We start from the raw sequence: 57,671 nt of genomic DNA on the forward strand, positions 1-57,671 counted from the left end.
CCGCGACGCCCATGCCGGACTTCCGTCCCGGATCGTGGATCGATGGTAACTTCCGTATCTGGATAGGCGAGGATGAAGATAACAGGGCGTGGCAGTACCTCCGGGAGACCCGGGAGGACTGGGCGCGGTTTGACCCGACTGAACAGGAACGGTCACGCATGTCCCTGCTTGCAGCCGAGGGATCAGACTGGAACTGGTGGTATGGGCGCGATCGCACCTCCCAGACGGCTGTGCAGTTCGACGACCTGTATCGGCGCCACCTCGCCAACGTTTACACGCAGGCAGGGAAGCAGATCCCGGATCGCCTCCTCGTTCCAATACTTGATGGCGGTCCAACGATGGTCCCCATCCTGCCCGTCGGCCTCGTGAGCCCTCGCATCGATGGCGGCCCCCCTGGAGACCTCGACTGGGCATCTGCACACCATGTCAAGCCCGACAGCGGGGGAGGAGCAATGAACTCGGGAGTGCCGGTCGTCACGTCGGTGCGGATCGGCTACAGTCTCTCGGACATGTACCTTCTGATGCAGTTTGGGCCTCACGCGGTCGCGGCAAAGGACCTGCAAGTGGAGGTGCGCTGCACGTCGCCCGGTGGCACCACCCGTCTGATCATCCGCCGCGACAACGGCGAGGCCGAAGCATCGATAGAACCTTGCGGACCAATGACGTGGGCCCTGGGGGAGACTCTCCAGATCCGCCTGCCCTTTGAGTCTCTACGGGCCCGACGCGGGGACACCATCACATTTGCCATCGTGGTCCTGGGAGAAGGGCGCCTAATGTCAGCTGTCCCCGCCCACGGTGTTATGTCCATCGAACTTCCTGCTGCCGATTACGAGTTGCAACACCAGGAGGTGTGACACGAAAAGACTGTGCCTATGTATCCACAACCATCAGCCGGTGGGAAACTTCGATTACGTCTTCCGCGACGCCATCGACCGATCGTACGTGCCGTTCCTCGAAACACTCTCTCGGTACCCTCGCATCAAGGCCTCCCTCCATACGTCGGGACCTCTTCTGGAGTTCATCGAACGAGACTCCACGTCAACGTACCTGGACCTCGTGCGCAGTCTGGTGGCTTCCGACCAGCTCGAGCTGGTCGGGGGCGGCTACTTCGAACCAATTCTGCAGCTGCTTCCCGAGCGTGATCGCATCCAGCAGATCCAGTTGATGAGTGACGAGCTGCTCAGGCTGTTTGGACGTCGCCCCAGTGGTCTTTGGCTGGCGGAGCGGGTCTGGGAGCCCAGCCTCGCAAGCAGCTTGGCACGAGCAGGCGTCCAGTGGACACTCGTGGACGACAATGGATTCGAGAAGATTGGTCTCCGGGGACCGGACCTGACCCACGCTTATGTCACCGAAGACCAGGGTCAGACACTTACTGTCTTCCCCATCCTTAAGGGCCTGCGCTACAAGATCCCTTGGTCAGAACCGGAAGAGACACTACGTTTCATCCGCGAGTTCGGGGAAGACGCTGAGGTATTCGTCTACGGCGATGATGGCGAGAAATTCGGCCTGTGGCCTGGAACGTACGATCACGTCTACACCCAGGGGTGGCTGCAACGCTTCTTCCAGGCACTGACAGATGCAGAAGACGTGACCACCGTGACGGTCGCCGAAGCTGCGTCTTCCCTGCAACCACGAGCGTGCGTCTACCTGCCGGCCTGCTCATATGTTGAGATGGAGGAGTGGTCCCTGGCAGCGTCACGGCAGAAGACGTTCGCCGATTTGTATCAGAAGACCAGTCTGGAGGACCGTTCTTTCCTCAGCGGCGGCACATTTCGCAATTTTCTGGCCCGATACCCCGAGGCCAACCGCATGCACAAGCGCATGCTGTTCGTAGGGTCTGAGTTGGGAAATGCGGACGGTGAGGCCCGCACGCACTACCTGCGGAGTCAGTGCAACTGCGCCTACTGGCACGGCATCTTTGGCGGGCTGTACCTTCCGCACCTCCGCGAAGCTATCTACCGCGAACTGCTGACAGCAGAGCGCCTATGCCCCAACCGCCGCCTCGGCACGTGGCTTCAGGATACCGATGCCGACGGGTTGTCAGAAGCCGTTATTGCTACTGCTCACCAAACGTTGTTTGTCCATCGCTGCGGAGGCCGGCTGGTCCTCTGGGACGACCTCGACCATGCCTGGTCGTGGAGCAACGTCATGACGCGGTATCACGAAGCATACCATGACCGCCTGCTTGCATGCACTGCAGGAGACCAGGGTCCGGAAGCAGCCAACATCCATGAGACCCTTCGGGTCAAGGATCCCAAGGCGCTCGGCGCACTCCAGTTCGACGATCACACACGTGTCAGCTTCATCGACCGCTTCGGGCCGTCTCAGAAAACAGCCACAGACGCAGTACCGCTCACGCAGGAGTACAAGGTCACAACTGAGGAATCCTCTGTGCGGTGTGAAGCACCGGGTGTGATTACGAAGACCTTCACTCCGACAGACCAAGGGCTCCGAGTGGAGATCGACCTGCACACGCAGGAACCGTGGTATGTCTGTGAACTGAATCTGGCGGCATGGTGGGAGGACAGGGAACGGGAATTCGATGCTACCACATTCACCGTCGGTACCGCTGAACACCGCCTCATGCTACGCGCCAGTCCCCCCGTCCACGTTGAACTCAGTCCGATACGGACAGTGTCGAACTCTGAAGGTGGTATCGAAACAATCTACCAGGGCATGACGCTGCTGCTTACTCTTGACCTTGAGACGTCACGACACCTTACTCTTGAAATCGGAGGCTGACATGGGTAGCCGATTCGTACTGGTTCTGCACTCGCACCTTCCCTACGTGCTCGGGAAGGGGCGCTGGCCATTCGGTGAGGAGTGGCTGCACGAGGTCGTACTGGAGACGTACCTTCCCCTGCTGGAGGGACTGGAATGCCTTGCACACGACGACATACCCGCCCCAATCGCAATCGGCCTCACCCCCATCCTCATGGAACAGCTCAAGTCTCCCGACTTTGTCACCAAGTTCCGGACATGGACCGACGCCAAGCGCGCCGCGTTGGAGGAAGACGTCTCTCGTCTTCCCGATACCCCGGAAGTTCGCGAGCTAAACATTTTCTACCGCGACGAACTCGAGCGGCGCCGGTCCCAATTCGACGCACTGGGAGGCGATGTGGTTGGGGCGTTCGCAAGCCTGCAGGAGCGCGGTCGCCTTGAAGTCATGACATCATGTGCCACACATGGATACATGCCGCTGTTTGGCAACGACGAATCCCGGCGACTGCAGATCCGCACGGGAGCAGCGGCCTATCAGCATTGGATGGGACGCAGGCCAAACGGATTCTGGCTGCCGGAGTGCGGCTATATCCCGGGCGTCGAACGTCTTTTGGCCGAGGAGGGACTGCGCTACTTCATCGCGGATGCAGCCGCGTTCGATACGGGCCCTGGACAGGAGTACAACAACGGGCACATTCCTGTTGCAACGAGCGCCGAGGCTCCATGGAAACCGTGGGATATCGGCGCAGGCGTCGCAGTCTTTCTGCGCAACCCCGCGACGAGCCAGCGGGTCTGGTCACGTGATCTCGGCTATCCTGGTGACGGCGTCTACCGCGAGTTCCACAAGCGGTGCGAAGGCTCAGGGTGGCAGTACTGGCGCATTACCAGCAAACAGACGGACCTCGGCAGCAAGGAGCTCTACAGACCAGCGGAGGCCCGAGCCCGCACCAGGGAAGACGCCGCAGACTTCGCCTCGTTGCTCCGGGACATGGCAACTGCTCATGAACAGGCCGTGGGCGACCCCGGCGTCATCGTGACAGCCTACGACACTGAACTGTTCGGCCATTGGTGGTACGAGGGCCCAACGTGGATTGTGGACATGCTACGCTCACTGGCCGACCAGGCCTCCGTGACGGCCACTGCCCCGATGGACATCCTTAACTCCCGCATCCTTCCTCCAGGCAAGCTGCGCGAGTCCAGCTGGGGCGCCGGGGGTGGACACAACAACTGGATGAACCCTGAAACCGCGTGGATCTGGGACAACATCCACGACGACCAGCGCCATTTCATCGACCTTCTGCCTCAGCTCCACGGCCAGACGGGAGACATGTTGCTGCGCGAGATCCTTCTGGAGGAGAGCTCGGACTGGTCCTTCCTCATCACCACTGGGCAAGCCCGCACGTACGGAACATCGAGATTCCTCGAGCACCACCGCAAGGTACGTGCGCTGTTTGCGGCCGTCGACGGCACGGGACAGCTTCCTGCGAGTCAGACGGAATTGGATGATCCCGTGTTCAAGTACGTACACTTGAACGACGTCAGGAGGGCGTAGTGCTGGAACTGCGTGAAGACCATGTCATCGAACCGCCCACTGTTCCGGTACACGTACGGGAGGAACTGGACGGAGTTCGTCAGTACTATGACTGCAGAGACCCTTGTGTTTTCTGCGACCTCGTCCAGCAGGAGTTGGCTGAACGCAAAGGTATGGTCGAGGAAAGCGCTCAATTCCTGGGTGAGGTGAGACTGTGAAGGTCTTCTTCGTCGCCTCGGAGGCGCTTCCGTATGTCAAGACGGGTGGTCTCGGGGACGTCACGGGCAGTCTTCCCTCTGCTCTGCATCGTCTAGGGGCTGACGTCAGCCTTGTCCTGCCGTTCTATGCTACCGTCAAGGCCGGGAACCTCTCGATGGAACACGTCATGACCAGTACACTGACCATGGGAGGCAGAACACTGCCGTTCACGGTCCTGCGCCATCACCAGACACTCTTCATCCAGCAGGACGAGTTGTTCCTGCGCGACGGGCTATATGGCACACGCGAGGGTGACCACCCAGACAACTGGCTTCGGTTCGCCTTCTTCTCCCGTGCTGCGCTCGAGACGATCATCGCCCTGGGCGGCGCAGACGTGATCCACGTCCATGACTGGCAGACGTCGCTGCTTCCGCTCTACCTGCACGTGTTTCATCCGGATCGCCACGAGAAAACTCTTCTGACCATCCACAACATCGCGTATCAGGGACTCTTCTCGCCGGAGATCCTGCCCGACATTGGTCTGCCAGAATCTGTCTTCACACAGGATGGCCTTGAGTTCTACGGCAACGTGAACTATCTCAAGGGAGGTATCGTCTGGGCTGATCAAGTCAATACGGTCTCTCCGACGTATGCTCACGAAATCCAGACCGACGAGTACAGTTTCGGGCTTCACGGCATTCTCGCCACGCGCCGGGGGCACCTGAGTGGCATTCTCAATGGTATCGACTACTCCTATTGGGATCCTTCCGCAGATGGAGCATTGCCGCATATGTACAGCCCGTCATCGCTTGCTGGAAAGGTACAGGACAAGGAGAGTCTGCTGCAGGAAACCGGACTCGCGGCAGAGCCCGACTGTCCTTTGTTCGTCATGGTGTCACGCCTGGTTGCCCAGAAAGGAATCGACCTCATGCTTGGCACATTCGACCAGATGATGTCGCTTTCCATAAGTCTGATGGTCCTTGGCACGGGCGACACCGAAATCGAGACCGCTCTGGTGGCAAAGGCTGCTGCCTATCCCGGACGTTTCGTGCTGACCCGGAAGTTCGACGAGGGTCTGGCACACCGCATGTATGCCGGATCAGACTTTTTTCTTATGCCCTCGCGGTTCGAGCCGTGCGGCCTGTCGCAGATGATTGCGCTCCGCTATGGAAGCGTCCCAGTGGTACGAAGAACGGGTGGACTGAAGGACACGGTCCAGGATGTCCATCCCAAGACAGGGACGGGAAACGGCATCAGCTTCGATGACGCGACACCGTCGGAGTTCCTTGACGCCGTGAGACGTGCCGTTAGGCTATACACCGACGGCGACGCGTTCCGACGTATCCAGGCCATTGGCATGGCCTGCGACTTCTCATGGCAAGCTAGCGCGCGCGAATATCTCGCATTGTACCATTCCATGGAGGCGTCCTCATGAAAGCAGTCATTCTGGCAGGAGGTTTTGGTACGCGGTTACGCCCATTGACAGTCAATCTTCCAAAACCGATGGTTCCATTCGCCAACCGCCCCATGATGCAACACATCATGCGACTGCTCAAGAAGCACGGGTTCGATGACCTTATTGTCATCCTGTATCACCAGCCCGATGCCATACGCAGCTATTTCGGTGATGGCAGCGATTTCGGTGTAAAGATTGAGTATGTCACCAGTCAGGAGGACCTTGGAACCGCCGGAGCCGTTGGGCTTGCGCGAGCCAGCCTGCAGGAGACGTTCCTAGTCATTGCGGCCGACATCGTCACTGACATCGACCTCACCAAGGCAGTTCAGTACCATCGCGAACACAAGGCAGCTGCGACAATCACTCTGTCGCGAGTGGAGAACCCTCTGGAGTATGGCATTGTCATCACCGACTCCGAAGGGCACATCGTACGCTTCCTTGAGAAACCATCATGGGGAGAGGTTTTCTCTGACACTGTGAACACGGGAATCTATGTCCTGGAGCCGTCCGTCTGGGATGACATTCCTGAGGACAAGGAGCTCGACTTCTCCAAGAACCTGTTCCCCGCGCTGCTTGCCCACAATCAGCCGCTGTTCGGGTATATCGCTCCGGGTTACTGGCGCGATGTCGGCAACATCCGCGAGTACAAACACGCGCATGGAGACGTGCTGAAAGGAAAGGTCGACCTTGAGGCCCAAGGCGAACGCATCGGTGGCATCGGCAATGATGTCTGGGTCGGCGAAGGGAGCCAGATCTCGAGCTTCAAGGGGTTTGACGGCTCAGTCCTTATCGGCAAGGACACGACTATCGGCGAAGCACGCGTGCGCAGTTCCTTCATCGGCGACCATGCAGTTGTCCAGAGTGGAGCAAACATCGACAACTCAGTCCTGTGGGACGGCGTGGTCGTGGAGTCGGGAGCCCGTATCTTCAACTCTATCGTCTGCAAGAACGTCCACATCGGCAAGGACGTCCTTCTCGAGGGCGACAATACCGTGGCTGACGATTGCATCATCGGTCAAGGATCTGTCCTCAAGTCCCAGGTCGAAATCTGGCCGGGCAAGACTGTCGAACCAGGTTCCACCGTTACGAGCAACGTCGTTTGGGGCAAGGCCTGGTCAAGAGCCCTGTTTAGCTCTTATGGCATCGTCGGTGTCAACAACGTCGAAGTCACTCCGGAGATGTGTGCCAAGCTGGGCTGCGCCTATGGTACGTTCCTTGGTAAGGGTTCGATCGTTTTCACTGCGCGCGACGACCACCAGTCTTCACGCATGCTCAAACGTTCGCTCATCGGAGGCCTTATGAGCGCCGGCGTACGCGTCATGGACCTTCAGGCAGCTCCAGTGCCACTGGCACGGTTCGCCGTCAAGTCGTTCGCGGGCAGCGGTGGCGTTCACGTCATACGCTCGCCATTCGATCGTCGGCTTACGACCATACGATTCTATGATCGATCAGGGTTCGATCTTTCTACCACGCAGGAAGGAGCCATCGAGCGTCTGTTCTTCCGGGAAGAATTTGCCCGCGCCGACGTCGAAGAAGTGGGAACCATCGACATTCCGCCTCGTGTGGTAGAGTCATACCGTGACTACTTTCTAAGCTCTCTGGATGTTGCCGCCATCCAGTCGTCCGGCATCCGGTTCGTCATCGACTACTCGTATGGCACTCCCGTCCAGCTCTTTCCTGCCATTGCAGGGGAATTTGGCCTCGAGATCATCTCACTACACGCTTACGCTGACGGGCGAAGGGCAGTGAGGACGGCGTCTGATTTCCGGGACGCCAAGCGAAAACTGTCTTCCATGGTGAAGTCACTGGGAACAGCATTTGGCGTGATTCTGGACGCCTCCGGCGAAAAGGTCTTTATCGTGGACCGAAGCGGTGAGATCCTTTCGGACACTCGTACCACGGCACTCATGATTGGCTCCAGGCATCGGTCCGGGGTCCTGAACTCAGTAACGCTTCCCATTACGGCATCCATCGAACTGGAACGGTACATCAGGGATCAGGGTGTCGATGTACACTGGTGCTCAACCCTGCCACGCAACATTATCGGCGAAGCGACAAACACCGACGCTGGCGCGGACATTCTGGGAGGTTTCATCTTCTCCCGCGCTCTCCCCTTCTACGACGGTATGCTCTCCATCGGTTTTCTCCTTGAGACGCTTGCCAAGACAGGACAAGACCTTGTCACGCTGAAGCAGGAGACACCAGCCCGTGACCCCAGTCACATCGAACTGCCATGCCCGTGGGAGTCCAAGGGGACTATCATGCGTCGCATGAGCGAGCTCCATCGTGACACTGCCGAGTTCGTCGAAGGGGTCAAGGAACGCGAGGAAGACGGGTACACCCTTGTGCTACCTGATAGAGACCGCCCGGTACTGCACATCTATTCGAGCTATACGACCGACGAACGTGAACGCGACCGACTGGCCGACGCAGAGAAGAAAATCCGTTCCTGGATGGAATAGCCGAAGCCTCATTGCCGGAAGAAGCCACGAGACTACACTATTCGGCATAGTCTTTTCAGACGAGACAGGAGGAGATCGTGGGCGAGTACACCCAGCCAGTCTTGATGGTCAAGGGCGATGGCCTGGTCAATTTCGGGTGGGCCAGGCAACCGTTGTTCGACGTGAACATGGCAGCAGCTACGTCGGTGCGTCGACATATCTTCCATGCGTGGCGCCTGAAGCGGTGGGAATATTTCTACGTCGCGACGCCAATAGTCTTCTTCGCAGCACAGATTGCTCACCTGGGATACTTGGCCAACCTCACCGCATACCTGTATGATATCGAACGCAACGTCTTGCTGGAGCGCACATCGAATATCCCCTTCGGAACCGGCGTCGTCCTGGCCAACCATCCCCGCCAGGGGACCACCAGCGCCCGCGCAGGGACCTCCAAGTACCTCCAGTTTGAGATGACGCCAGAAGGCAAACACGTGACCGTCGACTGGCCCCGATTCAACGGGCCACAGGACCTCCACGCCGACCTGCTTCTCGGCTGGCCCGAGGAACTCGAGTCCCTGAGTGTTGTCGACCCTCTGAGGAACGGACGCTTCGCCTATACGACCAAGGTAACCTGTATGCCTGCCATGGGGGCTATCCGCGTTGGACAGGAGACATGGGAGTGCGGTCGCTCAGAAGCACTGGGCGAACTGGACTGGAGTCGGGGCTTCCTCGAGAGTGTCACGCCATGGAAGTGGGCGACAGCTTCAGGCCGGACACGGCAGGGCCAGACGGTTGGCTTCAACCTGTGCAGTGGTTTTCATGACCGAGGCGACAACGAGAACGCCGTGGTGGTCGATGGGCATCTCACCAAGCTGGGCCTCGTCTCCTTCACGTACGACCAGGCTCACATCATGCAACCCTGGCACGTCAACCGTCCCGATGAGCGCGTCGATCTGTCGTTCGTCCCGATGGTGGACCGTCAGTCGTACACAGACGCCGGTCCCCTCCAAAGTCATATCCATCAACTCGTGGGCCGGTACAGTGGTACCATAATGCCAGAAAGTTCAGATCCAATAGCAATCACAGACTTCGTGGGAGCTGCTGAGGACCACTACGCTCGCTGGTAGTCGATTCATGGCTGGGCACGACGATTCAGAGCAAACGCCCCGGGCACCATATGTCGGGGCGTTTGCTGTCGACCAGGCGTCAGGCGTCTACAATCCCGCTTTCGATGCCCTGACCAGCGTAGAGAGACCGATGCGAATGCTCCGCTCCTCGGCTGTCTTGAACAGACCCTCGGCACTCTTCGGTTTGATTGCGTCCTTCGTGACGCTACCATCAACAGCAAAAAGGGCGGACGTGCGGACGCCGCGGAATTGACCGACGATGAAGAGGCACCCGCTTTCCATTTCGATGGCCTTGACACCCGACTGCATCATCAGGCTCATCTTGTCCTTGTCGTAGTTGCGGTAGAATGCGTCGCTGCTGATAACGACTCCGTGCTTCGCCGTCGGAACAACCTCCCGGGCTGTTTCCATGGTAACGCGAAGGAGGTCGGCATCCGGCACCGCTGGGAACGACAATGGAAGGTATTGGAGCGACGTTCCATCGTCACGGACACTCCCCGTGGCAACGACAAGGTCGCCGGCGTCGACGTCTGACGCAACGCCCCCAGCCGAGCCAACCCTGAGCAGCACGCGCGCCCCAAGGTTGCACAGCTCCTCCACGACGATTGCTGTCGACGGAGCCCCCATTCCCGTCGTGGCAACCGACAGCCGTTCGCCCTCATACATCCCCGTGAAGACAAGCAGGTACCGGTACTCATTGACCAGGCGAGCACCCTGGAGCAGCTTCGACACCTGCTCGGCTCGCTGGGGATTGCCGACCAGCATGACGTGCGGCGCAAGGTCTTCTGTCTCAAACTTCAAGTGAAACTGTGCCATGAAATCTACCTCCCTGGGATACTAAAGCATGCCACGAGCCAGCCGCGCCGTTCGCTCCGCCAGGGCGTGGATCGAGAGTCGTTCTTTGCCCGGAATATACGTTTCGAGCCGATCGCCGATGGGATCCGCCCACACGGCAGGAACTCCACCCATCACGCCCAGGACCGTTCCAACGAGACCGGCATTGCAGTCAATGTCGAGCCCGCCACGCGCCAGCAGAGCGAATGATTCCGTGATGTCCCGACCACCATACCACAGTGAGATGATGTCCACCGCCATGTTCGGGTAGACATGGATCCAGTTGTACTGCTCAAACCGTTGCTCGGCCCATGCAAGCGCCGAAGAGACGTCCGATTCCCGCGTGACCATGTCCAGGCACTCGTGCAGAACGGCGGCGTATTCGCTCCCCTGAGGAACATATCCCGCCGCTTCGACCGCAACCACACGCGGATCATCGCGCACATAAGCGAGGGCCGTGAGCGCTGCCGCATACATGCCCCCATACACGCCGTTTGCCGCGTGGGACACGACCCCGTCGAGATGAGCAAGCCTTACCGCCTCAAGTGGTCGCCCCGGTGCCAGCATGCCGCAAACCATCCCGCGCATCTGAACACCAATCCAGTCCGAATATGGATTCCGGTAGCTCCCCGATTCGGGCGGAGTGAGACCAGCACGCAAGTTCTGGATAGCAATCCACTCTGCCGACCAGCCAAAAGGTATTTGCCGCAACCATTCATCGGCAATGTCCTGCGACGTGAGACCGCGTCCATGTGACTCGAAAGCGTCAAGGAGCGCCAGCTCGTAGACAACGTCGTCGTTCATCGTCTCAGGATCTGTGACATAGCAACGGACATCACCATACACCTCTGAGATGCGTTGGCCCGTGTATCCCTCGATGGCAGTTCCAAATGCACCGCCCGCAAGCTGGCCGACCCATCCTGCCAACGTTTTCTCCTCGACGCCAACCGGCTGCTCTTCCTGTGGCGTGCGAGCCGCGGGCAAACGAGAGAGGACTTCGTCCCACGAAGCAGGGTGCTCGAACCCGAGGTAGGAGCACGAGGGATCCTGCGGTGCAGAAAACAGTGCATCGAGGTAATGGGCGGTGAGTATGCGCAGCGCAGGAGCATCTCCACTACGAGCCAGGCGCAAGCCTTCTGGGATAAGCGATACCGCCACACTCTCGTCAAAGCCCTGATTCTCCATCGACTGAGCTGCCTCGCGATAGAGGCATTCCGGAGCGCCTGATCCCGGCACAGAACTCTCCCAGAGCATGAACATCACCTCGTCCTGCCCCTTCTCGGCAGCGGTTTGCTCACACCAGCTGCTTGGATGCAGGCGCCGATCGAGCGGAACGGCAGAACGCCGTATGTCACGTTCCGCTTGCCATGCCTTGATTCTCATGCCTGCCTCCTCTTCTTGCGAACGGAATACAGGTACAGGGAAACGAGTGTCGCGACGTAGGGGATCATGGCCGTGAACTGGGTAGGAATCCGACCGCCCTGCAGGAATACCGTCAGGCCGTCGAAGAACCCAAACAGCAGAGAGATGACGCCGATGCCCCAGGGATTCCCGCTGACCAGAATGACGGCTGCCAGCGAGATCCAGCCACGCCCTGCCGACATGTTTTCGGCAAACAGTCGCACATACCCAAGAGAGAGATACGCGCCTGCCAGACCGCAGCATACTGCACAGATGATGAGCGACCAGATACGTATCGTCGATGCCGGGACGCCGCTTGAACTCAGGCACGCAGCGTTATAGCCTGCACCGCGCAGCCGGAGCCCGAAACGAGTCCGGAAGATGACGAACGCGGACAGCACAGTCACCAGAACCGCAACGTAGATGATGAGGTTGTACCCACTGAGCAAGCTGCCCAGATAGGGGATGCCGCTGATCAGCGGCAGCTTCACGGCTGGAATTGCCCGAATACCGGCATCGGTGAAGGCTCCTTTGACGTGAAAGATATCGCGCAACAAAAACGTCGTCAGACCCACCGCGAACAGGTTCAGTGCTATGCCTGTCAGGAACTCGTCCGTATGAAGTTTCACGGCAAACAGAATGAAAATACCGGCCATGACCAGCGCCCCGGCTACCGCGCATAAAATGCCAAGGAACCAGCTGTGCAGGAAGAACGACCCGAGAACTGCGCAGAACGCACCAACCAGCATCATCCCTTCCATGGCGATGTTGAAGATGCCGGCATAGAAGGTGAATGTTCCACCAATGGCCGCCAGCAGAATCGGCGTGGCGCCGACAACCATGGCTGAGACAAGCCCGAACAGAACGTTCACCTCGTATTCTCCTTCAGTTTTCGCCTGGTCGCCAGACGGTCGAACACCATGTTCAGAGAAACCCTGCCAGCTACAACGACCAGCACAATGACTGCCTGCAGCACATCGATGAACTCCGAAGGTACAGCAGTAACGAGTTCCATGCCTATGGCGCCCTGCTGCAGCGCACTGAAGAGCAACCCGTAGAGGAAGGTTCCCGAGATGCCATTGCTGGCTACGACTGCAATCATGATACCGTCCCAGGCATAGTTGGCGCCCAGCCCCTTCACAAAGCGATGGGGGCCGCCCATGATCATCAGCCCTCCGGCAAGCCCCGCAAGAGCTCCGGTGACCAGCATGACGCGAACATAGTTGGCATCTACCTTGCATCCGCCGATTCTTGCAAACAGCGAATTCTGTCCGGTCATGCGCCATTCGTAGCCACTGCGGCCTCTGCTCATGATCAGCCAGCAGACGACTGCTGCAAGCACCATGAACAGGACACTTGTGTTCACGCCTCCCAGATCCGGCAGCCATGCAGCCGTACTGATGGGCCTGGTCATGGGAGTCGAAGCAGAGGGGTCGAACAAGGGGTACGTAATGACCCACAATGCGAAGTAGTCAGCAATGAAGTTGAGCATGAGCGTAACAATGAACTCATCCATGGCGAAAGCACGTTTGAGCAGTGCTGCAAGCCCCGACCATAGCGCCCCACCGAGAAGAGATGCCAGGATACACAGCGGGACAAGAAATACCGAGGGCAGATGGACGAACAACCCCACCAGTGTCGCACCCAGAGCTCCCATGACGAGCTGACCCGGCTGTCCAAGGTTTACGGGTCCGGAGGCAAACGCGATTGATGCCGAGAGCCCTGTCAGAATAAGAGGAACGGCCCGCGTCAGCGTAGCAGTGAATCCCGACCCACTGAACAACGAGTACTGGAGCAGTGCACCATAGGTCGCAACCGGATTGAACCCCTGAAGCGCCAGCACGAGCGCTCCAATAGCGAACGCCGCCAGTACGCCAAGAATCCCGCTAAGAGCCTGTTTCCGCATGTGCAACTTCCTTTCCCCCGAGCATGTAGTACCCGATCTCCTCACGACTCGTCGCGTCCGTGGCAAGGTCCGCGACCACTTCGCCCTGGCACATGACGACGATGCGGTCGGCCACCATGAAGAGTTCGTCGAGATCGGCCGATACCAGCAGGACAGCCCGTTTCTTGCTTCGCAGGTCCAGGAGCAGCTGATGGACATACTCGATGGAACCTACGTCCAGGCCTCGCGTCGGCTGGTCCATAAGGACGAACGGCGTTTCCAGCAATAGTTCGCGACCAAGAATCACCTTCTGCTGGTTGCCGCCCGACAGTGAGTTGAACGGATCCGACGAGTGCCCCATGCTGACAGTAAACTGGTCTCGAATCTGATCAACAAACTCGGCTGCATGCCGGTAGTTGAGTCCAAGCCCCCTCCACGTGCGAAACCGTGGGTCAAGGATGTGGTGTGTCATAATCGCATCCTCCAAAATGGACGCCGCCACACTCGCGCCCATCTTCTCCCTGTCCTGGGGAACGAACGCAATCAGTGTCCGTCTGGTCAGGATGTCGGCATGTGTAATGTCCTTCCCCTTCACCTCAAGTGTCCCAGATGTCATTGGGGCCAGACCCATGATTGCGTTCACCAGCTCGAACTGGCCGTTCCCCTCGACGCCGGCCACTCCCACGATCTCGCCGGCACGCACTTCGACGGTCGCGTCATGCAGTCTTGCACGATGCTCGGTGTCGCTGCAATTCAGCCCTTGCGCATGGAAGACGATTTCTCCGGGTTCCTGAGGCTGGCGCCGCGATGTGAACAGGACCTCTCTGCCCACCATCTGTCGAGCCAGATCCTCTTTCGTGAGCTCAGACGCAGCGGACGTACCGACGATCTTGCCGCGCCGCATGACGGTCACCCGATCGCTCAAGGTAAGGACCTCGTCCAGCCGGTGAGATATGAAGATGATCGTGTGTCCTTTGTCCCTGAGACGCGCCAATTCGGCAAACAGCTGGGGGATTTCCTGAGGTGTCAGAACCGCCGTCGGCTCGTCCAGAACAAGCACGGAGACATTCCGGTAGAGCAGTTTGAGGATCTCGACCTTTTGGCGTGCAGCTACCGAGATGTCTCCTACCAGTGCGTCAGGGTCCAAGTTGAATTGAAATTCCTCGATCTTCTGGCGCACCACTTCACGCGCCCTATCAACATCGATTATCCCGAAAGCACGGACAGGCTCGGCGCCCAGGACGATGTTCTGCCACACCGTGTACTCGGGAATGAGCAGGATCTCCTGGTGTACCATGCCTATCCCGGCAGCAATCGCTTCACGTGGCGTCCTGAATTCGACCTTGGCACCCCTGAAGAAAATGTCCCCTGCGTCTCGGCGCTCGAGGCCATAGAACACCTTCATAAGCGTGCTCTTCCCGGCTCCGTTCTCTCCGACCAGCGCGTGAATCTCGCCGGCTTCAAACGACACCGACACGTCAGAGAGTGCGACGGTGTCCGGGGGAAACACCTTGGTGATGTGCTGCAGGTCGATCAGGACGTCACGTGCCACAAACAGCTCGTCCTACTGGTACTTGGTGACGGCGAGCGTACCGTCGACAATCTGCTGACGGACTGCGCCGATGCGATCGATAATGCTCTGCGGGAGGACTTGCACCGTCGCCTCGGTTACCAGATCGACAGTACCAGTCTTCAGACCGTACTTTATGACTTGACCCGGTTTGTAGGTGCCGTCCTTGATCGTCTTGTAGACATCTTCGATAGTTTTACCCACGTCCTTGATGTCCGATGCGATGACGTAACCGGGTTCGATATCGTTCTGGTTCGTGTCGACGCCGATTGCGTACAGACCACGCTCCTTGGCTGCCTGGAGCACGCCCAGACCCGTAGCGGCGGCAACCTGGAACACAACATCGCACTTCTTGTCATAGAGACTGAGAGCGGCCTGCTTGCCTTTGGCCGGGTCGTCCCAGATGCCGGCAAGCACGACGCGCTCAATCTTGATAGTCTTGTCGATGTAGTGGACACCGTCCTCATAGGCCTTAACAAAAGCCATCACTACCGGGTCATCCGCCGCGGCGACGACGCCGACGACCTTGTCGGCATTGACATTCTTGATGCTCATATCTGTAGTTGTAAGACCGGCACAGACGCCCGCGAGGAATGCACTCTCTTCTTCGATGTACTTGATGGAGGTTATCGTGCTCTTGCTGTTTTCCACAATCGTGTCGATGTTGACGAAGATCTTGTCCGGGTACTTGTCGGCCATCGCCTTCAGGTTGTCCTCGAACGCATAGGAAATGACGAACACGACGTCACTATACTGTGTGGCTGCTTCGAGGCCAGGCTCGTACTTGCCTGCATCGAAGTTGCACTCAATCGTGCTTGTTTCCACACCATACTGTGCCTTGATGTTGTCAATACCTTTCTGACCAGAATCGTAGAACGCATTGTCGCCAAGAGCTCCATTGATGAGGTAGACGACCTTGTCAGTCTTGGGACCAGTCACTGTCGGCTTACAGCCGGCAAACGACATGCTGATGATCATAAGCGCGAGCAGCATACACAGCATTCTCTTCATGTCGACTCTTCTCCTTTGTCCTTCAGATCTGCCGCTTTGGGGGATGGTCTCCCCTGCACAGCCTTGCCTCAAGAAACGCAGTAACTTCCGCTTCGTCCGGCATCGATTGCTGAGCGCCGGGCCGCGTTACCGTAAGTGCCCCCGCCGCCATCGCACGGTAGAGCGCCGTGTCGGGGTCAAGCCCTTGGTCTAACGACGCCGCAAATGCCCCTTGGAAAGAATCCCCTGCAGCCGTCGTATCGACCGATACCACCGAAAATGCGGGCACCTCAGGGCTCTCGAACGCGCCAACCGCAAATGCACCCTTTTCTCCCCGCTTCACGACGACGGTCCTCGCACCCAAACCCAGAAGGACTGCTGCGGCCTCTTTGAGATCGGCGGTTCCGGCAAGAGCACGTGCCTCACCCTCGTTCGGCATAAGGTAGTCCACATCGGCGAATACTCCTGCCGTCAGTGTGACGGACCCCCAGGGCGAAGGGTCGAGGATGACGGTAGCTCCTCTCAGGTGCGCCACGTGAGCAGCCTCCCGAACGACCGCAAACGGGATTTCGCACTGCAGCAGGAGAACGACCCCGGGCTGCAGCAAACCGTCCAGCGTCTTGAGTTCGGCGGCACCGACGGCACCGTTGGCGCCCGGGACGACCACAATGCGATTCTCGCCGCCTCTTTCCACCAGGATGCACGCAACCCCTGTCGACAAGATGGGATCCACCGTTACGCCGGCGACGTTCACTCCAGAGGCCGACAACCCATTCATCACGTCCCGCCCAAAAGTGTCTGATCCCACGCGCCCCACCAGAACACTCTCCGCTCTCAGCCGGGCAGCCTGCACCGCCTGGTTCGCACCTTTCCCGCCCGGGTTGGTGAGCCATCCAGTCGAGACAATGGTCTCACCGTGATCCGGCACACGCTCGCACCGGACAACCAGGTCCATGTTGATGCTGCCGAATGATACGACCACGACTACAGGGTAGTTGCCGAAGAATGCTCTGCCGAAATATTCCGGAGCGCCGTCGAATCCCGGACCACAAGCTCCGTCGGGAGAACCACCGGCTGACGTGGCGCATGACCGCGTCTCATGTCGAGAATTGCTTTCACTGCCCGTCGTCCCATCTCATAGGTGGGCTGTCGTACCGTCGTCAACGATGGACTAAAGATCCTCGCAAACGCGATGTCGTCAAAACCAGTGACTGATATTCTTCCTGGCACCGGGATACCCACTTCTGCAAGTCTCGCCAGAACACCAAATGCACATAAATCATTGGCACAGACGACACCCGTCGTGCCATCCATCTTGGACTCGACCTGCTTCATGGCTTCGTACCCGTCATCGATCCCAAAACCCGCGCGTACGACATTGAAGTCGATATTGTGCAGACGGCACTGGTCACGAAACCCTCTGAGTCTGTCTTCGGTTGTAGAGATCCTTGGAGGGCCCGAAAGATATAACAGTTTACGGTGCCCCAGTCCCGCCAAGTGGTCAACTACAGCCTTACTCCCGCTGTAGTTGTCGGCATTCACCTGTGACACCAGGGAACCGGAGAGTCTACGGTCCATGACAACTACGGGAATACCGGCCGCCAGCTCCGCCACATACGCATCTCTTCGGGAAGCGCTGGCCACGATGACTCCCGCCACAGTCAGATCATGCAGAGAATGCAGGTACTGCTTCTCCTTGGCCACATGACCGTCGCTATTACAGACGATAAGGTTCAGGCCATGCTTGCGTGCTTCATCCTCCACGCCACGCACGATAGCTGGAAAAAAGGGGTTGGTGATGTCTGGAACCACAAGTCCAATGAGATCGGATTGGCCGAGGACCATGGCGCGTGCGATAGGGTTGGGCTTGTAGTCCAACTCCCTGGCCATCTCCAGGATGCGCTCACACAGTTCTGGCCGCACCATCTCCGGTTTCGAGAACGCCCGCGATACCGTGCTTGTGGAAATGCCGAGCTTCCGCGCTATTTCCCTCATGTTACTCTACCCTCGGCAGCCAGATACCTGTCTGGTTCTGATACTTGCCCTTCTTATCTTCATAGGAGACGGCGCATAGTTCATCGGCTCCCATGAAAAGAACCTGAGCAATCCCCTCATTGGCATAGACCTTGACGGGGAGCGGCGTCGTGTTGCTGATCTCGATAGTGACAAATCCCTCCCATTGCGGCTCTAGAGGGGTTACGTTTACGATGATTCCCGCTCGAGCATATGTACTCTTGCCAATGACAAGGCACAAGACATCCCGGGGAATCCGGAAGTACTCGAGACTGCGTGCTAGAGCGAAGGAGTTCGGCGGGATGATGCAAGAGTCACCGTTCATATCCACAAAACTTCGCCCGGTGAATGCCTTTGGATCGACAATGGCATTGAAGACATTGGTGAAGACCTTGAACTCGTCCGCCACACGCATGTCGTATCCATAAGACGACACGCCATATGAGACGACGCCCTTGGGACAGTCTGATGCGAACGGTTCGATCATGCCAGCCAATGCATGGGCCGCGATCCAGGTGTCAGATTTGATTCCCATCCACGCCTCCAAACCCCGATTTTCGCCTGCAAGCGCTACCATTGTGTTCTGAAGCATCCAAACTTCAAGGTTGACAACCAGCAGGCCTCGATTGGGCGGCACCAGTGCCGGCATTTCACAAGCCGACCTGCCTGAGTTTGGTTCAGGCCTCCGGTACGCGCCGCGATCGACCACCCGCATTCCTGGCCACCGCTCTCGCGGACATTACATCACTCATTGTAGGTGTCAGGGAGGTCATTCTCAAACATCACTGTGTCACCGGGTGTCAGCAGGCTTCCCATAAGCCCCGTGACCTCCTCAAGGGAACGAACTGTGAGGATGTTCGCCTCCGGGAAACCAGCTGACAGCAGCCCCTCGCGGACCGATTGAGTCTTCTTCGGGCCGACAAGGATCACTGTGTCAGCCGATCCAGCTGCCCGCCTGCCCGCCTCCATGTTTTCCGTGTCCTCCGCTTTGCCCAGCGAGACCAGCCCGGGGGTGACGAGGACCCGTCGCGAAGGAAAAGCGGCCAGCACCTCCATCGCCATGGCAAACCCGGCAGGATTCGAGTTGAAAGCATCATCGATGATGCGAACGCCGCCAGCGCCGGCCATCACCTGTAGCCGATGAGGAGGTGCCTGCAGTGTGGCGACACCATCCTGGATAGCGTTCCAGGACACACCCAGTTCACGCGCCACTGCGACCGCGAGCAGGATGTTCTCAACGTTGTGCCGGCCGAGCAGCTTCGTACAGCACGCGAATCGCTCATCTTGACTCATCAGAATATCAAAGGACAGACCGTCAGCACTCATCACGATGTTCTCGGCATGCAAGTCAGATGACAACGATCCGCCTGCACTCGCGCTCACGATTCTCTTCCCCCGTACACTCCCGATTTCTGCAAGGACAAGATCATCGGCGTTCAGGACGACCGTGGATCCGCTCCCAGGCATGCTGACGAATCCCTTCATGACACGCCGGATGGCAGCCTCGGAACCGAACTCCTCGAGGTGCTGCAGACCGACCGACGTCACGATCGAGATACTGCAGGGGACCAGACGCAGAAGATGCTCAAATCCACCCTTCTCGTTCTCGGCCAGTTCCACCACGAACACTTCGTGTTCTGGGCCGAGCTGTCCGCGAATGACCCGACAGATGCCCATGGCCGTGTTGTAGCTCTCGGGCGTCATCAGAACACGATAGCGTGATTCCAGCAGGTGCGCCGTGAAGAATTTGGTGCTCGTCTTGCCATAGCTCCCGGCAATGCCGACAACGGTCGGAGCAAATCCGGCAAGGATTCTGCGGGCGTCTCGCACGTACCAGTCTCGTATCGACGCCTCGATGGGCTCCATGATCGTGCGGCCGACAACCAGAACGAGTGGAGCCATCAACGGCATCAGCCAGGCCGTGGCGCCGGCGAACCACCCCTTTCCAATGAGCGGTAGCAGACAGATCGCTGCACTGAGGATCGCCGTGCAGACGAGCAGGCGTCGCGCACGCGGAGTCATGACCAGAGCTTTCTTCACTGGACTCCGTACCCCGAGACGCCGTTCCCACAACAGTCCTGTCAGACCGGCAACGATCGACACCGTGCAGACAATTACAATCGAAAGTGCCGATTCCAGGCGCACGAACAATGCAGCGATACCAAGGAACCCGAGCAGGTCAAGCATGGGATTGGCAGCCAGCCGGTCGACGTGGAGCACAACCCAGTGGACGAACCGCCGCGTATCGTATTCCTCGAGTTGCAGCATATGAAGAAGATAGAGGACTCTTACCAGGGTGAGAGCGAGGGCAGTACCAGCGGCTAGTACTGCAAGCAGCGCGGCCAAACCTCTCATCCCTTTGCTCCTTCTCGCGTTCCGTGAAGGAATGCGCTCACCACGGCATTCACGAATGACGGACTGTCCAGGTAGCTGAAATGTCCTGCGCCGGCAACGGCGATGAGCCGCGACCCCCGTATCAGCCGTTCCATAGTGCGCCCGTCGGTAATCGGTGTCGCCTGGTCTTTCTCGCCCCAGATGAGCAGTGTCGGTGCGGCGATAGCTCGCATGCACTCGCTGAGATCAAGATTGACGGTCTTGACGAAAGATGACCGCATGACGCCGGAGACCGCCCTGTAGTCGGCACTTCCAAACCGCATGGCAAGGCGCTCTCGCAGCGCGGGTCCCTTCGCCCCGAGAATTGGAAGACGCAGGACTGTCTGGGCGGTCTTGTAGAAAAGTCGCCGCATGCGCCGTCTGAACGTCGCCGGAGGCTTGATGCCGGCTGCATCGACAAGGACAAGAGCCTGGACAGTTTCAGGCGCGTGCGCCGCCAGCCATATGGCGATACGGCCACCAAACGAGTGTCCGATGTATGTCGCGCGTGGAATCCCCAGAGACGCCACCGCTTCCTGGACGAAGGCAGCATATTCAGGCGTGCCCCAGGGAACCGGAGGAGGGCTGCTGCCACCGAAACCTGGGAGGTCGAAAGCAAGAACCCGATACCGGTCCCGCAATCCCACGATGAGAGGCGTCATGCTAACCGCCTGGCCTCCCCAGCCGTGCAGGAGCACGACAGGGTCTCCAGACCCTTCGTCTACATATGCAAGCGTGATGCCGTGGACGAGCGTGGTAGCCATCATACTCCGTCAGACGTTCTTGGTTCCAGACTTGCCCTTTGAACCTAGCCTCAGCAGGTCTGACACATCGTAGCTGACGACGTTCGACCTGCGGTCTTCGAATGCTTTGCAGGCGAGATCAATCAACTTCGTGAGCAGATCCCGGTATTGCATGCCGACAGCTTCCCATAGGTAGAAAGACAGGGCGCCCGGAATAGTGTTGATCTCGTTGACGTAGACGGCTCCAGATCCATCGATCAGGAAGTCGACCCGGGCGACACCCCGGCAATCAAGAGTGGTGAATGCACGACACGCCAGTTCCTGCACCCGACGGGTAAGGTCATCACCGAGATTCGCCGGCACCTTGCGTGCCTGCGCCTTCTGGATGCCACTATTTGACTCAGCCGTCGTCTTGTATCCCACCTTGTACTTGGTGTCGTAGTCGAGGAAGGCGCGCGAACTGAAGACTTCCTCGCACGCCGATGGTATTGGATCGTCGTTGCCCAGAACGGCACAGTTTACCTCGCGATGATCGACAACGGCCTGCTCCACCAGCAACTTGCGGTCGAACTGACTCGCAACCTCGAGTGCATATCGCAGCGTGTCGTGATCCGTCGCGCGCGTGATGCCAACGCTAGAACCCAGGTTGGCTGGTTTCACGAACATGGGAAACTGAAGGCGCTGCTCGGCATGACGAAGGCAGTCATCCGGCGAAGAACGCCATGTGCGCCTGCTGAAACTGACGTACGGAACGACGGAAATTCCGGCTGCCGCAAACAGCTGCTTCTGGAATACCTTGTCCATGCCCAGTGCAGAGCCGGTCACGCCTGCACTCGTGTAGGGGATCCCCAGGAGTTCGAACATGCCCTGCATCGTCCCGTCTTCACCGTTGGTGCCGTGATTACACAACAATGCGACGTCGACAGCCAGCGGTGTCACATCCATACCATGGCTCATGAAGCCTCTGCGCGGAGCCTGCACCGCAAAGGTCCATTTTCCAGCAAAGGGTCGCAGTTGCACGCGCTGTGCCTTGCCCGGAAGACTGACGAGATCACGGAACACATCCATCGTTTTCAGGGCTTCTCCCGTGAACCAGACGCTCTCCTTGGACACGTAGAGCGGGACGACCTCAAACTGCTCCTCGTCCAGAGTATTCATCGCCTGAACGGCGGTAATGATAGAGACCTCGTGCTCCACTGAGCGCGAACCGAAGACAACGGCGACTCTCTTCTTCATCCATAGCTCCTTGCACCGGCCCCGCAGGGAAGATGTTCGCTGAAAAGCCCGTGAATTGCTGATTTCATGCACATCCAGTCTATTCCCTTTGAACCGCATTGCAACGCACCGAACGAATTTGACAGAGACGCCCGACGTTATATATTGGAATACGAACAATTGCTTTTGAAAGGACAGGCCAGATGAATTACAGGTCATTCGGAAAGCTGGACTGGAAACCGTCTGCACTCGGATTTGGCACAATGAGACTGCCTACTGTTGGAGAAGACCCTTCGGCCATCGACGAGCAGCAGGCCATTACTATGCTTCGTACCGGCATCGACGGAGGGATCAACTACGTCGATACGGCATACCCGTATCACGGGGGCAAGAGTGAAACGCTCGTCGGCAAAGCCCTTCAGGAGGGCTACCGTGGCAAGGTGCACCTTGCCACCAAGATGCCCTCCTGGCTCATCGAGTCACAGGCAGACATGACTCTCCGCTTCGAAGAGCAGCTGCAGCGCATGCAGACCGACCACGTCGAGTTCTACCTGCTGCATGCCCTCAACGCGGAGCGCTGGCACAAACTGCACGATGCCGGGGTTCTCGAGTGGGCGCACGAACGTATCAGAGAGGGGCGCATCGGTTATCTTGGCTTCTCCTTCCATGACACCAACACAGCTTTCCGGGAGATCGTCGACGCCTCTCAGGAGTGGACATTCTGCCAGATCCAGTACAACTTCCTCGACGAAGAGACGCAGGCGGGCACCGACGGGCTACATTATGCAGCATCCAGGGGACTGGGGATCGTCGTCATGGAGCCTCTGCGCGGTGGAAAACTGGCAGTGCCAAACGCAGAGATCTCAGCAATGTGGAGCGAAGCCTCGACCAGACGGTCGGCGGCTGAATGGGCCCTGGACTGGGTATGGAACCACCCCGAGGTCTCGCTGCTGCTCAGTGGCATGAGCACACTGGTACAGGTTCAGCAGAATCTGGACGCTGCCGGCACGTCGGCAACCGGCATGCTGGCTCCCGGCGACCTGGACCTGATCGCACGTGTCAGAGATGCCTACAACGCCCTTGTCCGTGTCCCCTGTACAGCTTGCAACTACTGCATGCCCTGTCCACAGGGTGTCAACATCCCGGGCATGTTCCAGCTTGTCAATGAGGGATCGATGTTCGGAAGCTGGGATGTGCAACGCAAGAGATACGGCCAGATGAAAAGCGAAGGTTCGTCGGCTGACAGCTGCATCCGTTGCGGAGCATGTGAGGATAAGTGCCCACAGCACATCTCCATTCGCGATCAGTTGGCCAACGTCGCTGAGCAACTCGGCTGATTCTCTACTCCGATCCTGGAGATTGTCGTTCTGAACGGCAATGACGGCAGTAGCCGTACAATACGAGGCTGTGATCAGTGACCTCAAAATCCAGCGCTTTGGCCGCACTGTTTGCAAAATCCTCTACAGGACAGCTGCTGATCGGAAACATGTGGTGGCACCCCAGGCAAACCATATAGTGCCGATGAGCATTGCCCATCAATTCAAAGAATGAACGGCCGTCATTGCTCAACAATGTCCGCTGCACGCTACCGCGACTGACGAGTTCATCGAGGGTACGATAGACCGTTGACAGCGCCATGCCCGGCAGAGTTGTGTTCACCCTATTGAGAACGTCGTCGGCTGTAAGTGGAATACTGACTTTACCCAGGACCTGCAGAATGGTGCGACGATCCCTGGTCATCCGGAACCCTCTCAGCTGTCCAGAGAGCCGACGCCTGCCCGTACCGTTCCTGTCTGCTGAGTCCATGGCGTTACTTCCCTGACAGAGACTGTATGAGGATGCCGGCAGCAATGCTGATACCGAGCAACCAGGCAACGACCTTCAGCGTATTCTTCGTATCGTGGTTCTCACGAAAGAGAACAACAAGTCCTAGCCCACCCGCAGCCCCCAGACCAGCAACTGTCGATCCAAAGCTGATGGTACCGGCGATGTACAGTTCGGTGATCGCCACGCTGGCGGCACAATTCGGTATGAGCCCTATGAGCGCGGCCAGAACAGGCTGGAAGATCGTGTGACTCAAGAACAGACGCGACAGGTTTTCCTGCCCGACGCGATTGATAAGCAGGCCAATGACAAGTGATGTCACCAGAACAAACAGGATAATCTGAGCTGTCCGCTTCGTCGCAGACCACAGGATCTCCTTCCAGTCAATGCTACCGGTCTCCTTGCTCGTGCATGATGCACGAGTGCCGTCGCACGAACAGCTCTGCTCACCGATCCTCATCGCATCCTGCTCGGCCTTCCGGCGGTCCTGGCATTCCTGCATACGTCTGCGATTTTCGGTGCGCATCAGTGCGTCAACAAGATATCCTCCGGCGAGAGCCATGAGGACCTTGACACCGACAAGTGGAAGCACAATATATGCCTCATCAGGCTTCGACAGAAGGATGGGCAGGGCTTCGTCAGATGTGGCAAGGTACACCGCGATGATCGTGCCCATCGTGAGGAGTCGCTGCGTGTATAGTGCGCTTGCCATGACCGAGAAACCACATTGGGGAATAGCGCCCCCCACCGCTGCGATAAGAGGCCCGACGTGTCCCGCTTTCTCGACAGCATCGACGATTCGCTGCTGCCACCTCGCCTCAACGTATTCCAGGACCAGGTAGACCCCAAACAGGATTGGCACCATGTTGAGCGTATCCCTGAGAGCATCCAGAATAACTTTCACCTCAGACCAATCTCCTCTCTACATGCAAATGATTTGCAGCAAGATAACCTTTAGTATACTCGCGCGAGGACGACATCAACCCGTAAACAGTGATTAAGGCCATTCATCCGTTGGTATGTACGACCGAACGGTTTCGGATACAATGGACATAGCCGCTTCCAAGGCGGCGAAACGAGGAGCTCATGACGGAAGGCGAACAACTTGTACAGACAACGATACGGTCGGGAGACGCAACTCTCTGTGCCGCCGGGGACGGGAAACTCGTATACAGGCTGACGGGCAGAGGGATCGGCGCGCTTGTCACGGCGGTCGAGAAGGAACGTGCGGACAGTCACGGCCCGCTGGACTGGGGGGACAAACTGGTGGGACGAGCTGCTGCACTCCTGTTCACGCTGGTGCGTCCCCGGTCGGTCTTCGCCCTGACGATGAGCACCGGCGCACAAGACGTCCTGCGCGCAGCCGGTATTCTGTTCGGTTGCGACGCAGTCATCGTCGATGTGCTCAACAGAACCGGAACGGGGCCGTGTCCGATGGAGGCAGCGGTATCCGGCATCGATGACCCGCTGGCCGCACTGGAGAAGCTCAAGCAAGTGAGTCAGTCACTATCAGATGCTGGGCGCAAACGTGCGCCCGAGAAGGGGGAGTCAATGAACAACCTGGTGGATCGATTCCTGCATTACACGTCATTCGACACACAGTCGGACGAGCATTCAGTCACGTTTCCCAGCACCGAGAAACAACTCGTCCTTGCCCACGAGCTGGACACAGAGCTGCAAGGGCTTGGCCTGAAAGATTCTTCTGTTGATGCGAATGGCTACGTCAGCGCTACTCTTCCCGCCAACTGCGAGAGTCCGGACGCTGTTCCAGTCATTGCATTCCTCGCGCATATGGACACGTCTCCCGACGCGTCGGGCATGGGCGTGAAGCCGCGTATCGTCACTGCCTACGACGGCAAAGACATCGTTCTCGATGCGGAGAAGAACATGGTCCTGAGCCCCGCCGACTTTCCTGACATGCTGCTGCACAAGGGCGAGGACTTCATTGTGGCGGACGGCACGACTCTGCTGGGAGCCGACGACAAGGCAGGTATTGCCGAGATCATGACTGCTGTCGAATACCTGCTGGCGCATCCCGAGGTGAAACACGGAACCATCAAGATTGCATTTACACCGGATGAGGAAGTCGGCCAGGGCGTCGATCGGTTCGACGTACCGAAGTTCGGCGCGAAGTACGCGTACACCCTCGACGGCGATGAACTCGGCAGTCTCGAATACGAGAACTTCAATGCCGCATCGGCAGAATTCGAGATCACCGGGAAGAGCATCCACCCGGGTACCGCAAAAGGCATTATGAAGAATGCGGCTCTCATAGCTGCAGAACTGACCGCACTCTTCCCGTCCGACGAAACGCCTCGATCAACTGAGAAATACGAGGGTTTCTTCCACTTGACCAGCATCAATGGCGTGTGCGAGAAAGCCGAAGTCAAGTACATCATCCGAGATCACGACAAACACCGTTTCGAACAGCGCAAGAGCATGGCGCATGCCACCTGCGACTTCCTGAACGCCAAGTATGGCGAGGACACGGTTACAGTTCACGTGCGCGATTCCTACTACAACATGCGCGAGGTTATCGAGCAGAACATGATCCTCGTCGATGTCGCCCGCGATGTCATGGAGAAGCTGGGCATAGCGCCCTTGGTGAAGCCTGTTCGTGGTGGAACTGACGGTGCACGGCTCAGCTACATGGGGCTTCCCTGCCCCAACCTGTTCACCGGCGGCCGCAACTACCACGGCCCGTTCGAGTACATCGTCATCCAATCCATGGAGAAAGCTGTACAGGTCATCGTTGGCATTGCGGAAGCGTTTGCGAGTCGATCAGCGACTGTGGCGTGACCTGACAGACATCGTACCAGCAAAAAAAGGGGTGCCAGTCAGGCACCCCTTTTGCGTTCCACTTCCCGAAGCTTGATCAGATGCTCTTGCCGCGCAACGCCGCCAGAACTTTGTCCGGCGTGTAGGGCGTGCGGTGGAGGCGTATCCCAGTCGCATCAAAGATTGCATTGCCGATTGCAGGGATGGCACCGTTGATGCCGATCTCGGCCACCGATTTGGCGCCCCATGGTCCAGTCGGCTCATAGTTGTCGACGACGATGACCTCGGTCGGCGGCATGTCGCGGCGAGACAGAATCTTGTAGTCGAACAGCGAGGAATTGGTCATGTTGCCGTGGGATCCAAAATGGTACTCCTCGGTCAGCGCAAATCCTATACCATTTGCCACCGCTCCCATGATCTGCCCGCGCACCAGGTCGGGGTTGATAGAAACACCGCAGTCGACGGCTGCCACATACTTGAGAACCTCGACCTTTCCTGTGAGCTCGTCCACTTCGATCTCCACGAAGTGTGCCGCAAAGGGCGGCGGAGAGTATGGGGACACGAACGACTGTGTCGTTGCAATCTGATGCTGATTGATTTCGTAGTACGCGCGATAGGCAATATCAGATACAGAAACCTTCTTCCCGCTCCGCGCCGACACGACGTTTCCATCGTCCATACGATAGAAGGACAGGATAGGGTCCGGCTGGGTGTTGTCCCATTCAACCTTGGGCTCTGCAATGACAAGTTGCTGATCCAGCTCCTCCCCCAGCATCTCGGCTGCAACTGAGAAAATCTGATTGCGCACTGCCTTGGCCGCTTTGACGACGGCGCCACCCGAGACAAACGTGGTCGAGGAGGCATAGGCTCCGACATCGAACGGTGTCAGATCAGTGTCGCTGGAGAGAGCGCTGATCTTGTCCATAGTGACCCCCAGGACTTCAGCCGCCATCTGGGACAAAATAGTGTCGGAACCCGTGCCGATATCCGTGGCACCCATGGTCAGGAAGTAGCTCCCGTCCTCGTTGAGCTTGATGGAAGCAGAAGCCATGTCGATCAGCGGGATCCCAGAGCCCTGCATGTGCATCGACATGCCGACGCCACGAACCTTGTGACCGTTGCGCGTGCGCTTGCCGCGTTTCTCTGTCCAGCCGATTGCTTCGGCTCCCAGGTCGATAAGGGTCGGCAGTGAGCTGCTCTTGATCGTCTGGGCGACTCCCTGACGGCCTTCGCCGAGAGCCTCGAAGATTGGCGAACCTTCTCCGACTCTGATCATGTTCATCTTGCGCAATTCGATGGGATCCATGCCCAGTTTTGCGGCCAGATCGTCGATTGTGCACTCGAGAGCAGCGTATCCCTGAGTCGCTCCATACCCTCGGTATGCCCCCGGCACGGGAAGGTTCGTATAGACTGCATCACCAAAGAACCGGACGTCAGTCGCCTTGTTGTAGAGTGGCAGCGTTTTGCTGCCCGTGTTGGACATGACCGTGAGGCTGTGACTGCCATAGGCGCCGGTATTGCTGAGAACGTACATCTTGAGAGCCCTGAAGTGACCCTGCTTGTCACAACCGATGCTCATGTCGATCTTCATCGGGTGACGGGTCCTGGACGAGACGAACTCCTCCTTGCGGGTCAATTCGATCTCGCACGGGAGACCCGTCTTGATGGTTCCGTAGGCTACAAGGTCGTCAATGAGTATCTCCTGCTTGGTGCCATAACCGCCGCCGATCCGAGGCTTGACAACACGCAACTTGCTCATGGGAATGTCAAGAACCCTCGAGACGATACGGCGTGCGTGCCAGGGGACCTGTGTGCTCGAAACGATAACGACCTTCCCCATGTCGTCCGTATAAGCGAACGCCGTGTGCGTCTCCATCGGGGTGTGCTGAGCATAGTGCGTCTGGAACGTCTCAGAGATGGTCACCTCGGATTCCGCCAACGCTTTGTCGACGTCGCCAACGTTGATGTCCAAATGCGCTGCAACGTTATGCGCCGAATCATAGGCACCCTTTGGATCCTCAGGATGCACGATCGGAGCTCCCGGCTTCATGGCATCGTCGGCGTCAAGAACAGCAGGCTCTTCCTTGAAGCTCACCTTGATAAGCCTGAGCGCCTGTTCTGCAATATCTATGGAATCCGCAAAAACAGCAGCCACACGGTCACCCACGAAGCGCACACGCTCCGTGAACATCTGGTTGTCGTACGGCGAAGGCTCTGGCCAACCCTGTCCAGCCGTCGTGTAGAACGTACGCGGCGTATTCTTCCAGGTCAGTACGAGGCGAACACCAGGCAGTGCCTCTGCAGCACTGGTATCGATCGAGATAATAACACCATTAGCGATCGAGCTGGTCAGAATCCTTCCATGCAGACGGTTCGGAAAATCACGTGCCGCGATATCGTCCGTGTACATCGGGGCTCCACTGGCCAGAGCGTAGCCATCAACCTTGTCGACGGACTTGCCGACTACATGCGTCGCCGGGTACGACCCTTCGGTCAGGTGACGGAAACCCTTTCTCTCGATGCTCATTTCTTGTCCCCTTTCCGGAGCTGCGCGGCGGCATCGAGGACTGCCTCGACCTGCTGTTCGTACCCAGTGCATCGACAGTAGTTGCTGTCCATCGCCAACCGGATCTCTTCTTCGGTGGGATCAGGATTTTCGTCCAGCAACGCCTTGGCAGATGTGATGGCGCCAGGCACGCAGTATCCACACTGGACAGCGCCGTTCTTCACAAACGCTTCCTGAAGGACGTGCGGATGAGCCTGATCCCCAATGCCGCGCACGGTCGTCACGGCGTGTCCGTCGGCTTTGGCGACCAGTATCAAGCATGAAGCGACAGGCCGCCCGTCCAGCAAGACGGTGCACGCGCCGCAGTCCCCCGAGTGACAGCTGCCCTTCACCTCGAGGTAACCCTCGCGCCGCAGGACATCGAGCAGGACCTCGCCCGGTTGAATATCAAAAGAACGTTCAACAGTATTCACATTTATCGAAATAGTCATTGTGCCACTCCCGTCATGTGCTCATCCAGGTTTACGATAGCCGCTCGCACCAGCTCACGCCGGAACTCGCCCGTCGCACGAAGGTCAGTCCCGACCTCGACAAGATCAGGAGCCATCTCCGCCAGTCTCGCGAACGTCTCATGCGACAACGACTTTCCGACAAGTTCTTCAGAGAGTCGGGGGTAGAGAGCAGCATGACCCGGGCGCCCGGCGAAGACCAGGTTGGCCGCTGTCATGACCTTGCCGTCACAGTTCACAAGCGCTGAGAAGTGCAGCGTCGAAATGTCCTGCTGGGTACGTGTGAACCGCCATAGGAATCCCCTCGATCCGGCATTCCCTGCCGACAGCAGAACACCCTTGATGATCGCCCCCGGCTGCTTTGCTTCGATGTAGTCAGAGAGAGGCGTGATGCGCTCAGTACCGTCAAACAGTCGCACCTGTGCACCCAGGGCAACGAGATGGGGCACGACGTCATTCCACGGCTGGTTGCGCCCAATGACTCCGCCGACGGTGATCATGTCCCGCAGGTTATTATGAGCGATATGGCCCGCCCACCAGGCAAGCGAACCCCCAGCATACTGCCTGATGTCTGCGCTGCGACTGATCGTCGTGAGTGTGGTCTGAGAACCGATCTCGATCCCTTCCCGGCTTGCTGCAATATAGTCGAGACCACAGTGAGACAGATCGATCAGGGTCGTGATCTCCGGGTTCCGGCGAAGGACCAGCTCCACGCCACCGCCAACATACGCGGCGACAGGGCCCAGCTGCTTCGCTTTGGCGAAAGCATCCTCCAAGGATGTTGCATGATAGTACTGGGTGATTCTGCCCATGCGGGCCTCCTCGCAAACAGCACTGATAATCTTTTGTATATTGTACCCTCGCGAAAAGGGTTGGAAGCATCACCGTCGTCGCATTTGTGCGAGCCGGACGTATGAATGTCTACACACACCCGGAACGAGTAGTGCCCAAGCAGTCCCCTACTCGTTGTGTGACGCGGCATCAATCTGGATCTGCTCCTCCCGCGCCCGCTGCTCAGCACTCTGGATATAGAATGACAGCTTGAGGAACTCCTGCGAGAGATCAACCGACAGCATTGGAACCTTCTCCGGGACCTTGATGCTCTGAGGTGCGAAGTTGAGGATACCGCGAATCCCCGCCTCGCAGAGGATCCGGGCGACGTTTCGGGCACTGGACGCAGGAACGGCGATAACCCCGATGGCGATGTGCTCGCGGCGAACAATAGTCTTCAACTCATCAATGGAGTACACAGGTATGCGCTCTACGTGCGTTCCGATCTTGCGCGGATCCCTATCAAACGCTGCGACATACCTGAATCCCCACTTCTGAACCATACGGCTGGACATGAGCGCTGTGCCGAGGGAGCCTACGCCAACGATACAGCACTTCCACCGTTCGACGCCACGCCCGAAGATGGCTTCGACTTCGGTCTTCAGATGAGCGACATCGTATCCGGTGCCACGTTTGCCAAATCGACCAAAGACTGACAAGTCCTGTCTCACCTGTTCAGCGCTCACCCCGGTCAGCGAAGCCAGCTCCCGCGACGAAAGTGTCGACGCGCCTTGCTGCTCAAGGTATGTGAGACAGCGCAGATACGTGGCCATACGCGAAACGGTCGCCTTTGATACGTCTTCCAATCCGTATTTTTTCACCACCAGCACCCTCACGTACCGTCCTGACCGGATCCGCCACTGCTGCCTTGGACCACATCGCGCTCCTGTTCGCGCAAGAACTCCAGAAGTAGCATCTGCGCTTGAGGATCAGACATTTCTTCCGACGAAAAAACTGCTCGCAGTTCCTCGGTACCAACAGAATATGCCATATCTCCTTCTGCACGATGGATATGCCAACACACTGCACCGTCAGAGATGAGCAAAGCAAAAATGGTCGATGCCAGGTCTCCAAACGGCAGACAATCAATGTGGTCCGTATGAAATGTTGCCCTGAGTGTCGTTCCCTCACCCGAAACACTCTTTAGATCGACTCCTCCACCGGTCAACTCTGTGTTTTCCTTGAGGAATGGCAATCCAAGGCCGAACCTCCTGATGTTGTGCGGTCGCGTGGTAAAGAACGGATCAAACACACGTGTGCGTCTATCGGCGTCCATCCCACAGCCGTTGTCCCGAACGGTAAAGACAAACAGGTGGTCAGCTGGGTCATGGTCAATGTCGAGCCATATATGGGTGGCTCCAGCCGTCACACTGTTGGAAGCAATGTCCAGGACATGATCCGCTATCGTCCTCATAGGAGCCTTGCTCCTCTTCCATTCTCGTGCCGAAGGGCCATGAGTACTTCATGAACAGTCAACTCCTCGATTTCGAGGACATACCTGGGAGGGCTGATGGAATCAAGGTTGTGAGCATCGCTGTTCGAGACGAACTGCGGGTGACCAGGAAGCTGTGACGCAATTCTCTCGATGTTGACCTTGTGGGCGATCTCATAGGTGGGAAACTCCATGTCTGGCGTCACCATCCCCAACTGGTACAGAAGCCCAAAACGGCGATCCAGATGACTCGGCACGACGACGCCGCCCAACTGTTCGACAAGCCCTCTCAGTTCCTCGAGACTCAACAGACTCGCCACAGAAAGCAGAAAGGGAAACTGGCCTACAAACTCGTCCCGTTCATTGCAGACAAGCTGATAGCCAAAACGTTCGGGGTCGTTGACGATACGCGGGTACGATGCCAGCAGTCTGCGACTGAATTTCCAGAGGACATCCATCGTCTCGAAATAGCAGAGCAGGTGGACTTCCTCCATAGTGGTAGCTTCTATCCCTGGCACGAGCAGGATACCACTCCGCCGAAATGCCCGCTGAAATGCCGGCACGTTGCACGCCGCATTGTGGTCGGTCAGAGAGGCAACCCGTATCCCGCGCGCAGCGAGCCGCCCCGTCACCTCGCCCGGCAGCATCGTAATATCTGCACACGGTGACAGACACGAATGCAGGTGCAGGTCTCCGGCTACCTCCAGCACAAGTTACCTCAGCCCAAGGACGTAGAGCTTCCCAGAAACGACATACGCTGAATCCTTCGAATAGAGGATCGTCAGGTGCTCCTTTGCGGCACGCTCGACCACGTCGGATTCGCAAGTTCGTCCCTCGCAGACGATGACGACGCTGATGCCGACCATCGCTGCAACAGCGATGACATTGACGTGCGTCTGGATGGTCGCCCAGGCCGATCCCGGAGCAGCCTTGGCGATGACTTCCGAGAGCAGGTCGCAGGTATACCCTGACGTTACCAGCCGTGTTGTGTCACCATCGACTGCGACGTCCGCACCCACTGAATCAATAACGTCATGGACTGTCATATTGCCTCCTATTCCTTGCCCGCCAGGAAGATCATCTCGAGTTTGGTGGGCTTGTCTTTGCCTGAGATAATCACGAGGTGGTCGGAGAACCTACGGATATTCGCTAGACCCATGCCTGCACCAAACCCCATCTCTCTGATTGCATCAGTCGCGGTGGACCAGCCTTCCTTCATCGCAAGATCGATGTTCTCGATTCCAGGTCCCTCGTCTTCCACGCGTACGATGATCTCTCCATTGCGAGCAATGGCCCGGAGTGAACCCTGACCACCCGCATGGATACAAACATTCATCTCTGCTTCGTAGGCGCAGACGCTCGCCCGTCGAACAACGGACTCACCGAAACCCTTGGTCTGGAGGAACACCTTGAGCCGAGCCGAGCCTTCGCCAGCATTCTCAAGCCCTATACAGCTTATGTCATACACAAAGTCTGCACTGTTCTCGAACTCTTTCGAGAGGGCCGAGAAGCTGCCGAGGGTCATCGTGCGTCGCTGGTCGTGGACGTACACCGAGTAAAAACTGCGAATGATCGCCGACAGGACGTCGGTGTCCGTGATCATGCCCACCAGCTTGCCATCTTCTTCGACCACTGGAAAACGCCCAAACTTGAAGCGCTGGAAACAGGACAGGATTGTCTCAAAGGTGTCATGAGCATGCAGAGAGATCACATCGCGTACCATGACTGAGTCAACAGAGTCAGCCAGACGCCCGTCGGCAAGCGCCTCAATGATCTTCGAGACCGAAATGAGCCCCACCAACCGAAAGTCGGCATCGACGATAGGCACTCCGGAAATCGACTTTTCCCGCATGAGAATGCGGGCTGCTGCAACACGATCCTCAGGGTGAAGAGCATGCACGGTGGTAGACATGATACCGGAAGCGTCCAGATTGCTGAACAGCTCCAGATACCGCAGTGCTTCTACACTCCGCTCAAGAGACATCTACTATCCAGAGAGACCTCGGGCATAGAGCTTTCCCGACGCCACGTACATGATGTCATGTGTCGTCAGAACGACAATGCCTGTCGTGCGTGCCAAATCAGCGACATACTGGGGCACGTCCTTGCCTCTTACCACGAGGATGGCTGGCAGGTCAAGCATCTGTGCCGTTCGAATAATCTGAGGAGTAGTCAACCCGGTGATGAGCAGCGTATCGGGACGGCTCATCGCCAGTACGTCACTCATGAGGTCTGATGCAAACGCGTGGTGTACCTCGATATCCGCCAGTTGTTCGCCCACGACACACGTTGCACCGGTAATCTCAAGAACTTCAGTCAGTTTCAAGTCGACTACTCCTCTCCAGACGTTACCCTTCTACACTTCTTCCTGACAGACCTCTGGTACATGTGATTCCGCAAGTGCTTGGTCGAATACTTCGGGAAAGTTGCGCAGTGCTGACTCAAATGCAAGCGGGGCAGCCTGTCCCAGTCCACAGAACGACGTGTCGTTCAGCGTGTTGAGCAGTTTGCCGAGGTGTTGCAAGGAAGCGGGGTCCGCCGTCCGGTTGACGAGCGTGTCCATGATCGTCTTGACTTGCAATGTCCCTTCCCGGCAAGGTGTGCATTTGCCACACGACTCATGCCAGAAGAAGTGTGCCACCTCCGCAAGGAACGGAAGGAGCGGTACATCCTCAGACGCTACCAGAATGACTCCGGAACCGATGGAAACATTGTTTGTCTTCATTGAGGCGAAGTCCAGCGGGACATCCAGGAACTTGTCAGTAAGCACAGTCCCGGCACTTCCACCAGTCTGGATGAAGCCGATGTGCTTGCCTCCCTTGACGCCGCCACCAAAGTCGTAGATGAGTTCCCGCAACGTGACACCCAGAGGTGCCTCGACGATGCCACGGTTCACAATGTCGCCCGAGAGCGAGAAGACCTTGGTGCCGGCACTCGACGGTGTCCCGAATGACTTGAACCAATCGCTGCCATTCAACAAGATCGGTGGTACGTTAGCAAAGGTCTCTACGTTGTTGACGACCGTAGGCTTTCCGAAAAGTCCCTGCTGAGGCGGGAACGGAGGCTTGTTCCGCGGCTCCCCCCGCCGGTTCTCGATGGACTCGAGCAGCGCAAACTCCTCACCACAGACGTAGGCCCCACCACCACGATAGACCTCAATATCAAACTGGAACCCCGTCCCCAGAACGTCCTTGCCAAGTAGTCCATACTCAGTGGCGTCCTTGATAGCCTTCTTGAGGCGTGCTATCGACATGAAGTACTCGCCACGGACATAGACGATACCGACGTGAGCCCCGGTAGCGTAGCCGGCGATGGTCATCGCTTCGACGATACTGTGTGGGTCTCCCTCGAGAATGAGGCGATCTTTGAAGGTGCCGGGTTCACCTTCGTCAGCGTTGCACACAATGTACTTCTCGTCGCTCTGCTCCTTCGCGACCATTCCCCACTTCAGTCCTGTCGGGAACCCCGCGCCCCCTCGTCCCTGGAGCTTGCTGTCGGTCAGGATCTGAATAACCTCGCCGGGCTGCATCGCAAGAGCCTTCGCCAGCGCTTCATAACCGTCACGCGCAATGTACTCGTCAATGCTTTGTGGATCGATGAGTCCTGCGTTTCTCAGGACGATTTTCTGCTGGCTTTTCCCTGTCTCCTTCTCAACAAGACGCCTGCTCGACAGATTTCTGTCGATGGCGAGGCGTGAGACGACACGCCCTTTGAGGAGATGCTCCGTGACAATCTCCTCAACGTCTGAAGGCATGACGTTGCCGTAGTAGACATCGTCGGGGAAGACTGCTAGAACGACACCCTGGTCATAGATACCAAGAGCACCAGTCTCGACCACCGATACCTGACTGCCCAGGTTGTACTTGCCAATCGTCTCTTCCAGGACGTGTTTCACCTCAAGAGCCCCCTGGAGGACAGAGTTGGAGTCAACAGGAACGACAATCTGGGTTGAGAACAGCTTCACTGTGTACCTCCCGCACGCTTTGCGTCGAGGATTCGTGGCAGGTCTTCCGGTGTGAGGTTTCCGTACGCGTCGTCATCGATCATGAGTGCCGGGGAGACCCCGCAGATGCCCAGGCAGCTGGAAGCCTCCAGCGCAAACATCCCGTCCGAAGTTGTTTCGCCCAATTCAACCCCAAGGAGTCGCTTGAGCTCTGCCACAATGGATGGAGCGCCGGTCACATGACATGGCCCACTTGTACAGACACGGACCACGTGCTGTCCCCGTGGCTCGGTCGACAGCATCGTGTAGAACGTAACGAAACCGTTGAGCTGCGCAGGCGAGGTCCCGAGGAGTCGAGCGACTTCACCCAGCACAGGTCCCGGAAGGGAATTACCATAGTGGTGTTCCAGTTCAAACATGATGTCCATGTACGACAGCCGGCCGTGATGCTCACCACGATTTGTTTCCACCAGCTCACGCAGAAAACGCTTGTCTTCGTCGCTCAGCGGCTGCGCCTGCCCCGCTGGTCGAGTGATATTGTCCAACTCCATGGTTTCCTCCCTGATCGTTTTTTTCCGAAGCACTCTCGCCAGCAAGAGAGATTGGTCCTACGTTGTCTCCACAGTCTCCGACCTATCCGAGGCAGACCGGGCTCATCGTCGACTCGACAATGGTGTCCGGTACAGCGGTCAACTCTGCAGCCAGGCCCTGCAGCTGCTCCTTCTCACCATCGACGATGAGCGAAATGACATGCAGACCATGGTCTCCGTATGGCAGCCCCAGGCGTCCAATGATGAGCTCTCCATGGTTCGTGAGTATCTGATTCACTTTCGGGGCCGTCGTCTCACGCTTGCTGATGATGATGGCAATGACTCCAACATGCTTCGTGCTATCCATTGACGTACCTCCCCTCGCTCCTAAGGAGCGCTGGAGGCGCCCGCAGCAGGCGGACGCCTCCTTGTCTTACCGTTCTACTTGCAGCTACGATCGCAGTATTCGGTATGCAATAGATGGTGTGCCTTCTCGCTGTTCGGCTCACCCAGGAAGTCCTTGTAGATCTCGGTAATCTCCGGGTTCTCGTGCGACTTGCGGATAGGCTTGCCGGCATCCTCCCGGTAGATGGCCTCCGCACGCCTCTTCTTGATGTCCGGATTGTCCGAAATGGGTTGTCCTCCACCACCGAGGCAGCCACCAGGGCAGCACATGATCTCGATGAAGTGATAGGGCGACTCGCCCTTCTGCACTTGTTCCATAAGGACACGTGCGTTCCCCAGTCCGTTCGCCACAGCGACCTTCAGGATCATCCCGTCGATGTCTACATCGGCGGTCTTGATGCCCTCAAGTCCACGCACATCCTCGAAGTCGAGCTTCGCCAGCGACTTCTTCGTGAGAACTTCATAGGCAGTCCGCAATGCAGCTTCCATAACGCCACCTGTGGCCCCGAAGATGACGGCCGCGCCAGTCGATTCACCCAGCGGTTTGTCGAAATCTTCATCTGGGAGGTTTGCGAAGTCGATGCCCGCTTCGCGGATCATCCGAGCAGCCTCGCGAGTTGTCAGGACACAGTCGACGTCTTTGAACGCCTCCTCGTCCTTGAGTCCCAGCTTCTCCTGCCAGTAATGGAATGCCGTCTTCATCTCAGGCCGCTCTTTCTCGAATTTCTTGGCAGTGCACGGCATGACAGACACGACAACGATCTTCCTCGGGTCGATCCCCATCTTCTCGGCCCAGTACGTCTTCGTCACCGTACCGAACATCTGCTGAGGCGACTTGCAGGTAGAAACGTGGTCCAGCACCTTTGGGAAGAACGTCTCTGCAAACTTGATCCAGCCTGGTGAACAGGACGTAATGAGCGGCAAGACGCCTCCGTTCTTGATACGCCCGATGAGCTCGAATCCCTCCTCCATGATGGTCAAGTCCGCTGAAAAGTCAGTGTCAAAGACCTTGTCAAAGCCAAGACTCCGGAGCGCAGCGGCCATCTTGCCAGTCGCCTGCGTCCCATCGGGCATGCCAAACTCTTCACCGATGGCAACGCGCACCGCTGGAGCTGTCTCAACAACCACGACCTTGTCCGGGTCTCCCAGCGCCTTCCATACGTCTGGAATCTCGCTACGCTCGGTGATGGCACCAGTCGGGCAAACAAGCAGGCACTGCCCACAGTTCACACACTCGACGTTCCCCAGGCCTTCGTCCAGGAATGTTGAGACAGTACTGTTCGAGCCGCGCCCCATGATATCGATGGCGTAGACGGACTGCACCTTGGCACACACGTTTACACACCGTCTGCAGAGCACACATTTGTTGGGGTCGCGTACCAGTGACAGTGAGGTGTTGTCAATCGGCAGCCACTCTGTGCGGGTTCGCGGGAACTCCACTTCCCGCACCCCCAGCTCAGACGCCAGCTCACGAAGATCGCAGTTCTGGCTCCTCTCACACGTAAGGCAATCCTTCGGGTGATTGGCCAGCAGCAACTCGACATTGAGCTTGCGGGCCTCGCGAACGCGCGAAGTATTGGTCCAGACCTCCATGCCCTCAGTGACCTTGACTACACATGCGCGCTGGAGGTTGCGGGCACCCTTTACCTCGACGACACAGATGGCGCACGCGCCTTCCTCGCTTATTCCCTCAAGGTAGCAGAGAGTCGGCACGTCAATCTTTGCATACTCCCTGGCGGCCTTCAGGATTGTCGTCCCGTCCGGCACCTGGTAGTCCCGTCCGTTGATTTTCACGTTTAACATTCTCGTCTCCATGAAGTCCCTCCGGGTCAATTACTCTTTGCGAATCGCACTAAAACGACAGATTTCATAGCAAGAACCACACTTGGTACATTTGCTCTGGTCGATCACGTGGATTTTCTTGACCTCGCCGGTGATAGCGTGGACGGGGCATTGCCGTGCACATGCCGTGCACCCAACACACTTGTCGGGCGTGACGGAGTACGTCAGCAGGTGCTTGCACACATGCGACGGACACTTCTTTTCGTATATGTGAGCACGATACTCGTCTTCGTAGAACCTGATGGTGGAAAGGACCGGATTGGGAGCCGACTGTCCAAGTCCGCACAGTGACGTATCCTCAATCATGTTGGCCAGCTTATTCAGCCTCTCGATGTCGCCGTCACGACCCTTGCCATCGCAAATCCGTTCCATCATCTGGTACATCTGCCGGGTCCCTTCACGACATGGTGTGCACTTCCCGCACGACTCGTCCACGGTGAACCCGAGGTAGAACTTGGCAATGTCGACCATGCAGTTGTCCTCGTCGAGCACGACGAGTCCGCCGGAACCCATGATCGTCCCAATCTCCTTGACCGAATCGAAGTCGATCGGCATGTCCAGGTAGTCCGCGGTGATCACGCCACCAGACGGGCCTCCGGTCTGGGCCGCTTTGAACTTCTTGCCTCCGGGGATGCCTCCTCCGATATCAAAGACAAGTTCCCTGAGCGTCGTTCCCATTGGAACCTCGACGAGACCCGTGTTCTGGACCTTCCCGACCAGAGCGAAGACCTTGGTGCCGGGATTCTTGAGCGTTCCGACACTGCGGAACCACTCCGCGCCGTTTGTGATGATCTGGGGTATGTTGGCATACGTCTCGACATTGTTGATCAGCGTTGGCTTGTTCCACAACCCGGACTGGGCAGGGAACGGAGGCTTGACGCTCGGCGTTCCGCGCTTGCCCTCGATGGACCGCAGGAGAGCAGTCTCCTCGCCACAGACGAACGCCCCGGCTCCGATACGGATCTCAATGTCGAAGTTGAACCCCGCACCGAGGATGTTCCGCCCAAGGAACCCGTACTCACGCGCCTTGCCGATCGCATACTCGAATCGCTCGATGGCAAGCGGATATTCCGCACGAACGTACATGTAGCCCTGCTCTGCGCCGATCGCATATCCTGCGATCGCCATCGCTTCGACAATAGAGTGTGGGTCTCCCTCGAGGACGCTGCGGTCCATGAATGCTCCCGGGTCACCCTCGTCGCCATTACAGACCACGTACTTTGGGGAACCCTTCGCCTCTCGGGTAGCCTTCCACTTGCGACCGGTCGGGAATCCCGCTCCACCACGGCCGCGCAGACCCGAGTCGACAAGGACCTGGATAATATCGTCCGGCGTCATCTCGAGTGCTTTGCCAAGAGCGAAGTACCCGTCACGAGCGATGTACTCCTCGATAGAAAGAGGGTCGATGACGCCACAGTTACGGAGAACGCGCTTGACCTGACGTGTGTAGAAGGGAATATCGCCGCTGGTCTGAGCCTTCCTTTCGCTGGTCGGCTCAGTGTACAGCAACCCGTCGACAGTACGGCCCTTCACAAGGTGCTCATTTACGATGAGACCCGCGTTCTCGGCCGTGACCTTCTGATAGAACGTCCCCTCGGGATACACAACGACGATCGGGCCCAGGTCACATGCTCCCATACAGCCGGTCTCAATAACCTGTACCTCATCCTCAATACCATTCTTCTTCAATTCGTCAACCAGAACGTCTTTGACGCTCTTTTCGCCACTCGTGATGCAGGCGCCGCCTGCACAGACCAACAGCTGATTTCGTATCATTGCGTTTTCCCTTCTCCCCTTGGGTTAGATGTTCTCCCGCTTGATGACCAGATCAGCCACGACATTGCCACCCTGGACGTGCTCGCGGACAATCCTGCGCGCGTTCGCATCGTTGACATCGCCGTAAATAACTGCAGGCTGGTCCTTCATGGCCACTTCGACTGTCGGCTCCTTGTCGCAGAGTCCCATGCAACCAGACTGAACAACCTTGACGTCATGGATATCCGCCTTCTCGAGCTCCTCGATGATGGCCATGAGAGCGTCCTTCGCCCCAGCTGCAATGCCACATGTCCCCATTGCAACGATGACCTTGCCTCTCTCCTTGGCCTGGCGAAGGTCCATCTCCTTGAGAGTCTGTTCCTTGATGCGTTTCAGCTCTTCTAATGATTTCATTCTTTCCTCCCCATTCTCCAAGGTTAAGCGTACTTGTTCAGCAACATCGCGACCTTCTCGGGCGTGGAACGCCCGTACGTGTCCTTATCGATGACGACGACTGGAGCGAGACCACAGGCACCAACGCAACGAACAAGATCCAGACTGAACCGGCCGTCCCGAGTGGTCTCGCCAGCCTTGATGCCCAAGGTCCTCATGACCTTCTCGTAGACTGCATTCCCGCCTCGCACATAGCAGGCCGTGCCAAGACACACGGTGACAGTATGACGTCCCTTCGGAACACGCGAGAAGAAGTGGTAGAAGGTAACGACACCGTATACGGTGGAACGCGGCACGTTCAGTCTGCTGGAGACGAACTCGAGCACTTCATCCGGGAGATACCCGAAGATCTCCTGTGCGCGATGGAGAACATTGATGAGACTGCCTTCAGGGGTTCCCAGCTCACCGATGTACGCGTCGAGTACGTCAAACTGCTTCTTAAGCTCAGGGTTCTCTTTCAGACGGTCTTCCAGGTTCATCTTCATACACGTTCCTCCTGTAGAGACTTTTCCCTCGCGTGCATCATCAGCCTTGCCATGATGAGGTCGTCGGGTGTGTTCACATTGAAGAAAGACATCAACTTCTCGTCATACCGCACGGCGAACTGTCTGTCGATAGCGCCAACGCTCAACCGCGCGCTTGCGAAAAGCTCCCGCACAGAATGGCGCCCAGCATCGAGAAGGGCACGAGCGACGCTGACCACTCGTTGTGAGTAGATGGCGAAGAGCGGTTCCAGCAGGCCGTCGATGTTTGGATAGACGATATCGAGCTTGTTACGCAGCGCATACGCCCCCATGGCCCCTGCCAGCTGCGGAGACGCATATGGCATGTCGGCAGCAATGACGAAGTTCAACCAGGAATCGGATGCGGCCAGTCCCGTATAGATGCCTCCGAGTGGCCCTGCGCCAGCAATACGGTCTTGCACCAGAATGCAGGGGACACTGCAAGAATTGATGGAGCCTTCATTTTCGACAACGATGCATTGCGAATACAGTCTGCCAAGTGCCAACAACGGATACTCAAACAGCGACCTTCCCGAAAGCTCCATACAGCACTTGGAGCGGCCCATACGCTCACTTCGACCGCCTGCAAGGACAATAAGATTCAAGGATTCTCCGTCGACCGTGCGTACGCCAACCAATAGGGCACGGCAACAAACAGCACTCCACCTACAAGGTTCCCCAATGTCACGGGGAGAAGATTGCCAAGCAGAAACCCACGGACCCAAGTGAGCTGCTGGAACCCGGGTACACTTCCTGCAGCAGCTACGACAGATGGAACCCTCTTCAGGAACAGGCCCAGGGGGACAAAAAACATGTTGGCAACACTGTGTTCGAATCCGGAGGCAACAAATACCGTGACCGGTGGGATAATTGCAAGTACTTTGCCCGCTGTATCCATGGCGCCCGTAGCCATCCACACGGCGAGGCATACGAGCCAGTTGCAGAGAATCCCCCTGAAAAACGCCGTCCAGAACGGCAAGCTGACTTTCGTTGCGGCCAGTCGCAGCGCGGCGACGCCGATGGAACCGTCTCCCAGCATGTATTGCCGTGCACCAAAAATCAGCAGTGCCACAAGAACCGCCCCAACCATGTTGAAGAAGTACGCCAGCACCCAATTGCGCAGGACTCCTCGCCAGGAAGATCGGTGACAGCAGGCGGACAGGGCAATGAGACTGTTTCCCGTAAACAGCTCGGCTCCAGCGAGCACGACGAGGATGAGGCCGACACTGAAGACCAGGCCCCCCAAGATCCTGGACAAACCGAAGCCCAGGAATACCGCCGTATCTGAGAGCACAAGGAGATAAGCCTCAGCACCGAATGCGATATATGCCCCAGCAAGAACACCAAGCACGGCCAATCGTCTGAAGCTGAGCCCGACCTTCCTCTCTCCGCTGGCCGTCGTCAGTTCAGCGATTTTCGCAGGTGAAAGACACTCCAACGCAGTGCCTCCTTTTTTTCCCACACAGGTATGATGCATCGACGGACATTTCCATCAATACACATACGAATACCCGGATTCCCTCACTGATTTCATGGTATCATGTGAATTGTATAACAGGACAGTATGAAGTCAAGACAATACTCCCCGCCATGCTGACCACGGATTCAACCGTTCGGGAAATTCGGCAGGAGTTGTGGCAAACCCAGAGCAGCAGTTCAGAAAATCGGTTTGATGCGACGTGCTATCAGCGAGGACAGGACCCCACCTATTACAGCTGTTACGAATTGCGGCCAGCTGAACGAAAACCGGATGAACGCAGTTACTGCCACAGGAAATTTCGTCAGTGTCCCGACAATGGCGCCTATGGCAAAATACAGAAACGCCATTTTTGCGGCCGCGCCCATGCCAAGACCGATCCAGCGCAACCAGGAATCAGCTGACCCGCTTTTCCGCGTCACCAGCCAGAACAGCACGACAAGCAGGAGGTTTCCCGCCATGACTGCCGGTATCATCACGGGTGAAACAAGATGCTGCTGGAGCCACGCAGTGACAGGTGCCGCAATCGCGACAATGACGCCAGCCCATAGTCCCGTTGTCTCTGTCGCAAGGAGCAGACCGAGATTTACGATACTGCCAACGAGGAAGAGGCTGACGAAATTGAACGGAGGGGTAGATGGAATGAACTCCCGTATTCCGAATTGGAGAGCTGTAGTCAATGCAAGAACAATGGCGGCTCTCGTAATGTACTTGGTTGTCTTCACTCGCTCCTCCTGATTCGGACTTGCCTGTCGTGGAATCTTCATTAATAGTTTACACTGAACCGACTCGACGGTCAAGCCGCTTTGTGTGGAGGGCTCCCACCTCCTGGCTGGCGAAGCGAACAATTATTGACATCACGGGAAAAACGGGTACAGTAAACGTGATAAGTTCCGAAGAGACAAAGGAGAGTTTCATGCCAATTAAGAGAGCTTCTGTTAAGGACGTCCGTAAGACCAAGACACGGACGGCATACAACACCGAGCATACAGCTAAGACAAAACTGGCCCTGGATATGGCTCGCAAGTCCAACTATGCCCCCGAGAAAGTTGTCGACGCCGTGAAACAACTCGACAAACTCGCTCAGAAGGGTATTGTCCACAAGAACACGGCTGCCCGTAAGAAGTCTCGCCTGATGAAGAAGGCGAATGCCGCCAAGGTCGTGACCAAGGCTACTGCTTCGTAAGAGCTACTGCTGAAAGCAACCGCTCAAGGGCTGCCAGCGCACTGCTGGTGAGCCCTTTTTTCGTTTCATACTCAATTTCCTCGAGGCGCTCCAGCATAGTTTCAAGTTCACGCAGCTTGATATGACTTGCCGCTGTCAGAAGAGCACTTAGCGCATAATCGTCGAGGTATTGATGCTGGGTGCGCAGACACCAGGCCCTGAGGTCAGCCTTGGGCCGGTTCGACTTCGAGACGAGCTTTGCGTTCAGCAACCGTACAAACCCGAGTTCCACATCATAGAGAATGGTCGTGTCCGTCGCCCCGGAAGCTGCCAGGTCATAGAACGCTGTTGCTGCACGGTCGTACTTCCTGAGAGAGATTGCCTCGACGAGATCAGCTGCCGCCGCAATGTGGCACCGAGGCACGACCTCACGGACATCTGTGACCGTGACGGCTGCGCCGGTATACGCAAGGAGTTTGTTGATCTCGCTTCGCATAAGGAAGAAACTGCTTGCCGTCCGCTCCATGAGCTCGTGGACCGCCTGGTCCTCTATTGCGCGCCCCTCGAACCTCTTCTTGATCCAGGAGCGAACCGCACTCGGGGGCACAGCGTAGCTGGTAACTACATACGCCTTTTTCAGCAGCTCTGAAGGGACTTTGGCGAGATCCGCAAATATGACAGTGGTGGTGCCGCCAGACAGAAACAGGGAGGCCATGGTACCCAGATGTTTGGCTCCCTTGTCTTCGAGGCCGTTGATGATGAGAACCTTGCGCCCGGACCCGAAGCTCTCGCTGCCGAGGAACTCGCGGATACCGTCCACGTTGTCGTCGCTACCCTCAAACTCGGCATAATCGAAGTCTCGAAAAGCTTTCGCTACCAGTGAGCGCGCTGCCTCTTTCGCCTGTGGAACAAAATAGTCGTCTCCGGGCGCGAAGACATAGAGCGACGCCGGCTTCTTGCCCCTGAGGCTTGTGAGACCCTCCGTCACTGAGACCTCGTTGGAGTCTGACACGTATCCCTTTGCTGCAGTCATTGCTCCCGGTCTATGGATAGATCTTCTCGAGCAAGCGAGGGAATGGGACCGTTTCCCGCACGTGCGGCAGCTTGCAGATCCACGCTACTGTCCGCTCGACACCAAGACCAAACCCGCTGTGCGGGACCGACCCGTACTTACGGAGGTCCAAGTACCACTGGTAGTCTGCTTCGGCAAGCCCCTCGGCGCGAACTCGTTCGAGAAGCAGCGTGTAGTCGTCTTCGCGCTGCCCGCCTCCGATGATCTCGCCGTATCCCTCGGGAGCCAGCAGGTCAGCACACAGTACCGTCTGGGGATTGGCAGGATTCGTCTTCATGTAGAACGCTTTGAACGATTTGGGATAGCTGCACACAAAGACCGGCCGTTCGAACTGGTTCGAGATGAGCGTCTCCTCGTCCCCGCCGAAATCGTCGCCCCACTGTATTGGCGAACCGGCTTGCTGCAGGAGCTTCACTGCCTCATCGTAGGAGATACGTGGAAACGGCGTAGCGATCTTCTCAAGCGGAGAAGTATCCCGCTCGATGATAGCAAGCTCCTCTCTACGCTTCTCCAAGACCTGCTGCACGATGTACGTGACGAACTCCTCCTGGACATCGCAGTTCTGTGACCAATTGCAGTACGCCATTTCGGGCTCGACCATCCAGAATTCGGTCAGGTGCCGGCGTGTCTTGGACTTCTCGGCTCGAAACGCAGGACCAAAGCAGTAGACTCTCCCAAAAGCCATGGCCGTCGCTTCGTTGTAGAGCTGGCCGCTCTGCGACAGGTAAGCGGGTATGCCGAAATAGTCAGTCGAGAACAGGGTCGAGGATCCTTCACAGGCATTGGCGGACAAGATGGGGGCGTCCATGAGCAGGAAGCCGTTGTCATCGAGGTAGTCACGGATACTCTTGACGATCGTGGCACGAATGCGCATGATCGCCCACTGGCGCTTCGAGCGGAGCCACAGGTGCCGGTTGCTCATCAGGAAGTCGACGCCGTGCTCCTTGGGCGTAATCGGGTAGTCCATAGCTGCCTGATGGACCTCGATCTTCTGAACATGCATTTCGTGACCACCGGGCGCTCGCTCTTCGGCATGGATCGTACCAGTGATACTGATGCTGCTCTCCTGCGTAAGGTGCCGCACCGCCTCGAATGTCGACTCTTCGACGTCACCCTTGGCGACGACACACTGCATGATGCCGCTGCCGTCCCGAACGAGGACAAACGCCACTCTTCCGCTGCTCCGGCTGTTGTAGACCCAACCGTTGATGGTCTGGACCTGCCCGACGTAGTCTGCTGCCTTGTCGATGTACATGATTACTTCTCCTCCAGCGATTTCTGATGCGGACACACGGTCAAGTTCAGGTTCGCCCCGCATTCAGGGCATAACCCCTTGCAATCCTCTTTGCAAAGCGGAAACTCGGTGACTTCGATGAGCAGGTTCTGGCGCACGACGTCGGAAACGTCGAGTACGTCCGACTCAAGCGCAAACATGTCTTCCTGATCAGGATCCTCTTCCCCATTGAGAAGGTATGTTTCATTGACGTCGAACTCGACATCCTCCACGACCGGGTCCAGACACCTCACGCAGAGCTGGCTCACCCTCGCACTGAACGACCCGGAGAACTGATAACCGATGCCGAGATTGCTCAAGACGAACTGTCCCGTCACCGGTTCAAGAAGCGCAATTCCAGGGAGGTCTCCAACTGAGGTTTCCTCGAACGCAAACGATTGACTACTCCCTTGCTCGATGTTCAGTTTCTGGAGTTCGAGTCTCATCGTTGTTCTCCTCCACATGGAACTGCATCTCCGACGCCTTGACGGTCTCAGTAAGCTTCGTCAGGATCTGTTCCAGCTGCTCCAGCATCTTGAGTGAGTAGTCGTCAGCCTGCTGTTCAGCGATCTTTCGCGCGGCCACAACCTCGGCCATCATGCGCTCTCGTTCGGCGGCGGCGGAACGTACAATTTCGTTGTCTGCAACCAGGTCGTCGTGCGAGCGCTGGCCCTCTTCTATCATCCGGCTGCACTGTCGCCTGGCATCGGTCATCAGGGCGTCACGCTGCTCCAGCAGGGCGCACGCATTGCGGACCTGTTCCGGGAATGCCGTGCGGAGATGTGCGATGCCATCTGCAAGCTCCTCGTCTTTGATGATACGATAGCCAAACAACCTGGGGCTCCGCTCCCTCACCTGATCGATGCGGTCGATGATGTCCTGTAGCGTAAGCTTCTCAATCATGCGTTCCTCCCCTGGCCCGAGACAGGCCAAGCACAATCCTGTCTGCAATACTCGCAGGCACCAAGTCACGAATGTCCCCGCCGCCTTCGTACATCTCTTTGATGAGTGTGGAGGAAACAAAGAAATGCTCCTGCGAGCTCATGAGATAGATGATATCCACATTCGGGTCGAGATGCCTGTTCGCCCAGGCAAACTGTACTTCATAATCAAAGTCCGAGACGGGCCGCAATCCGCGCAGCATGATGCTGGTGCCCATGCGTTTCATGAAATGAACGACCAGGTCGTCGAAGCCTTCCACCACCACATTCGGGATATGCTGCGTTGCGCTGCGGACCATGTCGACGCGCTCGTCCAGCGACCATATTGGACTCTTATACGCTATGCCAGCCACGCCGACCACGAGCCGGTCGCACAAACGCGCTCCACGCTCAATGACATCGACATGCCCTCTGGTGACCGGGTCAAACGTGCCCGGATAGACAATTGTATTCATATATCCCATAGACCTCATGTTCAAGTGTAGTCAAAAGACGTCCGATGAAAAGAAAAAGAGGGGCGCCTTTCGGCGCCCCTCCTCATGATATTGGCACATTCAGGCCAAGAGCACCTTACTCAGGAAACTCAGTGTACGCTCCTGCTGAGGATGCTCGAATACCTCAGAAGGAGATCCGGACTCAATGATGAGGCCCTGATCCATGAAAATCACGCGGTCCGCGACTTCCTTCGCAAAACCCATCTCATGTGTGACGACAATCATTGTCATGCCTTCATCCGCAAGTCTGACCATCACGTCGAGGACCTCATGAATCAACTCCACGTCAATCGAGGACGTCGGCTCGTCGAACAGCATGAGCTTCGGGTGCATGGCAAGCGCACGTGCTATGGCCACCCGCTGTTGCTCACCGCCACTCATCTGACCAGGCTTGTGATCGGCGCGATGCGACAGACCGACCTTCGCCAGAAGTTCCATTGCCTCAACCTCAGCCGCTTTGCGAGCCGTCTTCTTGACGACGATAGGGCCTAGAGCGACGTTCTGAAGAGCGGTGAGGTGAGGAAACACGTTGAACTGTTGAAACACCATGCCGATGTCTTCTCTCAATCTGCGAATGTCACACTTGCCTGGCTCGACGAGCTTGCCGTCGAATGTTATGCGGCCGGCCGACGGGGGCTCTATCCAGTTGATGCACCTCACCAGTGTACTCTTTCCCGAACCTGAGGGCCCCATCAGGACCAGCCGTTCCTTGAAATCCATGTCGAAGCTGACCCCCTTGATGACTTCGAGAGAGCCGAACGACTTGTGCAGGTCGTCGACGACGAGCAATTTCCCCTGTGACATCATGCTGCCAGCCATTTCACTCTACCTTCTTCTCGAGATTTCGGGACCACTGCATGACCGGAGTAGTCATGATCAAGTAGATGAGTGCTGCGCCGATGAGCGGCGACAAAAAGTTGGCGGTGCGGGCGCCGATGATCTTCGCATTGAAGAGAAGATCCTGCATCGCAATGACGCTGACCAGGGAAGTATCCTTGATCAATGCCGCAAACTCATTGGCAAGCGGCGGCAGAACTCGCCGGAACGTCTGCGGGAGGATAACATGGCGCAGTGCCTGCGCCCGATTCATGCCCAGCGAGAAAGCGGCTTCAGACTGTCCCTTGGGAATTGATTCCACAGCCGCTCTGAAGACCTCCGCTATGTAGGCTGCATAGCATACTGCAAGAGAAACCACGGCGGCAGGGAACTGAGGCAGGTTCAGTCCTATCCTCGGGAGAGCATAGTACACGATCAGAATCAGCAGCAAAGCCGGCGTCCCGCGAATGGCCTCGATGTAGACACGCGTAATGGCGCCGATGACCTTTCCACCAAACATGTTCAACAGCCCCACCAGAAGCCCAGCGACAGTCGCAAAGATCATCGAGGCGACCGTCAGTGTAAGCGTGGTCCATGCACCTGCCAGGAGGAACGGCAGGTTGTCGAAGATGATCGACCACTTAATCATTTTTCGTTACCCCGACCTCGACTGTTACTTGGGCAGGTATGGCGGGTCGGCAAAGAAGTACTTGCGGTAGAGGGTCGCGTACGTCCCATCCGCAACCACTTTGCGAAGGGCGGCATCGATGTCGCTCTTGAGTTGAGTGTCGTCTTTCCGCACGGCGATACCATACAGCTGTGTCAGATCCTGGCCAGCTATCGAAGTCGTATCGATAACCTTCAATGTAGGATGCGTACTGGCATAGGCCGTGCACACGGGATAGTCGTTCACCACTGCGTCGATCCTGCCATTTTCGAGGTCCTGGGTGGCAAGCTGGATGTCGGGGTACGAGTTGACCTTCACGCCGGTGATCAGCTTGGCATCAATCTCGCCTGTCGTGCCAACCTGAACGCCAACCGTCTTTCCCACGAGGTCCTCGGGTTTGGTGATATTGTTCTTGGCCGGGTTGTACATGATGCCCATGTCCGACCGGTAGTAGGGAATGGAGAAACTGACCTCCTTCTCGCGTAAGGGGGTAATCGTCATGGCGGCACAGACAGCGTCGAACTTCTTTCCCTCCAGGGCAAGGAGAAGTCCATCAAAAGCCTCACTGGTCAGATTGCTGGTCCTGCCCATCTTCGCTGCGATGGCTTCCATCAGTTCGACGTCAAACCCTGTGGGCTTGTTGGCTGCATCGGCGTATTCGAATGGCTGATACGTCGGGTCAGTCCCCCAGTTGAGTGTCCCAGTCTGAGTCTTGCACCCTGTCAAGACAGTGACGATCACTGCAGCAACAACTATCAAGACGACAATACTGGTAAATGCTGTCTTCTTCATCCTTCTCCTCCTGCATGATTCAGATTTCTGGCAACCGTCGACTGAGCGAGCCACCCTATATTGCACTGCGAAGAACAGTGCTACCCTATACTTTGTGCAATCCCCAAGGAAAGTAAAGCATGGAAGCGAGCCGGCTCATCTGGCGGGCGCAGCAGACATCGGTCTCGTTCTGGTCGCCTGCGCTGCCTCCGTGGGAGCTTTTGTTATGCGCCTCGTCGACAGACCACCGGGTTGGTTAGTCTTGGCAGTTGTTGGTAGTATGAGTGCGCTGGGCTTGGCCGGTGCAAGCTTTATCGCGGATTTTGCTGAGACTCGTGCAAAGCCACTGCATCACAAGGAGGAATACTGATGTCCGGGATTCTTCGTGCGTTCGACGGAAAGATCCCAACCGTAGCATCCACAGCATTTGTCGCCGACACGGCCGTCCTGATAGGAGACGTGACCATCGAGGAAGGTGCCAGCATCTGGTATGGGGTGGTCCTCCGTGGCGACATTGCACCTATCGTCGTGCACTGCAACGCGAACGTCCAGGACAACGTGGTGGGGCACGTAGATAGCGGCATCCCTCTCATTGTCGGCGAGGGGGCCACTGTCGGCCACAGCGCCGTCTTGCATGGCTGCACCATCGGTCACCATGCCATGGTGGGCATGCATGCCACCGTCCTCACAGGAGCCACTGTCGGTGACGAGGCAGTGGTAGCCGCAGCAGCGCTGGTCCCTGAGAACAGGGTCGTGCCTGCCCGGTCACTCTCGATGGGTGTCCCAGCACGCGCTGTACGGTCACTTGCGGACGAGGAGATACAGGAACTCCATCGTCAAGCTCAGGACTACGCCAGATTGGCAGTGATGTCCATGGCAAACTCTGAACACAAACAACCCTGACATCGGACTGATCGACATCCCCGTCTCCCTATTCTCTTCATCTTCTATGCACATTTCTCCTTGCATTTTCTGACCCTTCCCTATACTTCACCCAACCAATGCTACAAGCCAACCAGCTGAAGAGCCCCTTGGTAACGACCCGACGTAGGTCGCGCCGTATCTTTATACTCTGGCAACAAGGAGAGTCAGATATGAGCAAAACTCGTACATCACGGTGGGGTGCGGTCTTCACTGTCGCACTCGTTCTATGTCTTCTGGTCCTTTCGGGCTGTCACGCTGCAGCTACGTCCTCCGACCTCGACCGCGTCAAACAGGACGGCGCTCTGACTGTCGGCAACGACACAACATACGCTCCGTTCGAGTTCGTCGACAGTACCAACAAGCCGACGGGTTTCGACATCGACCTTATTGCCGCCGTCGCCCAAAAACTTGGGCTGAAATCGGACGTTGTGACCACAGCTTGGGATGGCATCATCCCTGCCCTCCAGACGGAGAAGTTTGAGGTTGTCATCTCGTCCATGACGATCACCCCCGACCGCGAGAAAGAGGTCAGTTTCTCCATTCCCTACTACCGGTCGGACATGGGCATCATGTACAACCCGGCCAAGAACACTATCACCAAACCCGAGGACCTCGTGGGAAAGACGGTTGGCGTTCAGGTTGGCACGACAGGCGAGGCGTCTGCCAAACTGATCACCGGCGTGAAGGTCAACTCGTACCCCGACATCCAGCTTGCCACCCAGGACCTCGAGAATGGCAGGATCGACGCTGTAGTAAACGACTCTCCTGTGTGCGTTTTCTATGCCAGTACGCATCCTACATTGAAGGTCTTCAGTACCACCTCGATAGCTGGTCAGGACCTGACACAGCTGTATGGTATCGCCATGCGCCTCGAAGACAAGCAACTGAAGGCCGCTGTCGACAAGGCCCTTCAGGACCTTGTTAAGGATGGCACATACGACACCATCTACGCCAAATGGTTTGGTGGAGGGACACCCGACTTTCGTCCAGGAGACCAGAACCCCTGACGCCCCGACTGAAGCCTCCCTAAGTTCATGTCCAGCCGTACCCGTCTGGGGTACGACTGGACATGAACTACCAACCTTCCTCTTGGCCTAGAATGCAGTGGTCACATCGATGTAGCCCTTTCGCTGAGCCTGGCGACTGCCGAAATAGACCAGAACCCACCCGAGTGCAAACAGGACCGCTGCCGACAGGGCAACTCTCCCCAGCAACTGGAACGTCGACATGTCAGAAAGAAAACTGGTAAGGATCTTCCCTGAGATCGCCCGGCGCATGAGTTCGATGAACGGACTCAAGGGGACGAACTCGGCGATCTTTGCAAATACCGCTGGAAAAGCAGTTGGAGGAAACAGCGCCCCACTGAGCACGAACATGCCCCCAAAGAGCGCATCGACAACGTCGACGTCCAGCTTGATCGTCAGGAGGAACACAGAAGCCACGGCCAACCCCAGGCCGGCAGCCACAAGATACCCGAGGATAGTGCCCGCTATGAGGTAACCCCAGTTGGGGTGGAACGGCAGACGCAGCACGGGAATGAGCCAGCACAGATTGATGATGATTCCTGCGAGTGCGATAAGATACCGAGTTGCGGCACGGCCGCACAAGTAGGTCCGGTACGAGGTGCTCGACAGGAAGATGTACTTCAGCGTCTGATAGTGTTCCCGGTCATCGTGGACACTGAACGCCATATCGAAGAACACCATGCTCAGTGAGTAGTAGAAGATGGTCCCGTACAGTGCGTATGGGAGCAGCCCCGTCTTCTGGCCGAAAACCCTATACAGGATGATGACCGCGAGAAAACTGCCGATCGGATATGCCGCAAGGTAGAGCAGCCACACCCACTTCTTTGTCCAGTTGCTCTCGATTTGCAGACCGATGTACATGGAAGCAAGGAAACCCCTCATCACTGCCACCTGAGCGTCAGGCGCGCATCACGCCTGGCCTTGTACTCGACAGACCGCAACGCCCACGATGCGATGAATGCAAACACGAGCCCCAGCCCGATGAGGATGAGCAACTCCCAGCGCCAGTCCAGCACCTTCACTGTGAACGAAGGGACCAGAAGCTGTCTCAGTGCGTCAAGCCCAAGTGTCGTTGGGATGAGGGCCGCGATGCCGAGCAAGCCCAATCCCAGGTATCTGGCGGGAAAATAGGATCCCGAGAGAACGTTCGTCGGTTCCATGACAAGGTCGGCAGTGCGCCATGCGTCGCGTCCGTGGTAAAGAAACAGCGACGAGAACACGATGCCCAGTCCATACATCGAAAACAGTGTCACAAAGAAGACAAGCAAGGCCAGGGGCAGGTGCAGAAGCGTGAACTGCACCTTGAACACAGCGATGCCAAAAAACAACACCGCCAGAGAACGGAGCATCGTATGCATGGCACCGCCGACGGACAGGCCAACGAGGAAGGCAGACAGTGGGGCAGGACTCACGAGCATCAGCTCCAGGTTCCCCATTTCCTTCTCCCAGTACAATTGCGTCGCAACACCCCATAGAACGTTCAGGAAAAAGGGAGTCATGAACCCTCCCAGAACCACCAGCCCGCTAAACTCAGAGCCGGTGCCAAGCGTCCGGTAGAGATAGATGTAGGTCGTCATCGTGAAAAAACCACCCAGAACACTCGCGACGACCCAAGTCGCCTCGCGCATCTGTCCAAAAATGCGCACGTAGGCGCGCGCGTTGAGCGTCCTAAGAAACAGGAGAAGTTTCTTCTTCATCTTCGAACCTCTTGCCCACCATCTTGAGAAACGCGTCTTCCAGAGTAGGCTCGAGTTTGCGCATGTACTCGAGGGTCACCCCCTGCTCTGCCAGTGCCGTGATGAGGCGGGCAATGTCACTCTCGTGCATCAGATGTGCGACAAGCATTGGACTCTTCGCCACCTTGTCGGAACCAAGCACGAGATCATTCCCCTCCCCCATGAATGCAGTGATATGGTCAAGCTGCTCCCCATCGAGCCGATCAACCGTAATCTCGTAGTGCGCCCTGCTGTCCAGGTCCTGCTTAAGTTGCGATGGAGCTGCGTTCGCAAGAATGAGCCCGTGGTTGATGATAGCCACGCGCGAACAGAGTTCATCGGCTTCTGCCATGTAGTGTGTTGTCAGAATGACCGAGCGTTCCGGCTTCTCCCGAACCCAATCGCGCACGATGTTGCGGATGATGACACTCGCCTCGACATCGACGCCAAGCGTCGGCTCGTCGAGGAACAGTACCTTGGGGTCGGTGACGAGACCACGCACCAGGTTGACCTTCTGACGCATGCCGGTGGAAAGGCGGTTCATCTGCTGACGCCTGCTGTCCCACATGCTGACGACCTTGAGGTACTCCTCGATCCGGGCACGTGCCACATGCGTCTCCATGCCATAGAATTGACTGAACATCCAGAGCTGCTCTTCAACCGTAAGAATGCCATACCCCGAGGTCTCGCCCCCGGAAATAAGGCTGATGAGCGGACGTACATGAGTATAGTCCTTCTCGACGTCGAATCCGGCCACTGTAACGCGCCCGGACGTAGGAAGCAGCAATGTCGACATGATCTTGATGGTCGTCGTCTTGCCGGCGCCGTTCGGGCCCAGAAGACCGAAGATCTCGCCATATGAGACGTCGAAGCTGACACCCCGCAGCGCATGGAAAGGTGCCGTGCCCCTGCGGTTGAAGACACGACTGAGGTTCTCTACTTGAATAGCTGTATGCATACAGTGCTACCTCCAGAACGAGTGTGGGGAAAAGCGAACTGTATGGCAGGGGAGATTACTGACGGACTCTGTGAGAGTCAGTGACTGAGGAATTGACGGTCCTGCGTTTACTGTGGCAAACTCTTGTCTGCAGCTTGTCCAATCAACGGCGCCCCTGTCATCAGTTGATGCAAATCCTGTTCTCTGTCATTGTCCTGCCTCCACATGCACGAATGTCTATACGCGCCCTCAAAGCCTGATTTTGAGACTATACCAGAGCGTGACTGATTTGTCAAATGGTTATATGTCGCATGAGCAGCGAGTCATCCAGTCCTCAGGAACAACGAAACCCGCCCAGTCCCTTTTGCGGACAAGGCGGCTTGCGGTGACAATGATATTGTCAGGCTACATGAAGCGCTCGAAACGCTCCTTGCCGGCCTTGCAGACTGGACAGACCAGTGGAGGCTGCAGCCTTGCGCACAAGTATCCACAGACCTTGCATCGCCAGACCGGAAACGCGAGCCCAGCCACAGGCACCTGTTCCATCTCCGTCGCTCCGGCAGTTGGCCCGCCGACCGGACGCCGGTCCGGAATGGATGTTGCGGTCTTCTCGCCACGGCTGATCTCGGGCGAGACATACAGCGCACAGTAGCAGGCGCCGTATTCGTCGAGGTCAGCGTCTCGGTAGTCACACGGACAGACGAGGTCGACATCCCGCTCCCTCACTCCTGACGCCAGACGGCAGGGACAGGCACGATATCCGTAGCGTGCCTCATTCTCCAGCAGACCCCGGACCAGATCCCTGGCAAAAGCGTCGTCAGGGTTGACAGAGTATCCTGCGTCCCGTGCCTCGAGGACCAGTCTCTCCCAGACCTCAGCCACACGCTCGTCCGGTATCCTGCTCATTCAGCCGCGAGCTCCCGAATCTTGTCTTCCTGGAAACCTACGACACAATCCTTGCCATCCAGGACGATGGTCGGAAACGAGCACGCTGGGTTCCACTTCAGGACCTCCTGCTTGGCCAGTTCCTTGTTTCCACCCTCCTGGTCGTCGACATCGATGTAGTCGTAGCCCACGCTCAGCTCCTGAAGCAACGCCTTGGTCTTGTGACACCAGCCGCAGGTCGTCAGCGCATAGAGGAAGACCTTATGCTTGTTGTGCATTCCTTCGACATGCTTGGGTTCCAACACTGTATCCTCCTTGACGAAGATAGATGCCTAAGCGTGCAACAACGATCCGAAAACCTCGACGGTCTCGCGACATTGATCGGTCGTTACATCGTGGTGCGTGACCAGTCGAACTGTAGTCGGCGTGACAGCATTGCACAGAACGCCTTTCTCCTTGAGCGCGCCCACGAACGATGGCGCATCTTTGCCACTTGCACTGACGTTGACCATAGCCATGTTGGTTTCGGCTTCAGACGGGTCAGTTCCGTATCCGATGCCGGCCAGCTCGCATGCGAGCAGCTTCGCATTGGCATGGTCCTCCGCCAGCCTGTCCACCATCGTCTCAAGAGCCACAATACCCGCAGCCGCCAGAATGCCAACCTGACGAAGTCCGCCTCCCAGGCGCTTTCGGTTCTTACGTGCCCGTTCAATATAGTCTCTGGACCCCACGAGCAATGATCCGACAGGAGCACACAAGCCTTTGGAAAGACAGAACATGACAGAATCGGCATAGGATGCCCACACGTCCGGTGTGATGCCAGAGGCGATCGATGCATTGAAAATCCGCGCTCCATCCATATGCACGGCAATGCCACGCTCACGTGCCGCTGCCGCAATCTCACGCACGTACTCGATAGGCCATACCTTGCCCCCACCTCGATTGTGAGTGTTTTCGATAGCAATAAGGGACGTCCGTGGAAAGTGAATGTTGTCCGAGTCGCGGATCGCATGCTTGACATCATCAGGGTCCATGACGCCCCGCTTGCCTGGAACCTGCCGAGCCTGAACGCCTGACAGCATCGCGATGTCGCCAACCTCATAGTAGAAGATGTGGCTCTCGGCTTCCGTAATAAGCTCATCCCCACGCTGTGTGTGTGTCATAATGGCGACCTGATTGCCCATCGTGCCTGAACACACAAACAGACCAGCCTCCTTGCCCAGCATTTTTGCGCCCAGTTCTTCCAGTCTGACGACAGTAGGGTCCTCGCGGTAGACATCGTCGCCGACCTCCGCCGTCGCCATGGCGTCGCGCATGGCCTGCGTAGGCTTCGTAACAGTATCAGAACGAAAATCGATCATTGTTCCCCTCCAAGTGGATTGAGTCCTCTGCGATGCGCATAACGATTAGACGTTCTCGACGTTGACCGACTTGACCCCCCGAATCTTGCTCACGTGCTCGATGATCTCGTTGACTGTCGGGTCCAGGAACTTGTCGTCAGAGCCAACGCTGACTTCGACCCTCACCGCACCCTGGTCAATGCCGATGTACTTGACCATCTTGAGCGTGATGATATCGACCCCAACTGGCGGCCACAGCACATGCTTCAGCTCCTCGGTCACGGTCTTGACGTCAAGCGTGGAATCGTAGTCGATACCCTTCATTTCTTTCTTGTACTTACGAATGGCCGACCGGAGTCC

59 protein-coding genes and 1 pseudogene (1 of these 60 running past the window's edge) are annotated in these 57,671 nt (G+C 57.3%); 12 read left to right on the forward strand and 48 right to left on the reverse strand.

The window, feature by feature from the left end; translation table 11 throughout:
- From SMC7_RS07405 to SMC7_RS06490, 7 genes and pseudogenes are all read left to right on the forward strand, one after another.
- Positions 1-854 (forward strand): annotated as a pseudogene (locus SMC7_RS07405) (hypothetical protein); the annotation flags it as partial.
- Positions 796-2,742, forward strand: a complete 1,947-nt coding sequence (locus tag SMC7_RS06465) for an alpha-amylase/4-alpha-glucanotransferase domain-containing protein (RefSeq protein ID WP_119089536.1) — start codon at positions 796-798, stop codon at positions 2,740-2,742. The pseudogene SMC7_RS07405 and the gene SMC7_RS06465, both read left to right, overlap by 59 nt.
- 1 nt (position 2,743) lies before the next feature.
- A complete protein-coding gene (locus tag SMC7_RS06470) occupies positions 2,744-4,273 on the forward strand; it encodes a 1,4-alpha-glucan branching protein domain-containing protein (RefSeq protein ID WP_119089537.1) in 1,530 nt (509 codons plus the stop codon).
- Entirely contained in the window at positions 4,273-4,470 is a 198-nt protein-coding gene (locus SMC7_RS06475; protein ID WP_119089538.1) for a hypothetical protein, read from the forward strand. The genes SMC7_RS06470 and SMC7_RS06475 overlap by 1 nt, the downstream gene beginning before the upstream one ends.
- Entirely contained in the window at positions 4,467-5,885 is a 1,419-nt protein-coding gene (glgA, locus tag SMC7_RS06480) for a glycogen synthase GlgA (RefSeq protein WP_119089539.1), read from the forward strand. The genes SMC7_RS06475 and glgA overlap by 4 nt, the downstream gene beginning before the upstream one ends.
- Entirely contained in the window at positions 5,882-8,368 is a 2,487-nt protein-coding gene (locus tag SMC7_RS06485; RefSeq protein ID WP_119089540.1) for a sugar phosphate nucleotidyltransferase, read from the forward strand. Before glgA ends, SMC7_RS06485 begins: the two co-directional genes overlap by 4 nt.
- Positions 8,369-8,445: 77 nt before the next feature.
- Positions 8,446-9,474 (forward strand): DUF2804 domain-containing protein, encoded by a 1,029-nt coding sequence (locus tag SMC7_RS06490; protein WP_119089541.1) that lies wholly within the window; start codon positions 8,446-8,448, stop codon positions 9,472-9,474.
- Positions 9,475-9,561: 87 nt separating this feature from the next.
- Here the strand turns inward: SMC7_RS06490 and SMC7_RS06495 are convergent, their stop codons facing one another.
- The 12 genes from SMC7_RS06495 to SMC7_RS06550 all read right to left on the reverse strand — a co-directional run bounded on the left by SMC7_RS06495 (position 9,562) and on the right by SMC7_RS06550 (position 22,519).
- Entirely contained in the window at positions 9,562-10,290 is a 729-nt protein-coding gene (locus tag SMC7_RS06495) for a nucleoside phosphorylase (RefSeq protein WP_119089542.1), read from the reverse strand.
- Between the two features lie 21 nt (positions 10,291-10,311).
- Positions 10,312-11,691: an ADP-ribosylglycohydrolase family protein gene (locus SMC7_RS06500; protein ID WP_119089543.1), complete on the reverse strand. Its 1,380-nt coding sequence runs from the start codon at positions 11,689-11,691 to the stop codon at positions 10,312-10,314.
- Entirely contained in the window at positions 11,688-12,581 is an 894-nt protein-coding gene (locus SMC7_RS06505) for an ABC transporter permease (RefSeq protein ID WP_119089544.1), read from the reverse strand. Before SMC7_RS06505 ends, SMC7_RS06500 begins: the two co-directional genes overlap by 4 nt.
- Positions 12,578-13,615: an ABC transporter permease gene (locus SMC7_RS06510; RefSeq protein ID WP_119089545.1), complete on the reverse strand. Its 1,038-nt coding sequence runs from the start codon at positions 13,613-13,615 to the stop codon at positions 12,578-12,580. Before SMC7_RS06510 ends, SMC7_RS06505 begins: the two co-directional genes overlap by 4 nt.
- Positions 13,596-15,146, reverse strand: a complete 1,551-nt coding sequence (locus tag SMC7_RS06515; protein WP_207798742.1) for an ABC transporter ATP-binding protein — start codon at positions 15,144-15,146, stop codon at positions 13,596-13,598. Before SMC7_RS06515 ends, SMC7_RS06510 begins: the two co-directional genes overlap by 20 nt.
- 12 nt (positions 15,147-15,158) lie before the next feature.
- Entirely contained in the window at positions 15,159-16,175 is a 1,017-nt protein-coding gene (locus SMC7_RS06520) for a BMP family ABC transporter substrate-binding protein (protein WP_119089547.1), read from the reverse strand.
- A gap of 22 nt (positions 16,176-16,197) precedes the next feature.
- A complete protein-coding gene (locus SMC7_RS06525) occupies positions 16,198-17,136 on the reverse strand; it encodes a ribokinase (RefSeq protein WP_279386264.1) in 939 nt (312 codons plus the stop codon).
- 2 nt (positions 17,137-17,138) lie between these two features.
- Positions 17,139-18,149: a LacI family DNA-binding transcriptional regulator gene (locus tag SMC7_RS06530; protein ID WP_119089548.1), complete on the reverse strand. Its 1,011-nt coding sequence runs from the start codon at positions 18,147-18,149 to the stop codon at positions 17,139-17,141.
- Position 18,150: 1 nt separating this feature from the next.
- A complete protein-coding gene (dcd, locus tag SMC7_RS06535) occupies positions 18,151-18,702 on the reverse strand; it encodes a dCTP deaminase (protein ID WP_119089601.1) in 552 nt (183 codons plus the stop codon).
- A 209-nt stretch (positions 18,703-18,911) separates the two neighbouring features.
- Positions 18,912-20,522: a UDP-N-acetylmuramoyl-tripeptide--D-alanyl-D-alanine ligase gene (locus tag SMC7_RS06540; protein WP_119089549.1), complete on the reverse strand. Its 1,611-nt coding sequence runs from the start codon at positions 20,520-20,522 to the stop codon at positions 18,912-18,914.
- On the reverse strand, positions 20,519-21,304 hold the full coding sequence (locus SMC7_RS06545; protein WP_165845207.1) for an alpha/beta fold hydrolase: 786 nt from the start codon (positions 21,302-21,304) through the stop codon (positions 20,519-20,521). Before SMC7_RS06545 ends, SMC7_RS06540 begins: the two co-directional genes overlap by 4 nt.
- Before the next feature lie 9 nt (positions 21,305-21,313).
- The gene (locus SMC7_RS06550) at positions 21,314-22,519 is read right to left on the reverse strand and encodes a D-alanine--D-alanine ligase family protein (RefSeq protein WP_165845208.1); all 1,206 of its coding nucleotides are present in this window, start codon (positions 22,517-22,519) and stop codon (positions 21,314-21,316) included.
- A gap of 182 nt (positions 22,520-22,701) precedes the next feature.
- Here SMC7_RS06550 and SMC7_RS06555 point away from each other — a divergent pair, with 182 nt between their 5' ends.
- Positions 22,702-23,835 carry an aldo/keto reductase gene (locus SMC7_RS06555; RefSeq protein ID WP_119089552.1) on the forward strand — a complete coding sequence of 378 codons (1,134 nt, stop codon included), beginning with the start codon at positions 22,702-22,704 and terminating at the stop codon, positions 23,833-23,835.
- 4 nt (positions 23,836-23,839) lie between these two features.
- Here the strand turns inward: SMC7_RS06555 and SMC7_RS06560 are convergent, their stop codons facing one another.
- Both SMC7_RS06560 and SMC7_RS06565 read right to left on the reverse strand, forming a co-directional pair.
- Entirely contained in the window at positions 23,840-24,304 is a 465-nt protein-coding gene (locus tag SMC7_RS06560) for a Fur family transcriptional regulator (protein ID WP_119089553.1), read from the reverse strand.
- A gap of 4 nt (positions 24,305-24,308) precedes the next feature.
- Positions 24,309-25,226 carry a putative manganese transporter gene (locus SMC7_RS06565; RefSeq protein WP_119089554.1) on the reverse strand — a complete coding sequence of 306 codons (918 nt, stop codon included), beginning with the start codon at positions 25,224-25,226 and terminating at the stop codon, positions 24,309-24,311.
- Between the two features lie 182 nt (positions 25,227-25,408).
- On the opposite strand from SMC7_RS06565, the gene pepT reads away from it, so the two are divergent.
- Positions 25,409-27,121: a peptidase T gene (gene pepT / locus SMC7_RS06570; RefSeq protein ID WP_119089555.1), complete on the forward strand. Its 1,713-nt coding sequence runs from the start codon at positions 25,409-25,411 to the stop codon at positions 27,119-27,121.
- A 76-nt stretch (positions 27,122-27,197) separates the two neighbouring features.
- Here the strand turns inward: pepT and SMC7_RS06575 are convergent, their stop codons facing one another.
- From SMC7_RS06575 to SMC7_RS06665, 19 genes are all read right to left on the reverse strand, one after another.
- On the reverse strand, positions 27,198-29,627 hold the full coding sequence (locus SMC7_RS06575; RefSeq protein ID WP_119089556.1) for a xanthine dehydrogenase family protein molybdopterin-binding subunit: 2,430 nt from the start codon (positions 29,625-29,627) through the stop codon (positions 27,198-27,200).
- Entirely contained in the window at positions 29,624-30,097 is a 474-nt protein-coding gene (locus tag SMC7_RS06580) for a (2Fe-2S)-binding protein (RefSeq protein ID WP_119089557.1), read from the reverse strand. The genes SMC7_RS06575 and SMC7_RS06580 overlap by 4 nt, the downstream gene beginning before the upstream one ends.
- Positions 30,094-30,927 carry an FAD binding domain-containing protein gene (locus tag SMC7_RS06585; protein WP_119089558.1) on the reverse strand — a complete coding sequence of 278 codons (834 nt, stop codon included), beginning with the start codon at positions 30,925-30,927 and terminating at the stop codon, positions 30,094-30,096. Before SMC7_RS06585 ends, SMC7_RS06580 begins: the two co-directional genes overlap by 4 nt.
- A 147-nt stretch (positions 30,928-31,074) precedes the next feature.
- Positions 31,075-31,767: a redox-sensing transcriptional repressor Rex gene (locus tag SMC7_RS06590; RefSeq protein WP_126850754.1), complete on the reverse strand. Its 693-nt coding sequence runs from the start codon at positions 31,765-31,767 to the stop codon at positions 31,075-31,077.
- An 11-nt stretch (positions 31,768-31,778) separates the two neighbouring features.
- A complete protein-coding gene (locus tag SMC7_RS06595) occupies positions 31,779-32,360 on the reverse strand; it encodes an ATP-binding protein (RefSeq protein WP_119089560.1) in 582 nt (193 codons plus the stop codon).
- Positions 32,357-33,088, reverse strand: a complete 732-nt coding sequence (locus SMC7_RS06600) for a PHP domain-containing protein (RefSeq protein WP_119089561.1) — start codon at positions 33,086-33,088, stop codon at positions 32,357-32,359. Before SMC7_RS06600 ends, SMC7_RS06595 begins: the two co-directional genes overlap by 4 nt.
- 3 nt (positions 33,089-33,091) lie before the next feature.
- Positions 33,092-33,424, reverse strand: coding sequence for a hypothetical protein (locus SMC7_RS06605; RefSeq protein WP_207798743.1), 333 nt, complete (start codon positions 33,422-33,424; stop codon positions 33,092-33,094).
- Between the two features lie 8 nt (positions 33,425-33,432).
- The gene (locus tag SMC7_RS06610) at positions 33,433-34,362 is read right to left on the reverse strand and encodes a CBS domain-containing protein (RefSeq protein WP_119089562.1); all 930 of its coding nucleotides are present in this window, start codon (positions 34,360-34,362) and stop codon (positions 33,433-33,435) included.
- Positions 34,363-34,365: 3 nt separating this feature from the next.
- Positions 34,366-34,704: a DRTGG domain-containing protein gene (locus SMC7_RS06615; protein ID WP_119089563.1), complete on the reverse strand. Its 339-nt coding sequence runs from the start codon at positions 34,702-34,704 to the stop codon at positions 34,366-34,368.
- Positions 34,705-34,734: 30 nt separating this feature from the next.
- Entirely contained in the window at positions 34,735-36,342 is a 1,608-nt protein-coding gene (nuoF, locus tag SMC7_RS06620; protein ID WP_207798744.1) for an NADH-quinone oxidoreductase subunit NuoF, read from the reverse strand.
- Positions 36,339-36,872 carry a complex I 24 kDa subunit family protein gene (locus SMC7_RS06625; RefSeq protein ID WP_119089564.1) on the reverse strand — a complete coding sequence of 178 codons (534 nt, stop codon included), beginning with the start codon at positions 36,870-36,872 and terminating at the stop codon, positions 36,339-36,341. Before SMC7_RS06625 ends, nuoF (SMC7_RS06620) begins: the two co-directional genes overlap by 4 nt.
- An 82-nt stretch (positions 36,873-36,954) precedes the next feature.
- Positions 36,955-37,218, reverse strand: a complete 264-nt coding sequence (locus SMC7_RS06630; RefSeq protein WP_119089565.1) for a TM1266 family iron-only hydrogenase system putative regulator — start codon at positions 37,216-37,218, stop codon at positions 36,955-36,957.
- 74 nt (positions 37,219-37,292) lie between these two features.
- Positions 37,293-39,059, reverse strand: coding sequence for an NADH-dependent [FeFe] hydrogenase, group A6 (locus tag SMC7_RS06635; RefSeq protein ID WP_243620315.1), 1,767 nt, complete (start codon positions 39,057-39,059; stop codon positions 37,293-37,295).
- A gap of 30 nt (positions 39,060-39,089) precedes the next feature.
- Positions 39,090-40,874: an NADH-quinone oxidoreductase subunit NuoF gene (gene nuoF, locus SMC7_RS06640; protein WP_119089567.1), complete on the reverse strand. Its 1,785-nt coding sequence runs from the start codon at positions 40,872-40,874 to the stop codon at positions 39,090-39,092.
- A 24-nt stretch (positions 40,875-40,898) separates the two neighbouring features.
- Entirely contained in the window at positions 40,899-41,267 is a 369-nt protein-coding gene (locus SMC7_RS06645; RefSeq protein WP_119087637.1) for a (2Fe-2S) ferredoxin domain-containing protein, read from the reverse strand.
- A 23-nt stretch (positions 41,268-41,290) separates the two neighbouring features.
- Positions 41,291-41,785 (reverse strand): complex I 24 kDa subunit family protein, encoded by a 495-nt coding sequence (locus tag SMC7_RS06650; RefSeq protein WP_119089604.1) that lies wholly within the window; start codon positions 41,783-41,785, stop codon positions 41,291-41,293.
- A 2-nt stretch (positions 41,786-41,787) separates the two neighbouring features.
- Positions 41,788-42,414 (reverse strand): molybdenum cofactor guanylyltransferase, encoded by a 627-nt coding sequence (locus tag SMC7_RS06655; protein ID WP_119089568.1) that lies wholly within the window; start codon positions 42,412-42,414, stop codon positions 41,788-41,790.
- The gene (locus tag SMC7_RS06660; protein ID WP_207798746.1) at positions 42,411-43,247 is read right to left on the reverse strand and encodes a formate/nitrite transporter family protein; all 837 of its coding nucleotides are present in this window, start codon (positions 43,245-43,247) and stop codon (positions 42,411-42,413) included. Before SMC7_RS06660 ends, SMC7_RS06655 begins: the two co-directional genes overlap by 4 nt.
- 218 nt (positions 43,248-43,465) lie before the next feature.
- Positions 43,466-44,011 carry a hypothetical protein gene (locus tag SMC7_RS06665; RefSeq protein ID WP_119089570.1) on the reverse strand — a complete coding sequence of 182 codons (546 nt, stop codon included), beginning with the start codon at positions 44,009-44,011 and terminating at the stop codon, positions 43,466-43,468.
- 191 nt (positions 44,012-44,202) lie between these two features.
- Here SMC7_RS06665 and rpsT point away from each other — a divergent pair, with 191 nt between their 5' ends.
- Positions 44,203-44,472 (forward strand): 30S ribosomal protein S20, encoded by a 270-nt coding sequence (gene rpsT / locus SMC7_RS06670; protein ID WP_119089571.1) that lies wholly within the window; start codon positions 44,203-44,205, stop codon positions 44,470-44,472.
- On the opposite strand, the gene holA is transcribed toward rpsT, so the two are convergent.
- The 8 genes from holA to SMC7_RS06710 form a co-directional block, all read right to left on the reverse strand.
- The gene (gene holA, locus SMC7_RS06675) at positions 44,459-45,484 is read right to left on the reverse strand and encodes a DNA polymerase III subunit delta (protein ID WP_119089572.1); all 1,026 of its coding nucleotides are present in this window, start codon (positions 45,482-45,484) and stop codon (positions 44,459-44,461) included. The genes rpsT and holA overlap by 14 nt on opposite strands.
- Positions 45,485-45,494: 10 nt before the next feature.
- Positions 45,495-46,778: an asparagine--tRNA ligase gene (asnS, locus tag SMC7_RS06680; RefSeq protein WP_119089573.1), complete on the reverse strand. Its 1,284-nt coding sequence runs from the start codon at positions 46,776-46,778 to the stop codon at positions 45,495-45,497.
- 2 nt (positions 46,779-46,780) lie between these two features.
- Positions 46,781-47,242 (reverse strand): YceD family protein, encoded by a 462-nt coding sequence (locus SMC7_RS06685; RefSeq protein WP_165845209.1) that lies wholly within the window; start codon positions 47,240-47,242, stop codon positions 46,781-46,783.
- The gene (locus SMC7_RS06690) at positions 47,199-47,699 is read right to left on the reverse strand and encodes a hypothetical protein (RefSeq protein ID WP_119089575.1); all 501 of its coding nucleotides are present in this window, start codon (positions 47,697-47,699) and stop codon (positions 47,199-47,201) included. The genes SMC7_RS06685 and SMC7_RS06690 overlap by 44 nt, the downstream gene beginning before the upstream one ends.
- Positions 47,692-48,192 carry a pantetheine-phosphate adenylyltransferase gene (gene coaD / locus SMC7_RS06695; protein ID WP_165845210.1) on the reverse strand — a complete coding sequence of 167 codons (501 nt, stop codon included), beginning with the start codon at positions 48,190-48,192 and terminating at the stop codon, positions 47,692-47,694. The genes SMC7_RS06690 and coaD overlap by 8 nt, the downstream gene beginning before the upstream one ends.
- 99 nt (positions 48,193-48,291) lie before the next feature.
- Positions 48,292-49,020, reverse strand: coding sequence for an amino acid ABC transporter ATP-binding protein (locus tag SMC7_RS06700; protein ID WP_119089605.1), 729 nt, complete (start codon positions 49,018-49,020; stop codon positions 48,292-48,294).
- Between the two features lie 31 nt (positions 49,021-49,051).
- Positions 49,052-49,696 (reverse strand): amino acid ABC transporter permease, encoded by a 645-nt coding sequence (locus SMC7_RS06705; RefSeq protein WP_119089577.1) that lies wholly within the window; start codon positions 49,694-49,696, stop codon positions 49,052-49,054.
- Positions 49,697-49,720: 24 nt separating this feature from the next.
- The gene (locus tag SMC7_RS06710; protein WP_119089578.1) at positions 49,721-50,506 is read right to left on the reverse strand and encodes a basic amino acid ABC transporter substrate-binding protein; all 786 of its coding nucleotides are present in this window, start codon (positions 50,504-50,506) and stop codon (positions 49,721-49,723) included.
- A gap of 348 nt (positions 50,507-50,854) precedes the next feature.
- Between SMC7_RS06710 and SMC7_RS06715 the strand changes: the two genes are divergently transcribed.
- A complete protein-coding gene (locus tag SMC7_RS06715) occupies positions 50,855-51,388 on the forward strand; it encodes a gamma carbonic anhydrase family protein (RefSeq protein WP_119089579.1) in 534 nt (177 codons plus the stop codon).
- A gap of 191 nt (positions 51,389-51,579) precedes the next feature.
- Positions 51,580-52,416: a basic amino acid ABC transporter substrate-binding protein gene (locus SMC7_RS06720; RefSeq protein WP_165845211.1), complete on the forward strand. Its 837-nt coding sequence runs from the start codon at positions 51,580-51,582 to the stop codon at positions 52,414-52,416.
- Between the two features lie 87 nt (positions 52,417-52,503).
- Here SMC7_RS06720 and SMC7_RS06725 read toward each other — a convergent pair whose 3' ends face one another.
- From SMC7_RS06725 to SMC7_RS06755, 7 genes are all read right to left on the reverse strand, one after another.
- Entirely contained in the window at positions 52,504-53,316 is an 813-nt protein-coding gene (locus SMC7_RS06725) for an ABC transporter permease (protein WP_119089581.1), read from the reverse strand.
- Entirely contained in the window at positions 53,316-54,131 is an 816-nt protein-coding gene (locus SMC7_RS06730; protein WP_119089582.1) for an ABC transporter permease, read from the reverse strand. The genes SMC7_RS06725 and SMC7_RS06730 overlap by 1 nt, the downstream gene beginning before the upstream one ends.
- Positions 54,103-55,107, reverse strand: a complete 1,005-nt coding sequence (locus SMC7_RS06735; RefSeq protein WP_119089583.1) for an ABC transporter ATP-binding protein — start codon at positions 55,105-55,107, stop codon at positions 54,103-54,105. Before SMC7_RS06735 ends, SMC7_RS06730 begins: the two co-directional genes overlap by 29 nt.
- A 384-nt stretch (positions 55,108-55,491) precedes the next feature.
- The gene (locus SMC7_RS06740; RefSeq protein WP_119089584.1) at positions 55,492-55,992 is read right to left on the reverse strand and encodes a ferredoxin-thioredoxin reductase catalytic domain-containing protein; all 501 of its coding nucleotides are present in this window, start codon (positions 55,990-55,992) and stop codon (positions 55,492-55,494) included.
- Positions 55,989-56,276, reverse strand: coding sequence for a glutaredoxin family protein (locus SMC7_RS06745; protein WP_207798748.1), 288 nt, complete (start codon positions 56,274-56,276; stop codon positions 55,989-55,991). Before SMC7_RS06745 ends, SMC7_RS06740 begins: the two co-directional genes overlap by 4 nt.
- A 27-nt stretch (positions 56,277-56,303) precedes the next feature.
- Positions 56,304-57,332: a low-specificity L-threonine aldolase gene (ltaE, locus tag SMC7_RS06750; protein ID WP_119089585.1), complete on the reverse strand. Its 1,029-nt coding sequence runs from the start codon at positions 57,330-57,332 to the stop codon at positions 56,304-56,306.
- Positions 57,333-57,377: 45 nt separating this feature from the next.
- Positions 57,378-57,671, reverse strand: partial view of an iron-sulfur cluster assembly scaffold protein gene (locus SMC7_RS06755; protein ID WP_119089586.1) — the 3' portion only. Its footprint extends 339 nt past the window's final position; only the last 294 of its 633 coding nucleotides appear in the window; its start codon lies beyond the right edge, outside the window; the stop codon is at positions 57,378-57,380.

Source organism: Candidatus Cryosericum terrychapinii (genome assembly GCF_003570925.1).
Taxonomy (GTDB): Bacteria; Caldisericota; Caldisericia; order Cryosericales; family Cryosericaceae; genus Cryosericum; species Cryosericum terrychapinii.

Coding starts and splice junctions, on each gene's coding strand:
- SMC7_RS06470 (WP_119089537.1), top strand. CDS start 2,744: ATGGGTAGCCGATTCGTACTGGTTCTGCACTCGCACCTTCCCTACGTG.
- SMC7_RS06485 (WP_119089540.1), top strand. CDS start 5,882: ATGAAAGCAGTCATTCTGGCAGGAGGTTTTGGTACGCGGTTACGCCCA.
- SMC7_RS06495 (WP_119089542.1), bottom strand. CDS start 10,290: ATGGCACAGTTTCACTTGAAGTTTGAGACAGAAGACCTTGCGCCGCAC.
- SMC7_RS06500 (WP_119089543.1), bottom strand. CDS start 11,691: ATGAGAATCAAGGCATGGCAAGCGGAACGTGACATACGGCGTTCTGCC.
- SMC7_RS06510 (WP_119089545.1), bottom strand. CDS start 13,615: ATGCGGAAACAGGCTCTTAGCGGGATTCTTGGCGTACTGGCGGCGTTC.
- SMC7_RS06520 (WP_119089547.1), bottom strand. CDS start 16,175: ATGAAGAGAATGCTGTGTATGCTGCTCGCGCTTATGATCATCAGCATG.
- SMC7_RS06530 (WP_119089548.1), bottom strand. CDS start 18,149: ATGAGGGAAATAGCGCGGAAGCTCGGCATTTCCACAAGCACGGTATCG.
- dcd (WP_119089601.1), bottom strand. CDS start 18,702: ATGGGAATCAAATCTGACACCTGGATCGCGGCCCATGCATTGGCTGGC.
- SMC7_RS06540 (WP_119089549.1), bottom strand. CDS start 20,522: ATGAGAGGTTTGGCCGCGCTGCTTGCAGTACTAGCCGCTGGTACTGCC.
- SMC7_RS06545 (WP_165845207.1), bottom strand. CDS start 21,304: ATGGCTACCACGCTCGTCCACGGCATCACGCTTGCATATGTAGACGAA.
- SMC7_RS06550 (WP_165845208.1), bottom strand. CDS start 22,519: ATGAAGAAGAGAGTCGCCGTTGTCTTCGGTTCGCGCTCAGTGGAGCAC.
- SMC7_RS06555 (WP_119089552.1), top strand. CDS start 22,702: ATGAATTACAGGTCATTCGGAAAGCTGGACTGGAAACCGTCTGCACTC.
- SMC7_RS06560 (WP_119089553.1), bottom strand. CDS start 24,304: ATGGACTCAGCAGACAGGAACGGTACGGGCAGGCGTCGGCTCTCTGGA.
- pepT (WP_119089555.1), top strand. CDS start 25,409: ATGACGGAAGGCGAACAACTTGTACAGACAACGATACGGTCGGGAGAC.
- SMC7_RS06575 (WP_119089556.1), bottom strand. CDS start 29,627: ATGAGCATCGAGAGAAAGGGTTTCCGTCACCTGACCGAAGGGTCGTAC.
- SMC7_RS06580 (WP_119089557.1), bottom strand. CDS start 30,097: ATGACTATTTCGATAAATGTGAATACTGTTGAACGTTCTTTTGATATT.
- SMC7_RS06585 (WP_119089558.1), bottom strand. CDS start 30,927: ATGGGCAGAATCACCCAGTACTATCATGCAACATCCTTGGAGGATGCT.
- SMC7_RS06595 (WP_119089560.1), bottom strand. CDS start 32,360: ATGAGGACGATAGCGGATCATGTCCTGGACATTGCTTCCAACAGTGTG.
- SMC7_RS06605 (WP_207798743.1), bottom strand. CDS start 33,424: ATGACAGTCCATGACGTTATTGATTCAGTGGGTGCGGACGTCGCAGTC.
- SMC7_RS06610 (WP_119089562.1), bottom strand. CDS start 34,362: ATGTCTCTTGAGCGGAGTGTAGAAGCACTGCGGTATCTGGAGCTGTTC.
- SMC7_RS06625 (WP_119089564.1), bottom strand. CDS start 36,872: ATGGAGTTGGACAATATCACTCGACCAGCGGGGCAGGCGCAGCCGCTG.
- SMC7_RS06630 (WP_119089565.1), bottom strand. CDS start 37,218: ATGGATAGCACGAAGCATGTTGGAGTCATTGCCATCATCATCAGCAAG.
- SMC7_RS06635 (WP_243620315.1), bottom strand. CDS start 39,059: ATGTTAAACGTGAAAATCAACGGACGGGACTACCAGGTGCCGGACGGG.
- nuoF (WP_119089567.1), bottom strand. CDS start 40,874: ATGATACGAAATCAGCTGTTGGTCTGTGCAGGCGGCGCCTGCATCACG.
- SMC7_RS06645 (WP_119087637.1), bottom strand. CDS start 41,267: ATGAAATCATTAGAAGAGCTGAAACGCATCAAGGAACAGACTCTCAAG.
- SMC7_RS06650 (WP_119089604.1), bottom strand. CDS start 41,785: ATGAACCTGGAAGACCGTCTGAAAGAGAACCCTGAGCTTAAGAAGCAG.
- rpsT (WP_119089571.1), top strand. CDS start 44,203: ATGCCAATTAAGAGAGCTTCTGTTAAGGACGTCCGTAAGACCAAGACA.
- holA (WP_119089572.1), bottom strand. CDS start 45,484: ATGACTGCAGCAAAGGGATACGTGTCAGACTCCAACGAGGTCTCAGTG.
- asnS (WP_119089573.1), bottom strand. CDS start 46,778: ATGTACATCGACAAGGCAGCAGACTACGTCGGGCAGGTCCAGACCATC.
- SMC7_RS06685 (WP_165845209.1), bottom strand. CDS start 47,242: ATGAGACTCGAACTCCAGAAACTGAACATCGAGCAAGGGAGTAGTCAA.
- SMC7_RS06690 (WP_119089575.1), bottom strand. CDS start 47,699: ATGATTGAGAAGCTTACGCTACAGGACATCATCGACCGCATCGATCAG.
- coaD (WP_165845210.1), bottom strand. CDS start 48,192: ATGAATACAATTGTCTATCCGGGCACGTTTGACCCGGTCACCAGAGGG.
- SMC7_RS06705 (WP_119089577.1), bottom strand. CDS start 49,696: ATGATTAAGTGGTCGATCATCTTCGACAACCTGCCGTTCCTCCTGGCA.
- SMC7_RS06710 (WP_119089578.1), bottom strand. CDS start 50,506: ATGAAGAAGACAGCATTTACCAGTATTGTCGTCTTGATAGTTGTTGCT.
- SMC7_RS06715 (WP_119089579.1), top strand. CDS start 50,855: ATGTCCGGGATTCTTCGTGCGTTCGACGGAAAGATCCCAACCGTAGCA.
- SMC7_RS06720 (WP_165845211.1), top strand. CDS start 51,580: ATGAGCAAAACTCGTACATCACGGTGGGGTGCGGTCTTCACTGTCGCA.
- SMC7_RS06725 (WP_119089581.1), bottom strand. CDS start 53,316: ATGAGGGGTTTCCTTGCTTCCATGTACATCGGTCTGCAAATCGAGAGC.
- SMC7_RS06730 (WP_119089582.1), bottom strand. CDS start 54,131: ATGAAGAAGAAACTTCTCCTGTTTCTTAGGACGCTCAACGCGCGCGCC.
- SMC7_RS06735 (WP_119089583.1), bottom strand. CDS start 55,107: ATGCATACAGCTATTCAAGTAGAGAACCTCAGTCGTGTCTTCAACCGC.
- SMC7_RS06740 (WP_119089584.1), bottom strand. CDS start 55,992: ATGAGCAGGATACCGGACGAGCGTGTGGCTGAGGTCTGGGAGAGACTG.
- ltaE (WP_119089585.1), bottom strand. CDS start 57,332: ATGATCGATTTTCGTTCTGATACTGTTACGAAGCCTACGCAGGCCATG.